The organism is Klebsiella sp. BIGb0138 (assembly GCF_004342285.1).
GTDB lineage: Bacteria > Pseudomonadota > Gammaproteobacteria > Enterobacterales > Enterobacteriaceae > Klebsiella.
Map to the genome: position 1 here is coordinate 1 of NZ_SMCV01000018.1, position 57,430 is coordinate 57,430.

General features: G+C 56.8%; 52 protein-coding genes, 6 tRNA genes and 1 rRNA gene (1 of these 59 cut by a window edge). 43 read left to right on the forward strand and 16 right to left on the reverse strand.

Translation table 11 applies throughout. The features are described 5' to 3' along the window. The 3 genes from rrf to EDF73_RS26040 all read left to right on the forward strand — a co-directional run. A 5S ribosomal RNA gene (gene rrf / locus EDF73_RS26030) occupies positions 1–86 on the forward strand; the annotation flags it as partial. Between the two features lie 54 nt (positions 87–140). Further along, positions 141–217: transfer RNA gene (locus EDF73_RS26035), tRNA-Asp, on the forward strand. 55 nt (positions 218–272) lie between these two features. Then, positions 273–348, forward strand: a tRNA-Trp gene (locus EDF73_RS26040). 93 nt (positions 349–441) lie between these two features. Here EDF73_RS26040 and hdfR read toward each other — a convergent pair. Next, positions 442–1,263 carry an HTH-type transcriptional regulator HdfR gene (gene hdfR, locus EDF73_RS26045; protein WP_132731838.1) on the reverse strand — a complete coding sequence of 274 codons (822 nt, stop codon included), beginning with the start codon at positions 1,261–1,263 and terminating at the stop codon, positions 442–444. A gap of 118 nt (positions 1,264–1,381) precedes the next feature. On the opposite strand from hdfR, the gene EDF73_RS26050 reads away from it, so the two are divergent. Next, positions 1,382–1,720: a DUF413 domain-containing protein gene (locus EDF73_RS26050; protein WP_132731839.1), complete on the forward strand. Its 339-nt coding sequence runs from the start codon at positions 1,382–1,384 to the stop codon at positions 1,718–1,720. Positions 1,721–1,744: 24 nt separating this feature from the next. On the opposite strand, the gene EDF73_RS26055 is transcribed toward EDF73_RS26050, so the two are convergent. Then, entirely contained in the window at positions 1,745–3,265 is a 1,521-nt protein-coding gene (locus tag EDF73_RS26055; RefSeq protein WP_132731840.1) for a YifB family Mg chelatase-like AAA ATPase, read from the reverse strand. Between the two features lie 354 nt (positions 3,266–3,619). Between EDF73_RS26055 and ilvL the strand changes: the two genes are divergently transcribed. The 6 genes from ilvL to ilvA all read left to right on the forward strand — a co-directional run bounded on the left by ilvL (position 3,620) and on the right by ilvA (position 10,164). After that, a complete protein-coding gene (ilvL, locus tag EDF73_RS26060; RefSeq protein WP_001311244.1) occupies positions 3,620–3,718 on the forward strand; it encodes an ilv operon leader peptide in 99 nt (32 codons plus the stop codon). Positions 3,719–3,858: 140 nt separating this feature from the next. Then, complete coding sequence (gene ilvG / locus EDF73_RS26065; protein WP_132731841.1) at positions 3,859–5,505, forward strand: acetolactate synthase 2 catalytic subunit; 1,647 nt, start codon at positions 3,859–3,861, stop codon at positions 5,503–5,505. Further along, positions 5,502–5,759: an acetolactate synthase 2 small subunit gene (gene ilvM / locus EDF73_RS26070; RefSeq protein ID WP_132731842.1), complete on the forward strand. Its 258-nt coding sequence runs from the start codon at positions 5,502–5,504 to the stop codon at positions 5,757–5,759. The genes ilvG and ilvM overlap by 4 nt, the downstream gene beginning before the upstream one ends. Before the next feature lie 16 nt (positions 5,760–5,775). Continuing rightward, complete coding sequence (locus EDF73_RS26075; RefSeq protein WP_132731843.1) at positions 5,776–6,705, forward strand: branched-chain amino acid transaminase; 930 nt, start codon at positions 5,776–5,778, stop codon at positions 6,703–6,705. Between the two features lie 61 nt (positions 6,706–6,766). Further along, on the forward strand, positions 6,767–8,617 hold the full coding sequence (ilvD, locus tag EDF73_RS26080) for a dihydroxy-acid dehydratase (RefSeq protein WP_132731844.1): 1,851 nt from the start codon (positions 6,767–6,769) through the stop codon (positions 8,615–8,617). Positions 8,618–8,619: 2 nt separating this feature from the next. Beyond that, positions 8,620–10,164 carry a threonine ammonia-lyase, biosynthetic gene (gene ilvA / locus EDF73_RS26085; protein ID WP_132731906.1) on the forward strand — a complete coding sequence of 515 codons (1,545 nt, stop codon included), beginning with the start codon at positions 8,620–8,622 and terminating at the stop codon, positions 10,162–10,164. Here ilvA and ilvY read toward each other — a convergent pair. Then, entirely contained in the window at positions 10,161–11,051 is an 891-nt protein-coding gene (gene ilvY / locus EDF73_RS26090) for an HTH-type transcriptional activator IlvY (protein ID WP_132731845.1), read from the reverse strand. The genes ilvA and ilvY overlap by 4 nt on opposite strands. A 272-nt stretch (positions 11,052–11,323) precedes the next feature. On the opposite strand from ilvY, the gene ilvC reads away from it, so the two are divergent. Next, a complete protein-coding gene (gene ilvC / locus EDF73_RS26100; RefSeq protein ID WP_132731846.1) occupies positions 11,324–12,799 on the forward strand; it encodes a ketol-acid reductoisomerase in 1,476 nt (491 codons plus the stop codon). An 81-nt stretch (positions 12,800–12,880) separates the two neighbouring features. Here ilvC and EDF73_RS26105 read toward each other — a convergent pair whose 3' ends face one another. Then, the gene (locus EDF73_RS26105; protein ID WP_207896698.1) at positions 12,881–13,504 is read right to left on the reverse strand and encodes a class I SAM-dependent methyltransferase; all 624 of its coding nucleotides are present in this window, start codon (positions 13,502–13,504) and stop codon (positions 12,881–12,883) included. Between the two features lie 182 nt (positions 13,505–13,686). Between EDF73_RS26105 and EDF73_RS26110 the strand changes: the two genes are divergently transcribed. Next, positions 13,687–14,127 (forward strand): Rrf2 family transcriptional regulator, encoded by a 441-nt coding sequence (locus tag EDF73_RS26110; protein ID WP_132731847.1) that lies wholly within the window; start codon positions 13,687–13,689, stop codon positions 14,125–14,127. Next, complete coding sequence (locus tag EDF73_RS26115; protein WP_132731848.1) at positions 14,124–14,486, forward strand: DUF1360 domain-containing protein; 363 nt, start codon at positions 14,124–14,126, stop codon at positions 14,484–14,486. Before EDF73_RS26110 ends, EDF73_RS26115 begins: the two co-directional genes overlap by 4 nt. 42 nt (positions 14,487–14,528) lie before the next feature. Here EDF73_RS26115 and ppiC (EDF73_RS26120) read toward each other — a convergent pair whose 3' ends face one another. After that, positions 14,529–14,810: a peptidylprolyl isomerase PpiC gene (gene ppiC, locus EDF73_RS26120; protein ID WP_132731849.1), complete on the reverse strand. Its 282-nt coding sequence runs from the start codon at positions 14,808–14,810 to the stop codon at positions 14,529–14,531. 50 nt (positions 14,811–14,860) lie between these two features. Continuing rightward, the gene (ppiC, locus tag EDF73_RS26125) at positions 14,861–15,142 is read right to left on the reverse strand and encodes a peptidylprolyl isomerase PpiC (protein WP_132731850.1); all 282 of its coding nucleotides are present in this window, start codon (positions 15,140–15,142) and stop codon (positions 14,861–14,863) included. 112 nt (positions 15,143–15,254) lie between these two features. Between ppiC (EDF73_RS26125) and rep the strand changes: the two genes are divergently transcribed. After that, positions 15,255–17,276 carry a DNA helicase Rep gene (gene rep / locus EDF73_RS26130; protein ID WP_132731851.1) on the forward strand — a complete coding sequence of 674 codons (2,022 nt, stop codon included), beginning with the start codon at positions 15,255–15,257 and terminating at the stop codon, positions 17,274–17,276. Between the two features lie 59 nt (positions 17,277–17,335). Here rep and gppA read toward each other — a convergent pair whose 3' ends face one another. Both gppA and rhlB read right to left on the reverse strand, forming a co-directional pair. Further along, a complete protein-coding gene (gene gppA, locus EDF73_RS26135; protein ID WP_132731852.1) occupies positions 17,336–18,820 on the reverse strand; it encodes a guanosine-5'-triphosphate,3'-diphosphate diphosphatase in 1,485 nt (494 codons plus the stop codon). Between the two features lie 8 nt (positions 18,821–18,828). Then, the gene (gene rhlB / locus EDF73_RS26140) at positions 18,829–20,094 is read right to left on the reverse strand and encodes an ATP-dependent RNA helicase RhlB (protein ID WP_132731853.1); all 1,266 of its coding nucleotides are present in this window, start codon (positions 20,092–20,094) and stop codon (positions 18,829–18,831) included. A 345-nt stretch (positions 20,095–20,439) separates the two neighbouring features. Here rhlB and trxA point away from each other — a divergent pair, with 345 nt between their 5' ends. From trxA to EDF73_RS26230, 17 genes are all read left to right on the forward strand, one after another. Continuing rightward, on the forward strand, positions 20,440–20,769 hold the full coding sequence (gene trxA / locus EDF73_RS26145) for a thioredoxin TrxA (RefSeq protein ID WP_004869525.1): 330 nt from the start codon (positions 20,440–20,442) through the stop codon (positions 20,767–20,769). Between the two features lie 333 nt (positions 20,770–21,102). Then, the gene (gene rho, locus EDF73_RS26155; RefSeq protein ID WP_002883293.1) at positions 21,103–22,362 is read left to right on the forward strand and encodes a transcription termination factor Rho; all 1,260 of its coding nucleotides are present in this window, start codon (positions 21,103–21,105) and stop codon (positions 22,360–22,362) included. A 239-nt stretch (positions 22,363–22,601) separates the two neighbouring features. Then, positions 22,602–23,705: a UDP-N-acetylglucosamine--undecaprenyl-phosphate N-acetylglucosaminephosphotransferase gene (gene wecA / locus EDF73_RS26160; RefSeq protein ID WP_132731855.1), complete on the forward strand. Its 1,104-nt coding sequence runs from the start codon at positions 22,602–22,604 to the stop codon at positions 23,703–23,705. Between the two features lie 13 nt (positions 23,706–23,718). After that, on the forward strand, positions 23,719–24,765 hold the full coding sequence (gene wzzE / locus EDF73_RS26165; RefSeq protein WP_132731856.1) for an ECA polysaccharide chain length modulation protein: 1,047 nt from the start codon (positions 23,719–23,721) through the stop codon (positions 24,763–24,765). 56 nt (positions 24,766–24,821) lie between these two features. Continuing rightward, positions 24,822–25,952: a UDP-N-acetylglucosamine 2-epimerase (non-hydrolyzing) gene (gene wecB / locus EDF73_RS26170; protein WP_132731857.1), complete on the forward strand. Its 1,131-nt coding sequence runs from the start codon at positions 24,822–24,824 to the stop codon at positions 25,950–25,952. Then, positions 25,949–27,211 (forward strand): UDP-N-acetyl-D-mannosamine dehydrogenase, encoded by a 1,263-nt coding sequence (gene wecC / locus EDF73_RS26175; protein ID WP_132731858.1) that lies wholly within the window; start codon positions 25,949–25,951, stop codon positions 27,209–27,211. Before wecB ends, wecC begins: the two co-directional genes overlap by 4 nt. Before the next feature lie 78 nt (positions 27,212–27,289). Then, positions 27,290–27,964, forward strand: a complete 675-nt coding sequence (gene rffC / locus EDF73_RS26180; protein WP_132731859.1) for a dTDP-4-amino-4,6-dideoxy-D-galactose acyltransferase — start codon at positions 27,290–27,292, stop codon at positions 27,962–27,964. A gap of 4 nt (positions 27,965–27,968) precedes the next feature. Next, positions 27,969–29,099, forward strand: coding sequence for a dTDP-4-amino-4,6-dideoxygalactose transaminase (gene rffA, locus EDF73_RS26185; protein WP_132731908.1), 1,131 nt, complete (start codon positions 27,969–27,971; stop codon positions 29,097–29,099). A 1-nt stretch (position 29,100) separates the two neighbouring features. Then, positions 29,101–30,351, forward strand: coding sequence for a lipid III flippase WzxE (wzxE, locus tag EDF73_RS26190; RefSeq protein ID WP_132731860.1), 1,251 nt, complete (start codon positions 29,101–29,103; stop codon positions 30,349–30,351). Next, positions 30,348–31,427 (forward strand): TDP-N-acetylfucosamine:lipid II N-acetylfucosaminyltransferase, encoded by a 1,080-nt coding sequence (locus EDF73_RS26195; protein ID WP_132731861.1) that lies wholly within the window; start codon positions 30,348–30,350, stop codon positions 31,425–31,427. Before wzxE ends, EDF73_RS26195 begins: the two co-directional genes overlap by 4 nt. Beyond that, positions 31,424–32,770 (forward strand): ECA oligosaccharide polymerase, encoded by a 1,347-nt coding sequence (gene wzyE / locus EDF73_RS26200; protein WP_132731862.1) that lies wholly within the window; start codon positions 31,424–31,426, stop codon positions 32,768–32,770. Before EDF73_RS26195 ends, wzyE begins: the two co-directional genes overlap by 4 nt. Before the next feature lie 11 nt (positions 32,771–32,781). Beyond that, the gene (gene wecG, locus EDF73_RS26205; protein ID WP_132731863.1) at positions 32,782–33,522 is read left to right on the forward strand and encodes a lipopolysaccharide N-acetylmannosaminouronosyltransferase; all 741 of its coding nucleotides are present in this window, start codon (positions 32,782–32,784) and stop codon (positions 33,520–33,522) included. 341 nt (positions 33,523–33,863) lie between these two features. After that, positions 33,864–35,249 (forward strand): amino acid permease, encoded by a 1,386-nt coding sequence (locus tag EDF73_RS26210; RefSeq protein WP_132731864.1) that lies wholly within the window; start codon positions 33,864–33,866, stop codon positions 35,247–35,249. A gap of 102 nt (positions 35,250–35,351) precedes the next feature. After that, positions 35,352–35,428, forward strand: a tRNA-Arg gene (locus EDF73_RS26215). A gap of 67 nt (positions 35,429–35,495) precedes the next feature. Then, positions 35,496–35,571, forward strand: a tRNA-His gene (locus EDF73_RS26220). A gap of 22 nt (positions 35,572–35,593) precedes the next feature. Further along, positions 35,594–35,680, forward strand: a tRNA-Leu gene (locus EDF73_RS26225). 42 nt (positions 35,681–35,722) lie between these two features. Continuing rightward, a tRNA-Pro gene (locus EDF73_RS26230) sits at positions 35,723–35,799 on the forward strand. Positions 35,800–36,347: 548 nt separating this feature from the next. Here EDF73_RS26230 and hemY read toward each other — a convergent pair. From hemY to hemC, 4 genes are read right to left on the reverse strand one after another with little or no spacing between them, the layout of a single operon-like run. Continuing rightward, positions 36,348–37,544 (reverse strand): protoheme IX biogenesis protein HemY, encoded by a 1,197-nt coding sequence (hemY, locus tag EDF73_RS26235; protein ID WP_132731865.1) that lies wholly within the window; start codon positions 37,542–37,544, stop codon positions 36,348–36,350. A gap of 3 nt (positions 37,545–37,547) precedes the next feature. Beyond that, positions 37,548–38,729 carry a uroporphyrinogen-III C-methyltransferase gene (hemX, locus tag EDF73_RS26240; RefSeq protein ID WP_132731866.1) on the reverse strand — a complete coding sequence of 394 codons (1,182 nt, stop codon included), beginning with the start codon at positions 38,727–38,729 and terminating at the stop codon, positions 37,548–37,550. Positions 38,730–38,750: 21 nt separating this feature from the next. Then, complete coding sequence (hemD, locus tag EDF73_RS26245) at positions 38,751–39,491, reverse strand: uroporphyrinogen-III synthase (protein ID WP_132731867.1); 741 nt, start codon at positions 39,489–39,491, stop codon at positions 38,751–38,753. Next, positions 39,488–40,429, reverse strand: a complete 942-nt coding sequence (gene hemC, locus EDF73_RS26250) for a hydroxymethylbilane synthase (RefSeq protein WP_132731868.1) — start codon at positions 40,427–40,429, stop codon at positions 39,488–39,490. The genes hemD and hemC overlap by 4 nt, the downstream gene beginning before the upstream one ends. Positions 40,430–40,776: 347 nt before the next feature. Between hemC and cyaA the strand changes: the two genes are divergently transcribed. Further along, positions 40,777–43,332 (forward strand): class I adenylate cyclase, encoded by a 2,556-nt coding sequence (gene cyaA, locus EDF73_RS26255; protein ID WP_132731869.1) that lies wholly within the window; start codon positions 40,777–40,779, stop codon positions 43,330–43,332. A gap of 36 nt (positions 43,333–43,368) precedes the next feature. On the opposite strand, the gene cyaY is transcribed toward cyaA, so the two are convergent. Then, complete coding sequence (cyaY, locus tag EDF73_RS26260) at positions 43,369–43,689, reverse strand: iron donor protein CyaY (RefSeq protein WP_132731870.1); 321 nt, start codon at positions 43,687–43,689, stop codon at positions 43,369–43,371. 138 nt (positions 43,690–43,827) lie between these two features. Between cyaY and EDF73_RS26265 the strand changes: the two genes are divergently transcribed. The 7 genes from EDF73_RS26265 to corA all read left to right on the forward strand — a co-directional run bounded on the left by EDF73_RS26265 (position 43,828) and on the right by corA (position 50,755). Continuing rightward, positions 43,828–44,031 carry a lipoprotein gene (locus EDF73_RS26265; protein ID WP_132731871.1) on the forward strand — a complete coding sequence of 68 codons (204 nt, stop codon included), beginning with the start codon at positions 43,828–43,830 and terminating at the stop codon, positions 44,029–44,031. A 35-nt stretch (positions 44,032–44,066) separates the two neighbouring features. Beyond that, a complete protein-coding gene (gene dapF / locus EDF73_RS26270; protein WP_132731872.1) occupies positions 44,067–44,891 on the forward strand; it encodes a diaminopimelate epimerase in 825 nt (274 codons plus the stop codon). Beyond that, entirely contained in the window at positions 44,888–45,595 is a 708-nt protein-coding gene (locus tag EDF73_RS26275; protein WP_132731873.1) for a DUF484 domain-containing protein, read from the forward strand. The genes dapF and EDF73_RS26275 overlap by 4 nt, the downstream gene beginning before the upstream one ends. Continuing rightward, on the forward strand, positions 45,592–46,494 hold the full coding sequence (xerC, locus tag EDF73_RS26280; protein ID WP_132731874.1) for a tyrosine recombinase XerC: 903 nt from the start codon (positions 45,592–45,594) through the stop codon (positions 46,492–46,494). Before EDF73_RS26275 ends, xerC begins: the two co-directional genes overlap by 4 nt. Beyond that, a complete protein-coding gene (yigB, locus tag EDF73_RS26285) occupies positions 46,494–47,210 on the forward strand; it encodes a 5-amino-6-(5-phospho-D-ribitylamino)uracil phosphatase YigB (protein WP_132731875.1) in 717 nt (238 codons plus the stop codon). Before xerC ends, yigB begins: the two co-directional genes overlap by 1 nt. 78 nt (positions 47,211–47,288) lie before the next feature. After that, positions 47,289–49,451 (forward strand): DNA helicase II, encoded by a 2,163-nt coding sequence (uvrD, locus tag EDF73_RS26290; protein WP_132731876.1) that lies wholly within the window; start codon positions 47,289–47,291, stop codon positions 49,449–49,451. A 353-nt stretch (positions 49,452–49,804) separates the two neighbouring features. Beyond that, positions 49,805–50,755, forward strand: coding sequence for a magnesium/cobalt transporter CorA (corA, locus tag EDF73_RS26295; protein WP_004869610.1), 951 nt, complete (start codon positions 49,805–49,807; stop codon positions 50,753–50,755). A gap of 58 nt (positions 50,756–50,813) precedes the next feature. Here corA and rarD read toward each other — a convergent pair whose 3' ends face one another. After that, on the reverse strand, positions 50,814–51,707 hold the full coding sequence (gene rarD / locus EDF73_RS26300) for an EamA family transporter RarD (RefSeq protein WP_132731877.1): 894 nt from the start codon (positions 51,705–51,707) through the stop codon (positions 50,814–50,816). 49 nt (positions 51,708–51,756) lie between these two features. Then, complete coding sequence (gene yigI / locus EDF73_RS26305; RefSeq protein ID WP_032690030.1) at positions 51,757–52,221, reverse strand: acyl-CoA thioesterase YigI; 465 nt, start codon at positions 52,219–52,221, stop codon at positions 51,757–51,759. A gap of 156 nt (positions 52,222–52,377) precedes the next feature. On the opposite strand from yigI, the gene pldA reads away from it, so the two are divergent. The 3 genes from pldA (at position 52,378) to rhtC (ending at position 55,848) form a co-directional block, all read left to right on the forward strand. Beyond that, entirely contained in the window at positions 52,378–53,250 is an 873-nt protein-coding gene (gene pldA, locus EDF73_RS26310) for a phospholipase A (protein ID WP_132731878.1), read from the forward strand. Positions 53,251–53,317: 67 nt separating this feature from the next. Then, positions 53,318–55,144, forward strand: coding sequence for an ATP-dependent DNA helicase RecQ (recQ, locus tag EDF73_RS26315; RefSeq protein WP_132731879.1), 1,827 nt, complete (start codon positions 53,318–53,320; stop codon positions 55,142–55,144). 83 nt (positions 55,145–55,227) lie between these two features. Then, positions 55,228–55,848: a threonine export protein RhtC gene (rhtC, locus tag EDF73_RS26320; RefSeq protein WP_132731880.1), complete on the forward strand. Its 621-nt coding sequence runs from the start codon at positions 55,228–55,230 to the stop codon at positions 55,846–55,848. Positions 55,849–55,890: 42 nt separating this feature from the next. Here rhtC and rhtB read toward each other — a convergent pair whose 3' ends face one another. Next, complete coding sequence (rhtB, locus tag EDF73_RS26325; RefSeq protein WP_132731881.1) at positions 55,891–56,511, reverse strand: homoserine/homoserine lactone efflux protein; 621 nt, start codon at positions 56,509–56,511, stop codon at positions 55,891–55,893. A 109-nt stretch (positions 56,512–56,620) separates the two neighbouring features. Here rhtB and pldB point away from each other — a divergent pair, with 109 nt between their 5' ends. Then, positions 56,621–57,430, forward strand: the 5' portion of a protein-coding gene (gene pldB / locus EDF73_RS26330; protein ID WP_132731882.1) for a lysophospholipase L2. 213 nt of this gene lie beyond the right edge of the window; 810 of the gene's 1,023 nt are visible here — the first part of the coding sequence; it begins with the start codon at positions 56,621–56,623; the stop codon falls past the right edge of the window.

Consider the following 57,430-nt stretch of genomic DNA (forward strand, 5'->3'; position numbering starts at 1 on the left):
GACCCCATGCCGAACTCAGAAGTGAAACGCCGTAGCGCCGATGGTAGTGTGGGGTCTCCCCATGTGAGAGTAGGGAACTGCCAGGCATCAAATTACGCAGTAAGCTGATGTAAAAATCAGTCGTTGTAGAAAAATTCGGTGGAGCGGTAGTTCAGTCGGTTAGAATACCTGCCTGTCACGCAGGGGGTCGCGGGTTCGAGTCCCGTCCGTTCCGCCACTTATTCAAAGTTAAGCCTGCTAAGTTAATTAGTGGGCTTAATAGTAAGAGATTTAGGGGCGTAGCTCAGTTGGTAGAGCACCGGTCTCCAAAACCGGGTGTCGCGAGTTCGAGTCTCTCCGCCCCTGCCATATATAATCCTTTGCTCAGGCAAAGGATTTTTTTTGCCTGTTATTTCCCACTCCGACAATCTCCCAATATCCTCCGTCCATGGAGGCGTCGGCTTATTCCAGTATGCCGGTTTTCAGTATCTCGCGGATCTGCACCTGCTTATCGCTATTTTGTAGCCAGATGGCATACAGAGGGCGGGAAAGCGTTGTGCTATCCGTCACCGTATGCAGACCGCTTTTCTCCTTCGCCCAGCGCGTGGGTAGCCATGTGCAGCCATTGAGCGCAGCGAGTTGCTGATAAGCCAGCTCGGCAGAACTGGTAGTAAGCAGGGGGATATCATCACTGCCAATGAGTCCGACTTCATTTTGCTGAAAATCCGGCCCCCATTCCAGGCGCAGATAATTCAGCTCATTTTTGTTTTTGAACGGCGATGCGCAGTAGAGCGCTAGCGTAAAATTACCGAGTAACTGACTGCTTAGCTCGTCCATCTTCGGCGATTCGGTAGTGATCAGCAGATCCAGCTGCCGTTCATGTAATTGTTTAACCAGGGACTGCCGCTGGGCGATCCTCGCTTCAAACTGCAGGTTATAGGGCTCTTTGTAGAGCTTCCCTAGCCATCCGTTAAGCATGCATTCCCACAAAGATGCGCTGCCGCCAATCGAAAATTCATTATGCCGGGAAGCGTTCGCAACCTCTTTTCGTGCTGCCTGCCAGGTGTTCATCAGGGTTTCGGCATAAGGAAGAAGTTTATCGCCGGCTGACGTCAGGCGGATGTTATTGCGATGGCGGGTAAAAAGGTTCACGCCCAGCTGGTTTTCCAGCTGACGAATACGAAAGCTGACCGCTGACTGCGTCAGATAAAGCGCCTCTGCTGCTCGTCCAAAGTGGCGAGTTCTGCTCACTTCAAGGAAAGTTTTGAGCAATTCCGTATCCACACTCTTCTCCGCAAAATTATTTGTCGTAATGATTTAAATCTTTTGTTTTACACTCTGTCAAGCGTAACTAATACTCCGCGCCATAAATAGCTCGGCCAAAGAATCAGGAGCGTGTAGGATGGCGGAAAGCTTTATGACGACTAATCGTTTTTTCGATAATAAACATTATCCGCGCGGGTTCTCCCGTCATGGTGATTTCACCATCAAAGAGGCACAACTGCTTGAACAGCATGGTTATGCCCTGAACGAACTGGAACTGGGTAAACGCGAACCTGTCACTGAAGATGAAAAACAGTTCGTTGCGGTATGCCGTGGTGAACGTGAGCCAGTCACGGAAGTAGAACGCGTCTGGATTAAGTATATGGCGCGCATTAAGCGTCCAAAGCGTTTCCATACGCTGTCCGGCGGTAAACCGCAGGTCGAAGGCGCTGAAGACTACACAGAAAGCGACGATTAAGAAAAAAGGGCGAAAGCCCTTTTTTTATGTCATCAGTTTTTGCAGATGGTTCAGCATCCTGTCTATCGCCCGATAGCCCAGAGCCTCCTGCAGATGACAGCGCTCGATATGCGCTTCATGTCCAATATCCGCGATTGTGCGGGCAACTTTAAGCAGACGCTGCCAGGCGCGAATAGAGAGCCCCAGCTGCGATAGCGCCTGTTCCAGCCAGATTGCGTCCTCTTTGTGCAGAGGACACCAGAGTTTCACTTCACTATTATCCAGTTCAGCATTGAGTTTATTCTGCCGGGCCAGCTGTCTTTCACGAGCGGTGAGAACCCGCTGGCGTACGCTGGCGCTATCCTCCTCGCCCTGGCTCCTCTGACTGAGGACCCCTGGCGGCGGTAGCGGGATTTCCAGTGAAAGGTCGAAGCGATCGAGGAACGGGCCAGACAGGCGCCCCAGATAACGTAAGGTTTGCGCGGGAGAGGCGCGATTGTGCTGTCCCTGATAGTGTCCGCTAGGGCTAGGGTTCATTGCGGCAATGAGCTGGAAACGCGCCGGATAGTCAATTTTCGCGCGGGTTCGTGAGATATGTATTTTTCCTGACTCAATGGGCTCGCGCAGCGCATCCAGCACTCTGCGCTCGAATTCCGGTAGCTCATCCAGGAACAGTACCCCGTTATGGGCCAGCGAGATCTCCCCAGGTATCGGGATGGAGCCGCCGCCAACCATGGCCGTGAGCGATGCGCTGTGGTGTGGACTGCGGAACGGCCGGCGGCGCCACTGTTTTGTTGCATGATGGGTATTGAGCAGGCTAAGAATGGCCGCGCTTTCGAGCGCCTCCTGGTTGCTTAATGGCGGCAGAAGACCCGGTAGCCGGCTGGCAAGCATGGTCTTGCCCGTTCCGGGGGGGCCAATTAACAGTAGGTTATGCCCGCCTGCGGCGACGATTTCCAGCGCCCGTTTTCCCTGCTGCTGGCCGATAACGTCAGACAGGTCAGGGAGGGTTTCTGGGGGAAATTCGCTCTCCGGTGGGGGGAGATTTAGCATGTGTTGTCCCTCCAGAAAAGCACAGACTTCCTGCAGATGCCCGGCAATCAAACAATCGCTGCCGCCAATTAACCCGACTTCAGCGGCGTTATCCTCGGCGACGATAATTTTCCGCCCGGCTTTTAGTGCCTCCATCGCGCTGGAGATGGCGCCAGGAACGCCGCGTAGCGCGCCTGTAAGCGCGAGTTCGCCGATAAACTCATATTGATTTAGCCTGGCCGCATTGAGCTGCTCCGACGCCACCAGAAGCGCGAGAGCAATAGGTAAATCATATCGCCCTCCCTCTTTTGGCAGATCGGCAGGGGCCAGATTGATGGTGACCTTTTTGGCCGGGAAAGTATAACCGCTGTTAATTATCGCACTGCGTACCCGGTCGCGCGCCTCTTTCACCGTGGTTTCAGGAAGCCCCACCATCGTCAGCCCGGGTAGCCCGTTGCTGATATGAATCTCGATAGTAATAAGAGGGGCACTGATACCGAAAGCGGCCCGAGTGTAAACAATCGCGAGTGACATAATGCCTCCTGGAATAGGGGCATTATGTCGGGACGATGGCGCTTCGTAATCTGTGAGAAATCTGTTGTACGTTGCCTGTTCCAGATAATTAGCGGCATATCGATACATTTCATTGATTATGGATCCTGCCTCGCGGACCGGTATTACGACGATGGCGCGGGTCGTGACAGGCCATAGAAAAGAGCAATAAATTGAATTTTTTTCACTTTGTATTTTTCGTATTAAAAACAATTGTTTTGCTGAAAATTGTTAGCGTGATCAGCAAATGAGGTATAAAAAAATCTTGTGTTTATTGGGAAGTCTGTGGTACCTCTTTAGGTATTCCTTCGAACATGAAGCCAGAAAGTACAGAAAATGACAGCCCTTCTACGAGTGATTAGCCTGGTCGTGATTAGCGTGGTGGTGATTATTATCCCACCGTGCGGGGCTGCACTTGGACGAGGAAAGGCTTAGAAATCAAGCCTTAACGAACTAAGACCCCCGCACCGAAAGGTCCGGGGGTTTTTTTATAACTTAAAAATGAGAAGCGAGGAGCAGAGAATGACTAATAGCATAAAATTCTGTTTCTCCCGATCTATGACGGGGAAGTAACTATGAACGGGGCGCAGTGGGTAGTACATGCTTTGCGAGCACAGGGGGTCGACACAGTTTTTGGCTATCCGGGTGGCGCAATTATGCCGGTTTACGATGCGTTGTATGACGGCGGCGTGGAACACCTGTTGTGCCGACACGAGCAAGGCGCGGCGATGGCGGCCATCGGTTATGCTCGCGCCACCGGTAAAACCGGCGTGTGCATCGCCACTTCCGGGCCCGGTGCGACTAACCTGATCACCGGCCTGGCGGACGCGTTGCTGGACTCTATCCCCGTGGTGGCCATCACCGGTCAGGTCGCGTCGCCGTTTATCGGCACCGATGCTTTCCAGGAGGTGGACGTTCTCGGTTTGTCTCTGGCTTGCACCAAACACAGTTTCCTGGTGCAGTCGCTGGAGGAGCTGCCGCGCGTTATCGCGGAGGCTTTCCAGGTCGCGAACTCAGGTCGCCCAGGCCCGGTGCTGGTCGATATTCCAAAAGATATTCAGCTGGCGCAGGGCGAACTCGATCCCTATTTTTCTACGGTTGATGATGATGTGGTCTTCCCTCAGGCTGAGGTTGAGCAAGCTCTGCAGATGCTGGCCGTGGCGCAAAAACCGATGCTGTACGTGGGCGGCGGCGTCGGGATGGCGCAGGCGGTTCCCGCCTTGCGCGAATTTATTGCGGTGACGCAAATGCCGGCAACCTGCACGCTGAAAGGCCTGGGCGCCGTCGAGGCTGCCTATCCGTACTACCTGGGTATGTTGGGCATGCACGGTACCAAAGCGGCCAATCTGGCGGTACAGGAGTGCGATCTGTTGATCGCGGTCGGCGCGCGCTTCGACGACCGCGTCACCGGCAAACTGAACACCTTTGCCCCGCATGCCAAAGTTATTCATCTGGATATCGACCCGGCGGAGTTGAACAAGCTGCGTCAGGCGCATGTCGCCCTGACGGGCGATCTGAATACGCTGTTGCCAGCATTGCAGCAGCCGCTGGCTATCGATGCCTGGCGTCAGCGCAATCAGGAGCTGCGCGCCGAGCACGCATGGCGTTATGACCATCCAGGCGAAGGGATTTACGCGCCGCTGCTGCTCAAGCAGCTGTCCGACCGTAAACCGGCCGATAGCGTCGTCACTACCGACGTAGGTCAGCATCAGATGTGGTCAGCGCAGCATATGACCTACACGCGCCCGGAGAATTTTATTACCTCCAGCGGCTTAGGCACCATGGGCTTTGGCCTGCCGGCAGCGGTTGGGGCGCAGATTGCACGCCCTAACGATACGGTTATCTGCGTTTCCGGCGATGGTTCCTTCATGATGAACGTACAGGAGCTGGGTACCGTGAAGCGTAAGCAGCTGCCGTTGAAGATTCTGCTGCTGGACAACCAGCGTTTAGGGATGGTTCGTCAGTGGCAGCAGCTGTTTTTTGAAGAACGCTATAGCGAAACTACCCTCACCGATAACCCCGATTTTGTCACGCTGGCCAGCGCTTTTGGCATTCCTGGTCAGCACATCACCCGTAAAGACCAGGTTGAAGCGGCTCTCGACACCATGCTTTCGAGCCAGGGGCCATACCTGCTTCATGTCTCAATCGATGAGCTTGAGAATGTCTGGCCGTTGGTACCGCCTGGTGCCAGTAACTCAGAAATGCTGGAGAAATTATCATGATGCAACATCAGGTCGCTTTGCAGGCTCGCTTCAACCCGGAAACTTTAGAACGCGTGCTGCGCGTGGTACGCCATCGTGGCTTTCAGATTTGCGCCATGAACATGGAAACCGCGGCAGATGCCAGCAACATAAATATCGAATTGACCGTTGCCAGTCAGCGGCCCGTCGAATTACTGTTTAGTCAATTAAGTAAGCTGGTCGACGTCGCCTGCGTCGAGATCCAGCAACCAACATCACAACAAATCCGCGCCTGAGCGCAAGGGAAGAAAAATGACGACGAAAAAAGCTGATTACATTTGGTTCAATGGCGAGATGGTTCCGTGGGGAGAAGCAAAGGTTCACGTGATGTCTCACGCGCTCCATTACGGTACTTCCGTGTTTGAAGGCATCCGTTGCTACGACTCGCACAAAGGACCTGTGGTGTTCCGCCATCGCGAACATATGCAGCGTCTGCATGACTCAGCCAAAATCTACCGTTTCCCGGTCTCTCAAAGCGTTGATGAACTGATGGAAGCCTGCCGCGAGGTGATTCGTAAAAACGGCCTGACCAGCGCCTACATTCGTCCGCTGGTCTTCGTGGGAGACGTGGGTATGGGCGTTAACCCGCCTGAGGGATACAGCACTGACGTGATCATCGCGGCGTTCCCATGGGGAGCTTATCTGGGCGCAGAAGCGCTGGATCAGGGGATCGATGCAATGGTTTCTTCCTGGAACCGTGTCGCGCCAAACACTATTCCGACCGCCGCGAAAGCCGGTGGTAACTACCTGTCCTCTTTGCTGGTTGGCAGCGAAGCGCGCCGCCACGGCTACCAGGAAGGGATCGCGCTGGACGTAAATGGCTATATCTCTGAAGGCGCGGGTGAGAACCTGTTTGAAGTGAAAGATGGCGTGCTGTTTACTCCGCCGTTTACCTCTTCCGCGCTGCCGGGCATTACCCGTGACGCAATCATTAAACTGGCGAAAGATCTGGATATCGAAGTCCGTGAGCAGGTGCTGTCCCGTGAATCGCTGTACCTGGCGGATGAAGTCTTCATGTCGGGTACCGCGGCAGAAATCACCCCGGTGCGCAGCGTTGACGGCATTCAGGTCGGCGCAGGTCGCTGCGGCCCGGTCACCAAGCGTATTCAGCAAGCATTCTTTGGCCTCTTCACCGGTGAAACCGAGGATAAATGGGGCTGGTTGGATCAAGTTAATCAATAAGTATAAAAAGATGGGGCGGCACGCAGCGCCCCATTTAACAGAGACTGGGAGTAACTAAAGCATGCCTAAGTACCGTTCCGCCACCACCACTCATGGCCGCAATATGGCGGGTGCCCGCGCGCTGTGGCGCGCAACCGGGATGACCGATGCTGATTTCGGCAAGCCGATTATCGCCGTCGTGAACTCCTTCACCCAATTTGTACCGGGCCACGTCCACCTGCGCGATCTTGGTAAGCTGGTTGCTGAGCAGATTGAAGCCTCTGGCGGCGTTGCCAAAGAATTCAACACTATCGCCGTGGATGATGGGATTGCCATGGGTCACGGGGGTATGCTTTATTCACTGCCATCCCGCGAACTGATCGCTGACTCGGTGGAGTATATGGTTAACGCGCACTGCGCCGATGCCATGGTCTGCATTTCCAACTGCGATAAAATCACCCCCGGGATGCTGATGGCCTCCCTGCGCCTGAATATTCCGGTAATCTTCGTTTCCGGCGGCCCGATGGAAGCCGGGAAAACCAAGCTTTCTGACAAAATCATCAAGCTCGATCTCGTTGATGCCATGATTCAGGGGGCGGATCCGAAAGTCTCCGACCAGCAGAGTGAGCAGGTGGAACGTTCCGCCTGTCCGACCTGCGGCTCCTGTTCAGGGATGTTCACGGCCAACTCGATGAACTGTCTGACCGAAGCGCTGGGTCTGTCGCAGCCGGGTAACGGTTCCCTGTTGGCGACTCACGCTGACCGTAAACAGCTGTTCCTTAACGCGGGTAAACGGATTGTTGAGCTGACCAAACGTTATTACGAGCAGGATGATGCCTCCGCGCTGCCGCGCAGCATCGCCAGCAAGGCTGCCTTTGAAAACGCCATGACGCTGGATATCGCCATGGGCGGCTCCACGAATACCGTACTGCACCTGCTGGCGGCGGCGCAGGAAGCGGAAATCGACTTCACCATGAGCGATATTGATAAGCTGTCCCGCAAAGTGCCGCAGCTGTGCAAAGTGGCGCCGAGCACGCAGAAATATCATATGGAAGATGTTCACCGTGCGGGCGGCGTGTTGGGGATCCTTGGTGAGCTGGATCGCGCCGGTCTGCTGAACCGCGAGGTGAAAAATATCCTCGGCCTGACCCTGCCGCAAACGCTCGATCGCTACGATGTGATGCTGACCGAGGATGACGCGGTGAAAGAGATGTTCCGCGCCGGGCCGGCAGGTATCCGTACCACGCAGGCGTTTTCGCAGGACTGTCGTTGGGATACCCTGGATGATGACCGTGCTGAAGGCTGTATCCGTTCGCTGGAACATGCTTATAGCAAAGACGGTGGCCTGGCAGTTCTGTACGGTAACTTTGCTGAAAATGGCTGTATCGTTAAGACCGCAGGCGTAGATGACAGCATTCTGAAATTCACCGGCCCGGCAAAAGTGTACGAGAGCCAGGACGAAGCCGTTGAGGCTATCCTCGGCGGTAAGGTCGTCGCCGGCGACGTGGTGGTGATTCGTTACGAAGGGCCGAAGGGCGGTCCGGGGATGCAGGAAATGCTCTACCCGACAACCTTCCTGAAGTCTATGGGGCTGGGTAAAGCCTGTGCGCTGATCACCGACGGACGTTTCTCCGGCGGTACCTCGGGCCTGTCAATTGGTCACGTTTCTCCGGAAGCGGCGAGCGGCGGCAATATTGCAATCATTGAAGACGGCGACATGATTGCTATCGATATCCCTAACCGCGGCATTCAGCTGCAGCTGAGCGATGCCGAGATTGCCGCCCGTCGCGAAGCGCAGGAGGCCCGCGGCAATCAGGCGTGGACGCCGAAAGCGCGTGAACGTCAGGTTTCCTTCGCACTCCGCGCTTATGCCAGCCTGGCAACCAGCGCCGATAAAGGCGCGGTACGCGATAAATCGAAACTTGGGGGTTAATGATGGCCGAATCACAACCCCTGTCTGCCGCCCCTGAGGGGGCGGAATATCTCAGGGCGGTGCTGCGCGCGCCGGTCTATGAAGCAGCGCAGATTACGCCGCTGCAAAAAATGGAAAAGCTTTCATCGCGTCTTGATAATGTGATTCTGGTGAAGCGGGAAGACCGTCAACCCGTTCATAGTTTCAAGCTGCGCGGGGCTTACGCGATGATGGCGGGGCTGACGGAAGAACAAAAAGCGCAGGGTGTGATTACCGCCTCTGCGGGTAACCATGCGCAGGGCGTCGCCTTCTCTGCGTCACGTCTTGGCCTGAAGGCGCTGATCGTAATGCCGGTGGCCACGGCGGATATCAAAGTGGATGCCGTACGTAATTTTGGCGGTGAAGTGCTGCTGTATGGCGCCAATTTCGATGAAGCCAAAGCGAAAGCCATTGAGCTGGCGCAGCAGCAAAATTTCACCTGGGTGCCGCCATTTGACCATCCGATGGTCATTGCCGGCCAGGGGACGCTGGCGCTGGAGCTGTTGCAGCAGGATGCCCACCTCGATCGCGTGTTTGTCCCGGTCGGCGGCGGCGGTCTGGCGGCGGGCGTGGCGGTGCTGATCAAGCAGCTGATGCCGCAGATCAAAGTGATCGCCGTGGAGGCGGAGGATTCCGCCTGCCTGAAAGCCGCGCTGGATGCCGGGCACCCGGTGGATCTGCCGCGCGTCGGTTTGTTTGCCGAAGGCGTGGCGGTGAAGCGTATCGGCGATGAGACCTTCCGCGTGTGTCAGGAGTATCTTGACGATATCATCACCGTCGATAGCGATGCGATTTGTGCGGCGATGAAGGACCTGTTCGAAGACGTGCGGGCCGTAGCGGAGCCGTCCGGCGCGCTGGCGCTGGCAGGGATGAAGAAATATATCGCTCAGCATGATATTCGCGGCGAACGGCTGGCGCATGTCCTGTCCGGCGCCAACGTCAACTTCCACGGTCTGCGCTACGTTTCCGAACGCTGCGAGCTGGGGGAACAGCGTGAAGCGTTGCTGGCGGTGACCATTCCGGAGGAGAAGGGGAGCTTTCTGAAGTTCTGCCAGCTGCTGGGCGGCCGTTCAGTGACCGAGTTCAACTACCGTTTTGCTGACGCTAAAGATGCCTGTATTTTTGTCGGCGTTCGTCTGAGCCGCGGCCTGGAAGAGCGCAAGGAAATCCTGCAGTTGCTCAATGATGGCGGCTATAGCGTGGTGGATCTTTCCGATGACGAAATGGCGAAGCTGCATGTGCGCTACATGGTTGGCGGGCGTCCGTCGAAGCCGCTGCAGGAGCGTTTGTACAGCTTCGAATTCCCCGAATCGCCGGGCGCACTGTTGAAGTTTCTGCATACCTTAGGCACGCACTGGAATATCTCGTTGTTCCACTATCGCAGCCACGGCACCGACTATGGCCGCGTGCTGGCCGCCTTTGAACTGGGCGAGAACGAGCCGGACTTCGAAACCCGGCTCAACGAGCTGGGCTACGATTGCCACAACGAAACCAATAACCCGGCATTTCGCTTCTTTCTTGCCGGTTAGTGGTTTGGCAAAATCGACCAGAAAGCATCAATAAGCGGCTCATACAGCCGCTTTTTTTGTGCGCAAACGCCCAGTTCGAAGGGGGTTTTCTCATCGCTACGCTCCAGAATCATCACGCGATTGCGCACCGGCTCCGGGCTGTTTTCCAGCACCACCTCCGGCAGCAGCGCCACGCCGCAGCCAAGCGCCACCATCGATACCATCGCCTCATGGCCGCCGACGGTGGCATAAATCGAGGGGTTGCTGATTTTGTGACGGCGGAACCACAGTTCGATACGGCGACGCACCGGCCCCTGGTCGGCCATGATAAACGGCACGGTCGACCAGTCGGGTTTCTCCTGGGAGACCTGGGTGCGTACCGGACAGGCTAACGCCGGGGCGATCAGCACAACGGCCAGATTTTCCAGCATTGAGAAGGCCACCGATCCCGGCAGCGTTTCCGGCTTACCGGCAATCGCGAGGTCGGCCTCGCCGGTCACCACTTTCTCCATCGCATCGGCGGCATCGCCGGTAGAGAGCTTGATCTCCACCGAAGGGTGGGCGGCGCGAAAGCGGTCGAGAATCGGCGGCAGGTGGCTGTAGGCTGCGGTCACCGAACAGAAGATATGTAACTCGCCGGAAAGCGACGGACCCTGCTGATCGATGGCGTGACGTAGCTGCTGATACTGCAGCAGCGTCTGCTGGGCGAAGAGGCGCAGTTCTTCACCGGCTTCAGTCAAGGTTACGGTGCGATTATCCCGGACAAACAGCGGCTGGCCAAGGTCCTCTTCCAGGCGTTGGATCTGGCGCGAAAGGGTGGAAGGACTGACATGCATCGCCCGCGCGCTGCGGCCAAAATGGCGGCTTTCCGCCAGATGCAGGAAGGTTTTCAGATCGCGTAAATCCACAGGCCGCACTCCACGATTTTATATTGCAGTTATTGCAACATGACGTTGTGAATATATCAATTTCCGCAATGAATTTCCTGTCATATAGTAAGTTCATTCTCGCAAAAGCGAACCGAACAATATGCTCGTCGTGTTTCAGGTTGCGGATGCGCTGGCTGCGTCAGCTTGCCCCGGTCACTTACTTGAGTAAGCGCCAGGGATTCGCAGCCCTGCCGCCCTCCTGCCACTCGAAATCCATCGAGTCACAACGCACAACATCACGGAGTATCACCATGGCTAACTACTTTAATACACTGAATCTGCGCCAGCAGCTGGCACAGCTGGGTAAATGTCGCTTTATGGCGCGCGACGAATTCGCCGATGGCGCCAGCTACCTTCAGGGTAAAAAAGTGGTCATCGTCGGCTGCGGCGCCCAGGGTCTGAACCAGGGGCTGAACATGCGTGACTCCGGCCTGGACATCTCCTATGCGCTGCGTAAAGAAGCCATTGCTGAAAAGCGTGCTTCCTGGCGTAAAGCGACCGAAAACGGTTTTAAAGTAGGGACTTACGAAGAGCTGGTTCCGCAGGCGGATCTGGTGGTTAACCTGACTCCGGACAAACAGCACTCAGACGTTGTGCGTTCCGTACAGCCGCTGATGAAAGACGGCGCGGCGCTGGGCTACTCCCACGGCTTCAACATTGTTGAAGTCGGCGAGCAGATCCGTAAAGACATCACCGTGGTGATGGTGGCGCCGAAGTGCCCGGGTACCGAAGTGCGTGAAGAATACAAACGTGGTTTTGGCGTCCCGACGCTGATCGCGGTTCACCCGGAAAACGACCCGAAAGGTGAAGGCATGGCCATCGCTAAAGCCTGGGCTGCGGCTACCGGCGGTCACCGTGCGGGCGTGCTGGAATCCTCCTTCGTGGCGGAAGTGAAATCTGACCTGATGGGCGAGCAAACCATTCTGTGCGGCATGCTGCAGGCGGGTTCTCTGCTGTGCTTCGATAAGCTGGTGGCGGAAGGTACCGATCCGGCATATGCAGAAAAACTGATTCAGTTCGGCTGGGAAACCATCACCGAAGCGCTGAAGCAGGGCGGTATTACGCTGATGATGGATCGCCTGTCCAACCCGGCGAAACTGCGTGCCTACGCGCTGTCCGAGCAGCTGAAAGAGATCATGGCCCCGCTGTTCCAGAAGCATATGGATGACATCATCTCCGGCGAATTCTCTTCCGGCATGATGGCTGACTGGGCGAACGATGATAAGAAACTGCTGACCTGGCGTGAAGAGACCGGCGCCACCGCGTTCGAAACCGCTCCGCAGTTTGAAGGTAAAATCGGCGAGCAGGAGTACTTCGATAAAGGCGTGCTGATGATTGCGATGGTGAAGGCGGGCGTTGAGCTGGCATTCGAAACCATGGTGGCTTCCGGGATCATCGAAGAATCCGCTTACTACGAATCACTGCATGAGCTGCCGCTGATTGCGAACACCATCGCGCGTAAGCGTCTGTATGAAATGAACGTGGTTATCTCTGATACCGCCGAGTACGGTAACTACCTGTTCTCTTACGCTTGCGTACCGCTGCTGAAAGAGTTCATGACTACGCTGCAGACCGGCGACCTGGGCACTGCGATTGCGGAAGGCGCGGTTGATAACGCCCAGCTGCGCGACGTGAACGATGCGATTCGCAGCCACGCTATCGAAGCGGTTGGCCAGAAGCTGCGCGGCTATATGACCGATATGAAACGTATCGCTGTAGCAGGTTAATTCCCGTCTTCTTGCGGCCCGCAGGCCGCATCGACCAGGAAATCCGTCAGGCCCGGTAAGCATAAGCGCTACCGGGCCTGTTTATTTACGCCTTAACGCAATAACCGAATCCGATACCTCTCCCTGCTCGCCCTCCGGCCCGCGCATCATGCGCGAAACATCGTCGCAGAAAATAATCTCCCAGCCTTCAGGCAGCGGCCCAAGCGATGCGACGGCGTCTTTTGCCGACTGGAAGGGACGATCGGCATGCTCTGACCATGACGGCGGTTTGGCATGCGAGGTAATCAGCAGCATGCCTCCTGGCGCAACGTGGGCAAATGCGGCGCGGAAGATGTTATGCCGATCGAAGGTTAGCGGCGATTCCAGAAAAGAGGCCACAATCAGATCGAACTCGCCTGCAGGAAAACCGGCGGTGAGATCGTATCGGGTGAAGGTAATACGATCGCTGACCGCAGATCGTTCGGCGTTGCCGGCGGCGTATTCCAGCGCCCGCGAGGATAAATCCACGGCGGTGACCTGCCAGCCCTTTTTCGCCAGCCAGACGCTATCGTCCCCGCGCCCGCAGCCTAGCTCCAGCGCTTTGCCTGGCGCTAATTCTTCGGTAAAGCGCACCAGAATTTTGCCTGGGATGCCGCTGGAGAGAGGAGACATTGCATCGTAATGCGATTCCCAAAATTGTTCCGGCGTCTGTTCCTGATTGTGCATAGTCACCTCATCGTTAACGGAAAATATCATGTAATATTAAAAGTAACATAAGATTTGTTTTGGTCAATAATGTGGGGTGAAAATATAAATTTGTTTAATTATCATTATGTTGATTGATTTTTTTGGATTTATCCCCTTTGGGGAATTGCGCAATATGCCGTTTATGTAATATCGTAAGTTACATGAAAACAAATAACTCATTCTCAGCAACGCTGCACATCCTGCTGCACCTGGAGCAGATGGATAAGCCCCTGACGTCGGAGCAGATGGCCGCCTTTATTGATGGTAATCCGGCGTTCATCCGCAAGCTGCTTGCCGGCCTCAGGGAAAAAAACATTGTCTGTGCCACGAAGGGGCACCACGGCGGCTGGCGGCTATGTCGGCCGGTGACAGAGATTACGCTTTACGATATCTACATGGCGTTAGGTGAACCGGCGCTATTTGCGCTGGGCAACCGCAGCGAGAACCCACAATGCCTGGTGGAACAGGGGGTAAACCGGGTGATGTCGGCAACGCTTGCTGATGCGCAAACGCTGATCCTCGATCGTTTTAAAAGCCTGACCCTACACGATATCGGCAGCGAATTTATCAGCTACTTCAACGACAAAGGCCATAACCCATGATTGCTACCTTAACGACCTGCCTGATGATTGCCCTGGCGGCCAGCAGTATTTCGATGACGGTGACGCAGACGGAGCTGTTTGCCACGTTCCGCGAGTGGACGGCAAAAAAGAATGCGCTGATGGGGCATCTGTTTCAATGTTTCTACTGCTTAAGCCACTGGGTAGTGTTTGGCGGGATGGCGGTGTATCGCCCGGCGCTGTTGAACAGCGGCTTTGCACTGATTGACTGGGTGATGACGGCGTTTATCACCATCACCTTCGCGACGCTGATTAACGGACTGATGTTTAAGGTATTCCAGGCTGCTATCAGCATGCATGTCATGAAACATGAGGCACAAAAAACGCTGCAGGCGAAATAAGAAAAAAAAGCCTCTCTGCGCCAGAGAGGCTTTTTTAATGCATTAGTTACGGTACAGCACTTTAATGATGTGGTAACCGAACTGGGTGTGCAGCGGGCCGGTCGGCTCCAGCACCGGGCAGGAGAAGACGACTTTATCAAACGCCGGCACCATCTGGCCCTGTCTGAATTCGCCTAAATGACCGCCTTTCTTACCTGAGGGGCAGGTGGAGTGCTTCTTCGCCAGCTTCTCGAAGTCGGCGCCGTTTTTAATCTGCTCAAGCAGGTCGAGTGCCAGTTTCTCTTCTTTCACCAGAATGTGCATTGCTGCGGCTGTTTTCGCCATGATCGTACCTTGATAGGTTGCTATGAATCAGGGGGCAATATTAGCATGCGTTAGCGGCGATATAGCACCTTAATGATGTGATAACCAAACCGGGTTTTCACCGGCCCATAGGGTTTCAGCAACGGGCAGGTGAAGACGGCATGATCAAATGGCCCGACCATCGTTCCCTGTTTAAACTCGCCGAGATCGCCGCCGTTGCGCCCGGAGGGGCAGCGCGAATAGCGCTTCGCCAGATGATCGAAGCTAACGCCTCGCTCCAGTTTGGCGAGGATCTCCTGCGCCAGCTTCTCTTCTTTCACCAGGATGTGCAGGGCCGCTGCGGACTTTGCCATAGTTTCGCTCTCAGGATGACGGGTGTTGCCAACACTTTACCATTAGCCGGTAAATCTCCCCCCGGCTTTCTGCTACAATCCTCACCCCGTTCGAAGATTGAGCAAGACTCCCATGCGTTTAAACCCTGGCCAACAACAAGCCGTCGAATTCGTGACCGGGCCGTGCCTGGTGCTGGCGGGCGCCGGTTCCGGTAAGACCCGCGTTATCACCAATAAAATCGCCCACCTGATCCGCGGCTGCGGTTATCAGGCGCGCCATATCGCGGCGGTGACCTTTACCAATAAAGCGGCACGCGAAATGAAAGAGCGTGTCGGGCAAACGCTGGGACGCAAAGAGGCGCGCGGCCTGATGATTTCCACCTTCCATACCCTGGGGCTGGATATTATTAAGCGTGAGTATGCCGCGCTGGGGATGAAATCTAACTTTTCGCTGTTCGATGATACCGACCAGGTGGCCCTGCTCAAAGAGCTGACAGAGGGGTTGATCGAAGACGATAAAGGGGTTCTCCAGCAGCTGATCTCGACGATCTCCAACTGGAAAAACGATCTGCAAACCCCGGCGCAGGCGGCAGCCAGCGCGAAGGGCGAGCGGGATCGGATCTTTGCCCACTGCTATGGGCTGTATGATGCGCATATGAAAGCCTGCAACGTGCTGGATTTCGACGATCTGATCCTGCTGCCCACCCTGCTACTGCAGCGCAATGGAGAGGTGCGCGAGCGCTGGCAGAACAAGATCCGTTATCTGCTGGTGGATGAATATCAGGATACCAACACCAGCCAGTATGAGATGGTGAAGCTGCTGGTGGGGCAGCGGGCGCGCTTTACCGTGGTGGGGGACGACGATCAGTCGATCTACTCCTGGCGCGGGGCGCGGCCGCAGAACCTGGTACTGCTGAGTCAGGACTTCCCGGCGCTGCAGGTGATCAAACTCGAACAGAACTACCGTTCTTCCGGCCGGATATTGAAAGCGGCCAACATCCTGATCGCCAACAATCCGCACGTCTTTGAAAAACGCCTGTTTTCCGAGCTTGGCTACGGCGCTGAGCTGAAAGTGCTTTCAGCGAATCATGAAGAACATGAAGCGGAGCGGGTCACCGGGGAACTGATCGCCCACCACTTTATTAATAAGACGCAATATAAGGATTACGCGATCCTCTACCGCGGTAACCATCAGTCGCGGGTCTTTGAAAAGATGCTGATGCAAAACCGCATTCCGTACAAAATTTCCGGCGGCACGTCGTTTTTCTCGCGGCCGGAGATCAAAGACCTGCTGGCCTATCTGCGCGTGCTGACCAACCCGGATGACGACAGCGCCTTCCTGCGCATCGTGAATACGCCAAAGCGTGAAATCGGCCCGGCTACCCTGCAAAAACTGGGCGAGTGGGCGATGACCCGCAATAAGAGTCTATTCGCCGCCAGTTTTGATATGGGGCTCACCCAGACGCTGACCGGCCGCGGTTACGATGCGCTCACGGGCTTTACCCGGTGGCTGGGGGAAATCCAGCGTCTGGCGGAAAGCGAGCCGGTAACCGCGGTGCGCGATCTGATTCGCGGCGTGGACTATGAATCCTGGCTGTATGAGACCTCCCCGAGTCCGAAGGCCGCAGAAATGCGTATGAAAAACGTCAATCAGCTGTTCAGCTGGATGACGGAGATGCTGGAAGGAAGCGAGATTGACGAACCCATGACGTTGACCCAGGTGGTCACCCGCTTTACCCTGCGCGATATGATGGAGCGCGGCGAGTCAGATGAAGAGTCGGATCAGGTGCAGCTGATGACCCTGCATGCCTCGAAGGGGCTGGAGTTTCCTTACGTCTACCTGGTGGGCATGGAGGAGGGGCTGCTGCCGCACCAGAGCAGTATTGATGAAGACAACGTGGATGAAGAGCGCCGGCTGGCCTACGTCGGCATCACCCGCGCGCAAAAAGAGCTGACCTTTACCTTGTGTAAAGAACGCCGTCAGTACGGCGAGCTGGTGCGCCCGGAACCCAGCCGTTTTCTGCTGGAGCTGCCGCAGGACGACCTGATCTGGGAGCAGGAACGTAAGGTTATCTCCGCGGAAGAGCGGATGCATAAAGGGCAGGCGAACGTCGCCAACATTCGGGCGATGCTGGCAAAAGCAAAAGGGAAGTAATGATGGGGCGTGTGCCCCGGTCATGCTCTCCGGGGCGTGTTAGCAGCCTGCCGGCGAGATTACGCCACGTCTAAAACCCAGTGGACATAACTCTGCCACTGGCACTCCTGTTCCATCAGTTCCCGGCCCAGCGGATGGCTTTCCAGCCAGCCCTCCGGCAGCGTCAGCGTGAGTTTCTCGCCATCGGCGACCAGGGTAATCATCGGCAGCAGATCGTCGCGACGGCGGCTGGCAAACAGGATAGCCAGACGTAACAGCCGACAAAGATGCTCCGCGACGCGCGGTTTCACCGCATTTTGCTGGTGGAGCGAAGAGAGATCGATGGTGTTGGTTTGATTGAGTAATAACGTCGCGAGCAGCTTTTTCTGCGCCGGCGTGAAACCGGGCAGATCGAGGTTACTCACCAGGTAGGCGGCATGTTGCGGGGCGCGTTTAAAATCGACGCTCAGGCCAATTTCATGCAGCGCGCAGGCGCTGGCCAGCAGATCGCGGCTGAGCGGTTCCAGTTCCCAGGTATCATCCAGCTGACTCACCAGATGCGCAGCGAGGTGGGTCACGCGCTGAGCCTGCTCGGTATCGATCATAAAGCGGCGCTGAATATTGCGCAGGGTGCGGCTACGAATATCCTGATCGACGGCCAGATGCAGCATACCGTAAACCAGACCTTCACGCAGCGCTCCGCCCGCCAGGGTCATGCACTGAATATTCAGTTCACTGAAGATGGCGATCAGGATGGCCAGGCCGCTGGGGAAAACTAACGCCCGCTCTAAGGTTAAGCCTTCGATTTCCAGCTCTTCCAGACGCCCGCACTGTATCGCCCGCTGTTTGAGCTGCTGCAGTTTTGCGAGGGTGATGCGTTCATCCATCCCCTGCGCCATCATGATTTCCTGCAGGGCCTGGACGGTGCCGGAGGCGCCAACGCAGATTTTCCAACCGTGATAATTCAGGATGTCAGTAATCGGACGCAGCACGTCGCGAGCCGCATTTTCGGCGAGATCGAAGTTTTCTTTCGTCAGGTTACGATCGGCGAAGTAGCGTTCCAGCCAGGTGACACACCCCATCGACAGACTAAAAAGAGAGGTGGTTTGGGCCCCGGTACCGGTAACCAGCTCCGTACTGGCTCCGCCGATATCGACCACCAGACGCTGGTCTTCACCGCCGGTAGTGTGTGCAACACCTTGATAAATCAGGCGAGCCTCTTCTTCACCGCTGATAACCTGCACCGGGCAGCCGAGGATTTCCCGCGCCTTCGCCAGGAATTCATCGGCGTTGACCGCCAGACGCAGTGTGGCTGTCGCCACCACGCGAATTTGCGCGGCAGGAATATCCTGCAGGCGTTCGGCAAACAGACGCAAACACTGCCATCCACGCTCCATCGCTTCCGCGGAGAGCGTGTTATCGCTGTTCAGGCCCGCGGCCAGACGCACTTTGCGCTTGATGCGGCTGAGCGTCTGGATGCTCCCGGCCACCTCGCGTACAACCAACATATGAAAGCTATTTGAACCAAGATCGATAGCTGCATAAAGCGAGGTGGAACTGAGCATAGATTTCTTTAACCTGAACGACGACGGTTACGAGGCGGGCCGCTACGACGCGGGCCATTGCCCGTGCGCGGGCGCGTCAGGCGCAGCGGCTTAGGCAAATCAGTCATAAGTGCATCTGGGTTGTACTTGCTAACCGGAATGGAGTGACCGGTATAGGCCTCAATTGCCGGTAGGTTCAGCGCGTACTCTTCACAGGCCAGGCTGATGGAGTGACCGCTGGCGCCCGCGCGACCGGTACGGCCGATACGGTGGACGTAATCTTCACAGTCGTCCGGCAGGTCATAGTTAAAGACGTGCGTCACGGCCGGGATATGCAGACCACGCGCGGCAACGTCGGTCGCCACCAGAATGTCGATATCACCGCGGGTGAATTCTTCGAGAATGCGCAGACGTTTTTTCTGCGCGACGTCGCCGGTGAGCAGACCTACGCGATGGCCGTCCGCCGCCAGATGACCCCAGATATCTTCACAACGGTGCTTGGTGTTGGCGAAGATAATGGCGCGATCCGGCCATTCTTCTTCCAGCAGCGTCTGCAGCAGGCGCATTTTTTCTTCGTTGGAAGGATAGAACAGCTCTTCTTTAATACGGTGACCCGTTTTCTGTTCCGGCTCGACTTCAACGTATTCGGCGTTGTTCATCTGTTCAAAGGCCAGTTCGCGGACGCGATAAGAAAGCGTTGCGGAGAACAGCATGTTCAGGCGCTGGTTGGTCGGCGGCATACGACGGAACAGCCAGCGGATATCTTTAATAAAGCCGAGATCGTACATGCGATCGGCTTCATCGAGCACGACAACCTGAATCGCGCCGAGGTTAATGTGATTCTGTTTGGCGTAATCGATAAGACGACCGGTGGTACCGATCAGAATGTCGACGCCGCTTTCCAGGACTTTTAGCTGCTTATCGTAGCCATCGCCGCCGTAAGCCAGGCCCAGCTTCAGGCCAGTCGCCTGCGCCAGCGGTTCGGCGTCAGCATGAATTTGTACCGCCAGTTCGCGCGTTGGCGCCATGATCAGCGCCCGCGGTTGGTTTACCTGGCGGTCAGCGCTGGCCGGGTGAGAGAGAAGATAATGAAACGTTGACGTCAGGAACGCCATCGTTTTACCGGTACCGGTTTGCGCCTGCCCGGCGACATCACGACCTTCCAGCGTTAGCGGAAGAGCGAGTGCCTGAATGGGCGTACAATTATGAAACCCTTTTTTTTCAAGGGCTTCAATCACTGCCGGGTGCAGGGCGAAGTCGGAAAACTTCTGTTCTGTTAAATGTGTTTTGCTCATAGTGTGGTAGAATATCAGCTAACTATTGCATTAAGAAAGCGTATCCGTTGAAATAACGTCAACCTTTCGTTGGCTATACGCGAAATTACGTAAGGTGCATCTGCGGCAACCGAATGAATCCTCGAAAGCTTAGACTACTGAGCGAGTCGGGGTGGATTAATCTACCGGCAACGGGTTGAGAACGGTTGGCTTTGGCTCCGGCAAGACGAAGTCCATGATGGGCCGGGTCGCGCAGGGGTCAGTTGTTAAAGAGGCATTCGGAAGAATAACGTGTATAACGTAGCATCGGCACGTCGTTGATGTCTGCGACACCAACACACCAGGCTTATTCCTGTGGAGTTAAATATGAGCGATAAAATTATTCACCTGACTGACGACAGTTTTGACACGGACGTACTCAAGGCTGACGGGCTCACCCTCGTCGATTTCTGGGCAGAGTGGTGCGGTCCGTGCAAAATGATCGCCCCGATTCTGGATGAGATCGCTGAGGAGTATCAGGGCAAACTGACCGTTGCTAAACTGAACATCGATCAGAACCCGGGTACTGCGCCGAAATATGGCATTCGCGGCATCCCGACGCTGCTGCTGTTTAAGAACGGCGAAGTGGCGGCAACTAAGGTTGGCGCGCTGTCTAAAGGCCAGCTGAAAGATTTCCTCGACGCCAACCTGGCGTAAGCGGTTTGCCATTCCGGCGTCCGGATTCCTATTTTTAGCGGAACTCTGGACGCCCGGCGAGAGTCGTGCTAAGTTAACTTCAGACTTCGTTTTAAACATACCTTATTGTTTGAATCTTGTTTTACCCGAAGCGTCCCGCAGAAAATGCGCGAGAAGCTACAAATTCCGGGCTTATCACTCATTCCGTTTTGTCGTTCCAGCTCTGCGTTCTTTCCTGTGACCAGGCAACGTACAGGCACGAGATGAAGGCCGTTAACAGGCATGGAAGTTCCTGCCATACCATTCACAACATTAAGTTCGAGTTCTACCCCGAGTTTAAGAACCCACACCATTATGAATCTTACCGAATTAAAGAATACGCCGGTTTCTGAGCTGATTACTCTCGGCGAAAATATGGGGCTGGAAAACCTGGCCCGTATGCGTAAGCAGGATATTATTTTTGCCATCCTCAAGCAGCATTCGAAGAGTGGCGAAGATATCTTTGGCGATGGCGTACTGGAGATACTGCAGGATGGATTTGGTTTCCTCCGCTCCGCAGACAGCTCCTACCTCGCCGGTCCCGATGACATCTACGTATCCCCAAGCCAAATCCGCCGTTTCAACCTCCGCACTGGCGACACCATTTCCGGTAAGATTCGTCCTCCGAAAGAGGGTGAGCGTTACTTTGCGCTGTTGAAAGTTAACGAAGTTAACTACGATAAGCCGGAAAACGCGCGTAATAAGATCCTGTTCGAGAACTTAACGCCGCTGCACGCAAACTCACGTCTGCGTATGGAGCGTGGTAACGGTTCTACCGAAGACTTAACCGCGCGTGTCCTCGATTTGGCTTCGCCGATCGGCCGCGGCCAGCGTGGTCTGATTGTTGCTCCGCCGAAAGCGGGTAAAACCATGCTGCTGCAGAATATTGCGCAGAGCATCGCTTACAACCATCCTGACTGCGTGCTGATGGTGCTGCTGATCGACGAACGTCCGGAAGAAGTGACCGAGATGCAGCGTCTGGTGAAAGGCGAAGTGGTTGCTTCCACCTTCGACGAACCGGCATCCCGTCACGTTCAGGTTGCCGAGATGGTCATCGAGAAGGCGAAACGCCTGGTTGAGCACAAGAAAGACGTTATCATTCTGCTCGACTCCATTACCCGTCTGGCGCGTGCTTACAACACCGTGGTTCCGGCTTCCGGTAAAGTACTGACCGGTGGTGTGGACGCCAACGCCCTGCATCGTCCGAAGCGTTTCTTCGGTGCCGCACGTAACGTTGAAGAGGGCGGTAGCCTGACCATCATCGCTACGGCGCTGATCGATACCGGCTCCAAAATGGATGAGGTTATCTACGAAGAGTTTAAAGGCACCGGTAACATGGAGCTGCACCTCTCGCGTAAGATTGCTGAAAAACGCGTCTTCCCGGCTATCGATTACAACCGTTCCGGTACCCGTAAAGAAGAGCTGCTGACCACTCAGGAAGAGCTGCAGAAGATGTGGATCCTGCGTAAAATCATCCATCCGATGGGTGAAATCGACGCCATGGAGTTCCTCATCAACAAACTGGCTATGACCAAAACTAACGATGACTTCTTCGATATGATGAAGCGCTCGTAAGTTAAAAAAGCCAAAAAACGCCACGCGATTGCGTGGCGTTTTGTTTTGGGGGTTTGTATGATCCAGAAAGGGAAAGCGGAGCGGGTATTATCGTATGATTAGTGCACCACTCCAGGCAGAAACAACTTTAACAGACTAAAATCTATACAATAAATTTGTAATGTTCTGCTTTAACCCTTCAGGAGTTGAGACATCGTCGTTATACTTCCCGGATTAACCATGCTGAGAGCATATGTGTTGTGAATTTACTCACTGCTATTACTGAAATAATCAGTATTTTCTTATTCACCACCCTTTTTATATTTGTTGCTCGTAAAGCAGCAAAAAAAGTCGGGCTAGTGGATAAACCTAACTATCGAAAACGGCATCAAGGCCTGGTTCCGTTAGTGGGTGGCATCTCAGTTTACGCTGGCATTTGTTTTACTTTTGCCATCGCCGATTATTACATTCCCCATGCAACGCTATACCTGGCGTGCGCCGGGATCCTCGTCCTGGTCGGTGCGCTGGACGACCGGTTTGATATCAGTGTAAAAATTCGCGCGGTTATTCAGGCCGCGATTGCCGTGGTGATGATGACGGCAGGAAACCTGCATCTGAGCAGCCTGGGCTTTATTTTTGGCTCGTGGGAGCTGGTTCTCGGTCCCTTTGGCTTCTTCCTCACCCTCTTCGCCGTTTGGGCGGCGATCAACGCCTTTAATATGGTGGATGGCATCGACGGCCTGCTGGGCGGTCTGTCATCGGTCTCGTTTGCGGCAACCGGCATTATTCTGTGGTTTGACGGTCAGTACAGCCTGGCAATGTGGTGTTTTGCGATGATTGCCGCCATTCTGCCCTATATTTTACTTAACCTTGGCGCGCTTGGCCGTCGCTATAAAGTCTTTATGGGCGACGCCGGCAGTACCATGATTGGCTTCACCATCATCTGGATTCTGCTGGAGACGACCCAGGGTAAAACCCATCCTATTAGCCCGGTTACCGCGCTGTGGATTATTGCTATTCCGTTGATGGATATGGTGGCGATTATGTATCGCCGCCTGCGTAAAGGTATGAGTCCGTTCTCTCCGGACCGCCAGCACATTCATCATTTGATCATGCGTGCCGGTTTTACTTCCCGGCAGGCCTTTGTCCTGATCACCCTGGCGGCCGCGCTACTGGCGATGGTCGGTGTGGTGGCGGAATATACCCGTATCGTTCCTGAATGGGTGATGTTAGTACTCTTTTTGTTGGCCTTTTTCCTTTATGGCTACTGTATTAAACGCGCATGGAAAGTGGCGCGACTGGTTAAGCGCATCAGACGCAGAATTCGGCGACACAGCGGCAATAATCCAAAATTAACCAAGTAGAACTGGGGACGTGATGACTCAACCATTACCGGGAGCACAAGCAGTGAACGTTGAGAATGAGCTGGATATTCGCGGGCTGTTTCGCGCCTTATGGGCAGGAAAAATCTGGATAGCCGGAATGGCCGTACTATTCGCGCTGATCGTTCTGGTTTACGCTTTCTTTGCTCGTCAGGAGTGGAGCGCGACGGCGATTACCGATCGCCCCACCGTGAATATGCTTGGCGGTTACTACTCTCAACAGCAGTTCTTACGCAATCTGGATATTAAAGCCAACCTGGTGCCGGTCGATCAGCCCTCGGCGATGGATGAAGCCTATAAAGAGTTCATCATGCAGCAGGCTTCCTGGGATACCCGCCGCGATTTTTGGCTGCAGACTGACTATTACAAACAGCGTCAGTCGGGTAACGCCCGCGCGGACGCCGCGCTGCTGGATGAGCTGATTAACAATATTCAGTTTATGCCCGGCGACCCGGCCAAGAGTATTAACGACAGCGTGAAGCTGACGGCGGAAACGGCGCCAGATGCCAATAATTTACTGCGCCAGTATGTGGCTTTCGCCAGCCAGCGGGCGGCAGGGCATCTGAATGATGAGCTGAAGGGCGCCTGGGCGGCACGTACCGTACAGATGAAAGCGCAGGTGAAGCGTCAGGAAGAGGTGGCGCGCGAAATTTTCAACCGGCGTACCCACAGCGTGGAAGAGGCGTTGAAAATCGCTCAGCAGCACAACATTTCTCGTAGCGAAACGGATATCCCGGCAGACCAGCTTCCCGATTCCGAACTGTTCTTACTCGGCAGGCCGATGCTGCAGGCGCGGCTGGAAAATCTGCAGGCGGTTGGGCCGGAATACGATCTCGACTATGACCAGAGCCGTGCCATGTTGAATACGCTGAACGTCGGGCCGACATTAGACCCGCGTTTTCAGACCTACCGGTATTTGCGTACGCCGGAAGAACCTGTAAAACGCGATAGCCCGCGGCGGGTGTTTCTGATGGTGATGTGGGGGATTGTGGGCGCGCTCATCGGCGCAGGCGTCGCATTATCGCGTCGTCGGGTCCAGTGAATGCGGCCTGTGATGAAGGACATACGGGCTTCATCACCTAATCGAAGAGAATCGATGTGAAAGTACTAACGGTATTTGGCACGAGACCCGAAGCCATCAAAATGGCGCCTCTGGTTCATGCGCTGGCAAAGGATCCTCACTTTGAGGCGAAAGTGTGCGTAACCGCCCAGCATCGGGAGATGCTCGACCAGGTGTTGAAACTTTTTTCCATTGTTCCGGATTACGACCTCAACATTATGCAGCCAGGACAGGGGCTGACGGAGATTACCTGCCGTATCCTCGAGGGGCTGAAACCGGTTCTGGAGTCGTTTAAGCCGGACGTCGTGCTGGTGCATGGCGATACCACGACGACGATGGCCGCGAGCCTGGCCGCTTTCTACCAGCGGATCCCGGTAGGGCACGTTGAGGCGGGGCTGCGGACCGGCGATCTGAGCTCGCCGTGGCCGGAAGAGGGCAACCGTACGCTAACCGGGCACCTGGCCACGTATCATTTTGCGCCGACGGAAACCTCACGGCAGAACCTGTTGCGGGAGAGCATCGCGGACGGCCATATCGTGGTCACCGGCAACACGGTGATCGATGCCTTGTTCTGGGTTCGCGATCGGGTGCTGGGTGATGAGCTCCTGCGCAATACCCTCCTGCAGCGTTATCCGTTCCTGGCGGCCGGAAAGAAGATGATTCTGGTCACCGGCCATCGCCGGGAGAGCTTCGGCCGCGGGTTTGAGCAAATCTGCCATGCGCTGGCGACAATCGCCGCCGATCATCCCGCGGTACAAATTGTTTATCCGGTGCACCTGAACCCGAACGTCAGCGAGCCGGTGAACCGTATTCTTGGCCACGTTGATAACGTGATGCTGATTGAGCCGCAGGATTACCTGCCGTTTGTCTGGCTGATGGATCGCGCATGGCTGATTCTCACCGACTCCGGCGGCATTCAGGAAGAAGCGCCATCGCTCGGAAAGCCGGTGCTGGTGATGCGTGAAATGACCGAGCGCCCGGAGGCGGTCGCCGCAGGCACCGTACGGCTGGTGGGTACCGACACCCAGCGTATCGTCGCTGAAGTTACGCATTTGCTGGAGGATGATGCCGCGTATCAGGCGATGAGCCGGGCGCATAATCCTTACGGCGATGGTCAGGCATGTCGCCGTATTTTGTCCGCACTTAAAAATAATCAGGTAACGCTATGAGTTTTTCTACCATTTCGGTGATTGGCCTTGGATATATTGGCCTGCCAACCGCTGCCGCGTTCGCCTCCCGGCAAAAGCGGGTGGTCGGCGTTGATATCAATCAACATGCCGTGGAGACCATTAACCGTGGCGAGATTCATATCGTGGAGCCGGATCTGGCGAGCGTCGTCAAAGAGGCGGTCGAACAGAGTTATTTAAGTGCCACTACCGCGCCGGTCGCTGCCGATGCGTATCTGATCGCGGTACCAACGCCGTTTAAAGACCAGCATGAGCCGGATATGGTCTTCGTAGAGTCCGCGGCAAAATCCATTGCGCCGGTGCTGCAGAAAGGGGCGCTGGTGATTCTGGAGTCCACGTCGCCGGTGGGCGCCACGGAGCAAATGGCCGCCTGGTTAGCGGAAATGCGCCCGGATCTGAGCTTCCCGCAGCAGGCGGGCGAAGCGGCGGACGTGAATATCGCCTATTGCCCGGAGCGCGTGCTGCCGGGCCAGGTGATGGTCGAGCTGATTAAAAACGACCGCGTTATCGGCGGTATGTCGCCGGTGTGTTCTGCCCGCGCCAGCGAGCTGTATAAGATTTTCCTCGAGGGCGAATGCGTGGTGACCAACTCCCGCACCGCGGAGATGTGTAAGCTGACCGAAAACAGCTTCCGCGACGTCAATATCGCGTTTGCTAACGAACTGTCGCTGATCTGCGCCGAGCAGGGAATTAACGTCTGGGAGCTGATTCGCCTGGCGAATCGCCATCCGCGCGTGAACATTCTGCAGCCGGGCCCGGGGGTCGGTGGCCACTGTATCGCGGTCGATCCGTGGTTCATCGTGGCGCAAAACCCGCAGCAGGCGCGGCTGATTCGTACCGCCCGCGAAGTTAACGACCATAAGCCCGACTGGGTGATCGACCAGGTCAAGGCGCGGGTGGCGGATTGCCTTGCGACCAGCAACAAACGCGCCAGCGAGCTGAAAATTGCCTGCTTTGGCCTGGCCTTTAAACCGAATATCGACGATTTGCGCGAAAGCCCGGCGATGTCGATCGCCATGCAAATTGCCCGCTGGCACAGCGGCGACACGCTGGTGGTAGAGCCCAATATTCATCAACTGCCACAGAAACTGGCTGGTTTATGTTCACTGGCTCTGCTGGATGATGCTTTGGCGAGTGCCGACGTGCTGGTGATGCTGGTAGACCATAACGAGTTTAAAGCCATCAGCGGCGCCAGCGTGACGCAGGAATTTATTGTCGACACCAAAGGGGTGTGGCGATGAGTACGCTTCTGGTCACCGGCGAGGGCCTGGATTTTATGCCAGGCTCTGGCTATAACGCCTCTCTCCGGGATCCCTCCCGTGTTCGTCCGCGCCAGTATTGAATCCCTGGAATGGGAGAATCACTTCTTTGGCATTGATAGCGCGATTGTGCGCTTTCGCGATGATGCCCCGCCGCTGACCGCTCAGGCGTTGGCCGGCTGGTCGCGTCTGCAGGCGAAGATTGCGGCGGAAGATAGCGAACGGCTGGATGCGCTACAGCAGCTGGGGTTCCAGCTGGTGGAAGGCGAAGTCGATCTGGCGCTGCCGGTTGGCGTTCCTGATGATGCGGGAAGCGAAGTGGCGACGGCGGCGGATATTCCGCGCCTGCGCGAGCTGGCGGCGCAGGCCTTTGCGCAGAGCCGCTTTCGCGCGCCCTGGTACCCGTCGGACGCCAGCGGCCGTTTTTACGCCCGGTGGGTTGAAAACGCGGTGCTGGGGACGTTCGATAACCAGTGCCTGATTTTTCGCGCCGCTGATGGCGATATTCGCGCGTTTGTTTCACTGCGTCAGCTCAATACGACGGAAGCCCGAATTGGCCTGTTAGCCGGTCGCGGCGCGGGCGCGGAACTGATGCAGGCGGCGCGGCATTGGGCCGGGCTGCGCCAGCTTTCTACACTGCGGGTGGCAACCCAGATGGGCAACACCGCCGCGCTTAAACGTTATATTCTCAGCGGTGCCAATGTGGAAAACACCGCGTACTGGTTATACAGGTGACATGATGATTCCATTTAACGCGCCGCCGGTGGTGGGAACCGAGCTTGATTATATGCAATCCGCGATGAGCAGCGGCAAGCTGTGCGGCGACGGCGGCTTTACCCGCCGCTGTCAGCAGTGGATGGAGCAGCGTTTCGGCACGGCAAAAGCGCTGCTGACCCCTTCCTGTACCGCCTCGCTGGAGATGGCGGCGCTGCTGCTGAATATCCAGCCGGGTGACGAAGTGATTATGCCGAGCTATACCTTCGTCTCCACCGCCAACGCCTTTGTGCTGCGCGGGGCAAAAATCGTCTTTGTGGATATTCGTCGCGATACGATGAATATCGATGAAACGCTGATTGAAGCCGCGATTAGCGAAAAAACCCGGGCAATTGTGCCGGTCCACTATGCCGGCGTTGCCTGCGAGATGGATACTATTATGGCCCTCGCCAGCAAGTACAACCTGTTTGTGGTGGAAGATGCCGCCCAGGGCGTGATGTCGACCTACAAAGGGCGAGCGCTGGGCACTATCGGGCATATCGGCTGCTTTAGCTTCCATGAGACCAAAAACTATACCGCGGGCGGCGAAGGCGGGGCGACGCTGATCAACGATCGCGCGCTGATTGAACGCGCGGAAATTATCCGCGAGAAGGGCACCAACCGCAGCCAGTTCTTCCGGGGCCTGGTGGATAAATACACCTGGCGCGATATCGGTTCCAGCTATCTGATGTCTGACCTGCAGGCCGCCTATCTGTGGGCGCAGCTGGAAGCCGCGGATCAAATTAACCAGCAGCGGCTGGCGCTGTGGCAGCGCTATTACGATGCGCTGCTGCCGCTGGCCCGCGCCGGACGCATCGAGCTGCCGACCCTTCCTGCTGACTGCGGGCATAACGCGCATATGTTTTACATTAAGCTGCGCGATATCGATGATCGCAGCCGGCTGATCGCCTGGTTGAAAGAGGCGGAAATCCTCGCGGTGTTCCACTATATTCCGCTGCATAGCTGCCCGGCGGGTGAGAACTTCGGTGAGTTCCACGGGGAGGACCGTTATACCACTCTGGAAAGCGAGCGCCTGCTGCGTCTGCCGCTGTTCTACAACCTGTCGTCGACTAACCAGCGAACGGTGATTAACTCGCTGTTGAGCTATTTCTCCTGATATGTCGCTGGCTAAAGCTTCATTGTGGACCGCCGCGTCCACGCTGGTCAAAATCGCCGCCGGGCTGCTGGTGGTGAAACTGCTGGCGGTGTCTTTTGGACCGGCGGGCGTGGGCCAGGCCGGTAACTTTCGCCAGCTGGTCACCGTCCTCGGCGTGCTGGCGGGCGCGGGTATTTTCAACGGCGTCACCAAACTGGTGGCGCAGCACCATGACGATCGCCAGCAGCTGAATAAAGTGGTCGGGACCTCCTCAGCGATGGTGCTCGGCTTCTCAACGCTGCTGGCGCTGGTGTTCCTGCTGGCGGCGGCCCCCATCAGCCAGGGGCTGTTTGGTCACACGGATTACCAGGGGCTGGTGCGCCTCGTGGCGCTGGTACAGATGGGCATTGCCTGGGCCAACCTGCTGCTGGCGCTGATGAAAGGTTTTCGCGATGCGGCGGGGAATGCCCTGTCGCTGATCGCCGGCAGTCTGATTGGCGTCGTGGCCTACTATGCCTGCTACCGCGTGGCCGGCTATCAGGGGGCGCTGCTGGGGCTGGCGCTGGTGCCGGCGCTGGTCGTGGTGCCGGCGGCGATTGTATTATGGCGGCGGGGGACTATCCCGCTAAGCGCGCTGCGGCCGCGCTGGGACAATGGCCTGGCGGGGCAGCTTAGCAAGTTTACCCTGATGGCGTTGATTACCTCGGTGACGCTGCCGGTCGCTTATGTGATGATGCGTAACCTGCTGGCGGAGCATTATGGCTGGGAGGCGGTAGGGATCTGGCAAGGGGTCAGCAGTATTTCCGATGCCTATCTGCAGTTTATCACCGCCTCGTTCAGCGTGTACCTGCTGCCTACGCTGTCGCGTTTGACTGCCAAAGCGGATATCACCCGCGAGATCGGCAAGTCATTAAAATTTGTTCTCCCGGCGGTGGCCGCGGCGAGCTTCACCGTCTGGCTGCTGCGCGACTTTGCCATCTGGCTGCTGTTTTCTGAGCGCTTTACGGCCATGCGCGATCTGTTTGCCTGGCAGCTGGTCGGCGATGTGCTGAAGGTGGGCGCCTATGTTTACGGTTATCTGGTGATCGCTAAAGCGTCGCTGCGCTTTTATATTCTGACAGAAATCAGCCAGTTCACGCTGCTGACCGTATTCTCGCACTGGCTCATCCCGGCGCACGGCGCAACTGGCGCGGCGCAGGCGTATATGGCTACGTATATTGTTTATTTCGCCCTCTGTAGTGGCGTGTTTTTACTCTGGCGTAAACGGGCATGACAGCACTGATACATGTACTGGGATCGGATATCCCCCACCATAACCAGACCGTTTTGCGGTTCTTTAATGATGAACTGGCCGCCGGCGACGAGCAGGCGCGGAGATTTATGGTCGTTGGTGATGCAACGGGCGTCCGCGAAGCGTACCCGGGGTTGTCTATCACCTGTTATCCCGGTAAAAAAGCGCTGGCGCAGGCGGTCATTGCGCTGGCAAAAGCCGATCGTCGTCAGCACTTTTTCTTCCACGGTCAGTTTAATACCGGGCTGTGGCTGGCGCTGCTGGGTGGAGGAATTCGTCCTGCCCAGTTTAACTGGCACATCTGGGGGGCCGATCTGTATGAGAATTCGTCCAGCCTGAAATTTCGTTTATTCTATCCCCTGCGCCGCCTGGCTCAGGGGCGGGTCGGGCGCGTTTTTGCCACCCGCGGCGATCTGAGCTGGTTTGCCCGTCGTCATCCGCGCGTGCCCGGCGAGCTGCTCTATTTCCCGACGCGGATGGATCCGGCGCTGAATTCGCTGGCCGATAGCGCGCCGCACGCTGAGACGCTGACGATTCTGGTGGGGAACTCCGGCGACCGCAGCAATGAACATATTGCGGCGCTGCGGGCGATTCATCAGCAGTTCGGCGATACGGTAAACGTGATCGTCCCGATGGGCTATCCGGCAAACAATGCCGACTATATCCACGAAGTCCGGGAGGCGGGCGCGGCATTATTCCGTGCTGAACGTTTACAGATACTCGGCGATCGACTCGCGTTTGATGAGTATCTGGCTCTGCTGCGCCGCTGCGATCTGGGCTACTTCCTGTTTGCCCGCCAGCAGGGGATCGGTACATTGTGCTTGTTGATTCAGGCGGGGATCCCCTGCGTACTGAATCGGGAAAATCCGTTCTGGCAGGATATGGCGGAGCAGGATATTCCGGTGCTGTTTACCGGCGATACGCTGGATGTCGCCGTCGTTCGCGAGGCGCAACGCCAGCTGGCTGGCGTTGATAAGAACCAGATTGCCTTCTTCCGGCCGAATTACCTGGCGGGCTGGCAGCGGGCATTGCGGATTGCTGCGGGGGTGAGCGTATGACATTAATGCAATTTTGCGGGCTGCTGGTGGTCTGGCTGCTGTCGACGCTGTTTATCGCCACCGTGACTTACTTTGAGTTTCGCCGCGTGCGTTTTAACTTCAACGTCTTCTTCTCGTTGTTGTTTTTGCTGACTTTCTTCTTTGGCTTCCCGCTGACCAGCATCCTGGTGTTCCGCTTTGATGTCAGCGTCGCCCCGCCGGAAGTATTGCTGCAAACTCTGCTGGTGTCGGTCTGTTTCTACGCGGTGTATTACGTGACCTATAAAACGCGCCTGCGTTCGGCTACGCACGACAGCCGGCGCCGTCCGCTATTTACCATGAACCGGGTGGAGACCAACCTGGCATGGGTGATTTTGCTGGGCGTCGCGCTGCTGTGCGTCGGGATTTTCTTTGCCCATAATGGCTTCCTGCTGTTCAGACTCAACTCCTACAGCCAGATCTTCTCCAGTGAAGTCTCCGGCGTGGCGTTGAAGCGATTTTTCTATTTCTTTATCCCGGCAATGCTGGTGGTCTATTTCCTGCGCCAGGATTATAAGGCGTGGATATTCTTCCTGATCAGCACCGTGGCGTTTGGCCTGCTGACCTATGCCATCGTCGGCGGTACCCGCGCGAACATTATTATCGCTTTCGCCATCTTCCTGTTTATCGGCATTATTCGCGGCTGGATCAGCCTGTGGATGCTGGCGGCGGCTGGCGTACTTGGCATCGTCGGGATGTTCTGGCTGGCGCTTAAACGCTACGGCATGAACGTCAGCGGCGATGAGGCGTTTTATACCTTCCTCTATCTGACCCGCGATACCTTTTCGCCGTGGGAGAATCTGGCGCTGCTGTTGCAGAACTACGACAAGATCGCGTTCCAGGGGCTGGCGCCGATGATCCGGGATTTCTACGTCTTTATCCCCAGCTGGATGTGGCACGGCAGGCCGTCAATGGTGCTCAATACCGCGAACTACTTTACCTGGGAAGTGCTGAATAATCACTCCGGCCTGGCGATCTCGCCGACGCTGATTGGTTCGCTGGTGGTGATGGGCGGCGTCTGGTTCGTCCCGCTGGGCGCGGTGGCGGTCGGGCTGATTATTAAATGGTTCGACTGGCTGTATGAGCTTGGCAACCGGGAGAGTAATCGCTATAAAGCGGCCATTCTGCATAGCTTCTGTTTTGGCGCTATCTTCAACATGATAGTGCTGGCACGCGAGGGGCTGGATTCCTTTGGCTCCCGCGTGGTGTTTTTCCTCGTGATCTTTGGTATCTGCTTGCTGGCGGCGAAATTGCTGTACTGGTTCCTGGATAGCGTGGGACTGATTCATAAGCGGAGCAAACCGCTTTCGCAACCTCAGGTCTGATAAGGATGGACATGACTGGGACTACTTCTGCGCCGTTGTATCTGTTGAGAGGATTACAACTCATTGGCTGGCGCAACATGCAGCATGCTCTGGATTATCTGTACGCTGACGGTGCTATCCGTCAGGGAACGCTGGTCGCGATTAACGCCGAGAAGATGCTGGCGGTAGAGGACGACCCGGAGGTGCGGGCGTTGATTGAGGCTGCGGAGTTTAAATACGCCGATGGCATCAGCGTCGTGCGCTCATTGCGCAAAAAATATCCTCAGGCGCAGGTGTCGCGCGTGGCGGGAGCCGATTTATGGGAAGCGCTGATGGAACGCGCGGGCGCCCAGGGGACGCCGGTCTTTCTGGTGGGCGGCAAGCCGGAGGTGCTGGCACAGACCGTATCCCAGCTGCGGGCACGCTGGAAGGTCAATATTGTCGGGAGCCAGGACGGCTATTTCGCCGCTGGCCAGCGCCAGGCGCTGTTCGAGCGTATCCGCGATAGCGGGGCGCAAATCGTCACCGTGGCGATGGGATCGCCGCGTCAGGAGATTCTGATGCGCGATTGCCGGGCGGTCTATCCGCAGGCGCTGTATATGGGCGTGGGAGGCACCTACGACGTATTTACCGGCCATGTTCACCGGGCGCCAAAATTCTGGCAAAACCTGGGGCTGGAATGGTTCTATCGTTTGGTATCCCAGCCGAGCCGGATTAAAAGACAGATCCGCCTGCTGCGATATTTACGTTGGTATTACACCGGTCAGCTCTGATATTCCGCTGCTAATTGGCCAGTTTGCGTACATATTCTGTCTAATACCTTAATTTGCCTGATACTTTATTTGCCATTTGCGCAAAATTCATTAACCATTCGCATGCTTAATGCGCGGCGGGCGGTCTTTGCCGTCGCGCAGGCAAGGCCATTTCCTTTCATTAATTCATAAAAATAACCGGTATATGCACAAGACCCTTCGGGAGACGGCGAGGGAGTCAATCTGCCATTACCCAGCGGCATACATCACTGTGCGGTTGGCGTGTGCGGAGCGAACCAGCAGGCAGATCGCCTGAAGGGTGCGGAGTAAAAACCGGAGGCAGGGCAAACACAAGAGGCTATATGACAGAGAAAAAAGCGGAACTCCAGCGCGGGCTGGAGGCCAGGCACATTGAACTGATCGCCCTTGGCGGTACGATTGGCGTCGGTTTATTTATGGGGGCGGCCAGTACGCTGAAGTGGGCCGGTCCTTCCGTCCTGCTGGCGTATATTATCGCCGGCTTATTTGTGTTCTTCATCATGCGTTCGATGGGCGAAATGTTGTTCCTCGAACCGGTAACCGGCTCGTTCGCCGTTTACGCACACCGCTACATGAGTCCGTTCTTCGGCTACCTGACCGCCTGGTCATACTGGTTTATGTGGATGGCGGTCGGGATTTCGGAGATTACGGCCATCGGGGTGTACGTGCAGTTCTGGTTCCCGGAGATGGCGCAGTGGATACCGGCGCTGATTGCCGTTGGGCTGGTGGCGCTGGCGAACCTGGCCGCGGTACGCCTGTATGGTGAGATCGAATTCTGGTTCGCGATGATTAAAGTCACCACCATTATCGTGATGATTGTCGTCGGGCTGGGCGTGATTTTCTTTGGTTTTGGTAACGGCGGGCACGCTATCGGCTTCGACAACCTGACCGAGCACGGTGGTTTCTTCGCCGGCGGCTGGAAGGGCTTTCTGACGGCGCTGTGCATTGTGGTGGCGTCCTATCAGGGCGTGGAGCTGATCGGGATTACCGCCGGCGAGGCGAAGAACCCGCAGGTTACCCTGCGTAGCGCGGTCGGTAAGGTGCTGTGGCGCATTCTGATTTTTTATGTCGGCGCCATTTTTGTGATTGTGACCATCTTCCCGTGGAATCAGATTGGCTCCGGCGGCAGTCCGTTCGTCCTGACCTTTGCCAAAATAGGGATCGCCGCCGCTGCCGGGATTATCAACTTCGTGGTGCTGACGGCGGCGCTTTCCGGTTGTAATAGCGGGATGTACAGCTGCGGACGGATGCTCTACGCGCTGGCGAAGAACCGCCAGCTGCCTGCGACTATCGGCAAAGTGTCGCGCAACGGCGTACCGGCGGCGGGCGTTGGGTTGTCAATTCTGATTCTGCTGCTCGGCTCATGCCTGAACTATATTATTCCGAATCCACAGCGGGTATTCGTCTACGTCTACAGCGCCAGCGTGCTGCCGGGCATGGTGCCGTGGTTTGTGATCCTGATTAGCCAGCTGCGTTTTCGCCGCGCCCACCGGCAGGCGATGGCCAGCCATCCGTTCCGTTCGCTGCTGTTCCCGTGGACGAACTATTTGACGATGGCGTTTCTGGTTTGCGTGCTGATCGGCATGGGTTTTAACGACGATACCCGTATGTCGCTGTTCGTCGGGATTCTTTTCCTGGCCGGGGTCACGCTTATTTATCGGGTTTTTGGCCTTGGTCGGCAGGGGAATATCGACAAAACGGCGGAATAAACGCCAAAATGCGCAAAGCGTGAGCAAACAGAAATTTTATTTAAAAAGGCACTAGACAGCGGGGGGGGAAGTCCGTATTATCCGACCCCGCAACGGCGCTAAGCGCCCGTAGCTCAGCTGGATAGAGCGCTGCCCTCCGGAGGCAGAGGTCTCAGGTTCGAATCCTGTCGGGCGCACCATTTAACCCGGTGCTTGAGCTGCGGTGGACTGGGAATTTTACAGTGCCGCGTGAAAAGATTTGTAGTGGTGGCTATAGCTCAGTTGGTAGAGCCCTGGATTGTGATTCCAGTTGTCGTGGGTTCGAATCCCATTAGCCACCCCATTATTTGATAGAGTTGTGAATTGCGAAGGTGGCGGAATTGGTAGACGCGCTAGCTTCAGGTGTTAGTGTTCTTACGGACGTGGGGGTTCAAGTCCCCCCCCTCGCACCACGACTTTAACGAATTGAACTAAAAATTCAAAAAGCAGTGCATCGGCGAGTAGCGCAGCTTGGTAGCGCAACTGGTTTGGGACCAGTGGGTCGGAGGTTCGAATCCTCTCTCGCCGACCAATTTTGAACCCCGCTTCGGCGGGGTTTTTTGTTTTCTTCCGTGCCAAATCTTTCTCATATCCCCATGATCTTGCAAACAAAAACCTCACATGCCTCCGGTATGCGCCGCGGTAGTTTGTTGGGCAGAAAACTCCCAATTCACCCTGCGGACAGATGCAATTTCCCCAGAACCTGTGCGATAATAAACGGGTAGATGCTCATTCCATCTCTTATGTTCGCCTTCGGCCTCATAAACCCAGGAATGATGCAGAGCCGTTTACGGTGCTTATCGTCCACTGACAGATGTCGCGTTTATACGCACGATCTTCACGCTGCTTCAAAGCAGCTTGAGAGATACAGCGTATCGTCTCATCAAACACCATGGACATAACGTTGAGTGAAGCACCCAATTTGTTGTCAAACAGACCTGTTTTAACGCCTGCCCTGGTTTCAGTGCAGGCGTTTTTTTATTTCAGGGGTCAATGAAACGAACAGGGACGGCGGGGGAAAAGGGCGGCTGGGAAGCGCGCTATCGCCCTGAAGAGAGGCGATAGCGGCAGGCGAGCGGGCTACTGCTGCGGATTGTTCTGCAGGGTCAACAGCAGGCCATCACGGCGCATGGCGGCGGCCTCTTCCGGTTGATGCATCCGGTCAAGGGTATCGGCCAGCCACGCATAATCAAATGCATCCGGGCGCTGCTTCAGTGCGGCGCGGAACGCGATGCTGGCTTCCTGCCATTCGCCGTGGCGCATCAGAGATTGCCCCAGCGTGCTCCACAGCAAGGGACGATCGCCAACGGATTTGATCTGCTGACGCAGCACTTTTTCCAGCTGCTCTGGGTTATTGGTCTTCAGGCGCGGGATGAGCATCACCAGGCGGTCGTCATACTGCTTCTTCAGACCGTCGATAATAATTTGCTGCGCGGTATCGTGATCGTCGCTTTCGATGAGCAGGTTGGCCATCGCCACCTGCAGCGATACCTGCGCGCGGGTTTTGCGGTTTTGACCTTTCCACCATTCGCGCAGCCCTTCGCTGCCCCGATCGGCCAGGGTTTTATCCATTAAACCTATCCACGCCTGCTGCTCCAACGCGGCGCGATGCGCGTCATCGCTGACGTTGGCTTTCGCCATCGACGGGATAATATCCAGCAGCGAATGCCATGCCCCGGTGCGGGTATAGGCCTGCTCGGCCAGACGCAGAACTTCCGGGTGCCGTGGGGTAATTTCCAGCAGCTTATCAACCCCGTGGCGCGCGGCCAGGTTTTCATTACGCGCCAGCTGCAGACGCACGCGGGCGATCTCTACCGGAATCAGATCGTCTCCAGCCAGTTCCGTGGCGCGTTCCAGATGTTGGTTTGCCCGCGCCTCATCACCACGCTGCTGGGCCGCTTCTGCCGCCAGCAGATAGTTCACCACCGGCTGTTCAGCATGATCGGCGTTCTTCGCCATCAGCTTCTCAACCTGCTGATAGTCGCCTTCCGCCAGCTTGAGTAGCGCCTGCTCGGTTTGTTTGCGCGCGCGGCGGCGCTTACGCCCGACGAACCAGCCGCGGGTATGGGCGCCGGTACGGAAAATACGCCGGAATAGCCATTCAATGGCAAACAGTACCACCATGGTAAGGATCATAATGATCGCCAGCCCGGTGACGCTGGTTTCGATATTGTAGTTATCGGTCTGGATCAGCACGTAGCCCTGATGCCCGGAGATAATGGGGCCGACGACGATCCCGGCGATCAACAGTGCGAAGAGTAAGAGAATTTTCAACATGCGTTACTCTCCTTGTGTCGCAGGTGCGGGCGCTGACGTCGCGGCTGCCGGAGCTGGCGTACTGCCCGGCGCGGCGGCAGGCTGCGCCATCAGATTGCGTACCCGCGTCTGCATCAGCTTCTCGAGGATCGCCTGGCTCTGCAGGTTGTCCGGCACGTTCATGGTGATGCTCTGCTGGCTCAGCTTATCAACGTCCTCAAGGAAGGCCTTTGTTGAGGCATCTTCGGTATCGTAATAGGCACGGACCCAGGTCGACACGTTATCCAGCGCCTGTTTGTAAGTCTCTTCCTGATGGCGCGGAACCGCCTGCGCTGCGACCAGCAGACGGGAACGGATATTTTCGCGCAGGTAGACATCCTGGTTTGGCGCCAGCAGCGGCACCGCCGTTTCGTCGCGGCGACGGACGGTAATAAAGCTGTCCATGAAGCTCTGCCAGCTTTTTTGCAGATTCACCCGCCACTCGCCGATAGAGCTGGACAGCTCTTCGCTATCGGAATCCATCGGGGAATCGTCATCGTTGTTGTCTGCGAGACGCAGATTATCGATCTGGTTAGCGAGCTGGTTTACCTTGAGGATAATACCGTCATAGTCGACCTGGCTGACCGCCGACAGGGAGGCGATATCGTCGGTGATCGCCCGGCGGGCGCTAATCAGGCTGGGGTCGTTCATATCGGCGAGGCTGGCATCGGCGCTTTTCAGCAGCGCCGCGGCGGTGGTGACGTCCTGATCGCTCCACAGCTTACGTCCGGCCGCTTTCACCAGGAAATCAGCCTGCGCCAGCAGCCAGGTTTTGGCATCGCTACCGGAAATGACGGCCACTTTTTGCTGGACTTCCTCCAGCTGCTTCGCCAGCGTTTCCTGCTGCTGCTTCGCCTCTGTCAGCTGGTCGGCCTGCTGTTTAATTATGCCTTCGAGTTCGGTTTTTTGGCTGTCCTGCGCTTTTTGCAGCTCCGCGACCCGATCGGCGAGCGTTGTACTGGTCTCGTTCTGCCGTGATACTTGCTGTTTATTCAAACCATACAGGCCGACGCCAGCGGCGAGGGCAATGGCGATCGCAACCGCGCTCAGAACGAGACTGGTTTTATTTGCGCCGTTTTTCTTTCCGCTATTCTCTGGCTGTGGCGCCTTGTCCACGGCCTCCCTGGTCTCTTCAACCACGGCGGATTGGTTTTGTTGTTCCGTCATTATGGCTTCCAATGTTGAGAGTTATTGTAATGCGCGTAGCAGCGCATCGTTGTCGGCGCTATCGGCAACCTGGATATCCTGCCAGCCCAGTTCCCGGGCCTGCTGGGCCAGGCGTTCACTGACAACTAAAATGCGACAGCGAAGGAGCCACCGTTCGCGATACCACTCCGGTATCAGCGCCCAAAGCTGTTGCAGCATCTCGCCGCTGGTGACGACCAGCGTGGTGACGCCGCGGGACTGCCAGCGCATTGCTTCTTCTGCGCCGTCGTAATGCCGGGCACTACGTTGATAGCATTCACAGAAAGTGACGTCGGCGCCGCGCTCGCGGAGCGTTGCGCCTAACAATTCCCGCCCGCCGTTGCCGCGAAGAAGAAGAGCCTTCTTCCCCGCAATGTTTTGTAATTCAGGTAATTGTAGCAAGACTTCGCTGATTTCCCGATCTAATGGGTAGCGAATATCCCTGGCGCTGACTTTATGCAGGGCCAGCGCGGTGGTGCGACCGATGGCGAAATAGCCGGGAGCCTGCGGCCAACGCTGGTTCAGCTGATGCAGGCGGGCGTGGGCAAACTCCACGGCGTGCTGTGAAAGGGCAAACAACAAATCGCCTGCGGATAAGGCCGCCAGCTGGCCGCTTAAGGCGTGCAGTCCGCGGCCGGGGGTAAATTCAATAAGTGGAAAGCTCCAGGCCACGCGTCCCAGCGCGCGCAGGCGGCTGACCAGCTCTTCGCCTTGCGGCAGCGGACGGGTGACCAGGATACTCATCGCGGCGCTTCTCCCGCATAGACGGCGGCGAGAATATCGCGGGCGCCGTTATCCAGCAGTTCTTCCGCCAGCGAGACGCCGAGGCGTTCGGCATCTTCCGCCAGGCCGCGTCGCTCGCCGTGTACTACCTGCGAGCCGTCGGGGGCGCCAACCAGCGCGCGCAGCCACAGCTCGCCGTTGACGAGCTCGGCGTAGCTGCCGATAGGCACCTGACAGCCGCCTTCAAGCCGGGTATTCATCGCCCGCTCCGCGCGTACGCGAATGGCCGTTTCCGCATGATTCAGCGGGGCTAACAGCGCCTGGGTCCATTGATCGTCAAGACGACATTCAATGCCGACCGCGCCCTGGCCAACGGCGGGCAGCGACTGCTCCGGCGTCAACGGCTGACGAATGCGCGCTTCGAGCCCGAGGCGTTTAAGGCCCGCGGCCGCGAGGATAATGGCGTCATACTCGCCGCTGTCGAGTTTCCCGAGACGAGTCCCCACGTTGCCGCGCAGCGAACGGATCACCAAATCCGGACGCCGGGCTGCCAGTTGGCACTGACGGCGTAAACTCGATGTGCCGACGATGCTGCCGTGCGGCAGCGCGTCGATGGAGGCGTAGTGATTGGACACGAAAGCATCGCGCGGATCTTCGCGCTCGCAAATCGTGACCAGCCCCAGTCCCGCGGGAAACTCGACCGGAACATCTTTCATGGAATGCACGGCGATATCCGCGCGGTCTTCCAGCATGGCCAGCTCTAACTCTTTGACAAACAAGCCCTTGCCACCCACTTTTGCCAGCGGGGTATCCAGGAGCACGTCGCCGCGAGTCACCATCGGCACCAGTTCGACCACCAGCCCAGGATGACAGGACTCAAGGCGTTCTTTCACATAATGCGCCTGCCATAGCGCAAGTGGGCTTTGCCGTGTGGCAATTCTCAAAACTTTGTCTAACATGCTTGTTACCGTCGTTGTCGACCACAAACTATCCTAACATTGTTGCCTTATGGATGTTAGTTTTGTGGGATTAGGGGCGCGGCTCTTTCTTTATTAACGTTTGGTGCCATCCCGGTTGCCACAACCGTAGTGAGGAATTTACACGCAGTAAACGGTGCTACACTTGTATGTAGCGCATCTTTCTTTACGGTCAATGAGCAAGGTGTTAGATTGATCACGTTTTAAACCATTTGTCCGTCAGCAGCTCATCACAACCACACCGACGACAAATGGTGACGGTTTTTGTTGAAATACTGAAATCCTCCGTACTATTGTACGACGGGTTTTTGAACATCAGGCGATATGTCTTGTACCTCTATATTGAGACACTGAAACAGAGACTGGATGCCATCAACCAACTGCGCGTCGATCGCGCGCTTGCTGCCATGGGACCCGCTTTCCAGCAGGTTTACAGTCTACTGCCGACATTACTACATTATCATCACCCGTTGATGCCGGGTTACCTTGACGGTAACGTTCCCCGTGGCATTTGCCTCTACACGCCTGATGAAACCCAACGCCACTACCTTGACGAGTTAGAACTGCACCGGGGCATGCTGGCGCAGGAGCCGCCGAAAGGCGAGCTGCCGATTACCGGCGTCTACTCGATGGGCAGTACCTCCTCCGTCGGTCAAAGCTGCTCTTCCGACCTCGATATCTGGGTTTGCCACCAGGCATGGCTCGATACCGAAGAGCGTCAGCTGCTGCAGCGTAAATGCAGCCTGCTGGAAAGCTGGGCCGCCTCGCTGGGCGTTGAAGTCAGCTTCTTCCTGATTGATGAAAACCGCTTCCGCCATAACGAAAGCGGCAGCCTGGGCGGCGAAGACTGCGGCTCAACGCAGCATATCCTGCTGCTGGATGAGTTCTACCGCACCGCCGTGCGCCTCGCCGGCAAGCGTATTCTGTGGAATATGGTGCCGTGCGAGGAAGAAGAGCACTACGACGATTACGTCATGAGCCTGTATGCGCAAGGCGTGTTGACGCCGAACGAATGGCTGGATCTTGGCGGCCTGAGCTCGCTGTCGGCGGAAGAGTACTTCGGCGCCAGCCTGTGGCAGCTCTATAAAAGCATCGATTCGCCATATAAGGCGGTGCTGAAAACGCTGCTGCTGGAGGCTTATTCCTGGGAATATCCTAACAACCGCCTGCTGGCGAAAGACATTAAGCAGCGCCTGCATGACGGGGAAATCGTTTCGTTCGGTCTCGATCCCTACTGCATGATGCTTGAGCGCGTCACCACCTACCTGCAGGCGATTGAAGACGAGACCCGTCTCGATCTGGTCCGCCGCTGTTTCTACCTGAAAGTGTGCGAAAAACTCAGCCGCGAGCGCGCCTGCGTGGGCTGGCGTCGTGAAGTCGTGAGCCATCTGGTGCAAGGGTGGGGCTGGGATGAAAAGCGTCTGATGATGCTCGACAACCGGGCGAACTGGAAGATCGACGAAGTGCGCAAAGCGCATAACGAACTGCTTGATGCGATGATGCAGAGCTATCGCAATCTGATCCGCTTCGCGCGTCGCAACAACCTGAGTGTGTCCGCCAGTCCGCAGGATATTGGCGTGCTGACCCGTAAGCTGTATGCGGCGTTTGAAGCGCTGCCGGGGAAAGTTACCCTGGTGAACCCGCAAATCTCCCCGGATCTGTCCGAACCGAATCTGACCTTTATCCACGTGCCGCCGGGCCGTGCCAACCGCACCGGCTGGTATGTGTATAACCGCGCGCCGGATATGGAATCGATCATCAGCCATCAGCCGCTGGAATATAACCGTTATCTTAATAAGCTGGTGGCCTGGGCCTGGTTTAACGGCCTGCTGACGTCACGTACTCGCCTGTTTATTAAGGGCAACGGCACTGTCGATCTGGCGAAACTGCAGGAGATGGTGGCGGATGTGTCGCATCACTTCCCATTGCGCCTGCCGTCGCCGACGCCCAAAGCGCTGTATAGCCCCTGCGAAATCCGCCATCTGGCGATTATCGTCAACCTTGAATACGACCCGACCGCCGCGTTCCGCAACCAGGTGGTGCACTTTGACTTCCGTAAGCTGGATGTCTTCAGCTTTGGCGAAGAGCAGAAGTGCTTAATCGGCAGCGTCGATCTGCTGTATCGCAACTCGTGGAATGAGGTGCGCACCCTGCACTTTAACGGCGAGCAGGCGATGATCGAAGCGTTGAAAACCATCCTCGGTAAAATGCATCAGGATGCCGCGCCGCCGGACAGCGTAGAGGTGTTCTGCTATAGCCAGCATCTGCGTGGTTTGATCCGTACCCGCGTGCAGCAGATGATTTCCGAGTGCATTGAGCTGCGCCTTTCCAGCACCCGTCAGGATACCGGGCGCTTTAAAGCGCTGCGCGTTTCCGGCCAGACCTGGGGACTGTTCTTCGAGCGTCTTAACGTGTCGGTACAGAAGCTGGAGAACGCCATTGAATTCTACGGCGCGATTTCGCATAACAAGCTGCACGGCCTGTCGGTTCAGGTGGAAACCAACCATGTTAAGCTGCCGCCGGTGGTGGATGGCTTCGCCAGCGAAGGGATTATTCAGTTCTTCTTTGAAGATGCCGATAACAACGACAGCGGGTTTAACATCTATATCCTGGACGAGAGCAACCGCGCCGAGGTGTATCATCACTGTGAAGGCAGTAAAGAGGAGCTGGTGCGTGACGTGAGCCGTTTCTACTCGTCATCCCACGATCGCTTCACTTACGGCTCCAGTTTTATCAACTTCAACCTGCCGCAGTTCTACCAGATCGTCGACGTCGATGGCCGACCTCAGGTTATTCCCTTCCGTAGCCAGGCGATCGGCGCTGCCGCCACGCCGGTGAGCCCGGATGCCGTGGGGTCACCGGTGCTGCAGCAGCACTATTCCTGAGCGGAAGCCCGGCGTGCGCTGAGCCGGGCGAGCTGATTAACGGAAACTGACCTCTTCACCGGCCTGATGCGTCGCCGCCTGTTCCAGCAGATCCCAGAAGGTTTCACCGCTGCGATCGCAAACCCACTCGTCACCTTTGAGATCGAAATGGTAGCCGCCTTGTTTCGTCGCCAGCCACACCTGGTGCAGCGGCTCCTGACGATTGATAATGATTTTGCTGCCGTTCTCAAAACTGAGGGTCAGCACGCCGCCGTTGATCTCACAGTCGATATCGCTATCGCCGTCCCGGTCGTCCAGACGCTCTTCGATGGTCATCCACAGGCCGTCGGCCAGGCGATGGAATTCACTGTCGTTCATGGTTCTACCCTGCTTTTTTGAAGATGGCGGCAGTATAGCGCGAAACAAAAGCGCGTGCAGTCGGATGCTAAACGCTTGCTTTTACGTCTTCTCCTGCGATGATAGAAAGCAGAAAGAGTGAATCACGGGCAACTATCAATGAAAAACGTTTTTCCAACGCTTGCCGTTTTATTGGCGATCTTCAGCCTGACCGGCTGTGGTCTGAAGGGACCGCTTTACTTCCCTCCGGCAGAAAAGACGGCGGCTCCGCCGACCAAACCGGTCGATAGCGGTATCCAGAGCTCGACGCCAGATCGTAACGATCGCGGTGATAGCGGTGGCCCGACCCAGGTAGACTATTGACGATAACTTTCTGTTCCGCGCAACTGGAGTAGATAATGCAGTTCTCTAAAATGCATGGCCTTGGCAACGACTTTATGGTCGTTGACGCGGTAACGCAGAATGTTTTTTTCTCACCGGAGCTGATTCGCCGCCTGGCGGATCGGCATCTTGGCGTAGGCTTCGATCAGCTGCTGATTGTGGAGCCGCCGTACGATCCGGACCTGGACTTCCATTATCGCATCTTCAACGCCGACGGCAGCGAAGTCTCGCAGTGCGGTAACGGCGCACGCTGCTTCGCCCGTTTTGTCCGTTTGAAAGGCCTGACCAATAAACGTGATATCCGTGTGAGCACGGCGAACGGTCGTATGGTATTAAGCGTAACGGAAGACGATCTGGTGCGCGTCAATATGGGCGAGCCGAACTTCGAGCCGTCGCAGGTGCCTTTCCGCGCCAACAAAGCGGAAAAGACCTATATTATGCGCGCCGCTGAACAGACAGTATTGTGCGGTGTGGTGTCGATGGGGAACCCACACTGCGTCATTCAGGTCGAGGATGTGGAAACCGCGGCGGTGGAAACGCTTGGCCCGGTGATGGAAAGCCACGAACGCTTCCCGGAACGCGCCAACATCGGCTTTATGCAGGTGGTCGAGCGTCATCACATTCGCCTCCGCGTTTATGAACGCGGCGCGGGCGAAACGCAGGCCTGCGGCAGCGGGGCCTGTGCGGCGGTTGCGGTGGGGATCCAACAGGGGTTGCTGGCCGAAGAAGTACGCGTGGAATTACCAGGCGGGCGTCTTGATATCGCCTGGAAAGGACCGGGCCAACCGTTGTTTATGACTGGCCCGGCGGCACATGTCTACGACGGATTTATTCACTTATGAAACAAGTCGGGGAAGAACAGCAGGAAATCACCGGCGCGCTGAACGACCGCGCGGTGGTGGACTATCTGTTGCAACATCCTGAATTCTTTATTCGTAATGCGGCATTAGTGGAGCACATGCGGGTTCCGCATCCGGTGCGCGGCTCTATTTCGCTGGTGGAATGGCACATGGTGCGGGCGCGTAACCATATCAACGTGCTGGAAGAGAACATGATGCTGTTGATGGAACAGGCGACCGCCAATGAAAGCCTGTTCCAGCGCCTGCTTCATCTGCAGACGCGGCTGGCGGCGGCGGAAAGCCTCGATGAGATGCTCAATCGCTTTCACCGCTGGGCGCGTGAGATCGGCCTGGCGGGGGCGACGGTGCGTCTGTTCCCTGACAGCTGGCGGCTCGGCGCGCCATCAAAGTTCACCCACCTGGCGCTGACCCGGCAGGCGTTTGAACCTATCCGCATTCAACGCCTTGGCCAGGAGCGCCACTATCTCGGGCCGCTAAACGGGCCTGAACTGCTGGTGATGCTGCCGGAAGCGAAAGCCATCGGCTCGGTGGCGATGTCGCTGCTGGGCGGCGATGACGCCCCTGGCGTGATGCTCTTCACCAGCCGCGATGCTCAGCATTACCAGCCAGGGCAGGGAACGCAGCTGCTCCAGGAGATTGCGTTAATGCTGCCTGGTCTGTTGGAGCGCTGGGTTGAACGCGCATGACCGACTCTCCCTTATTCACCGCCGTCGCCCGTTTCCTGCGCTATCTGGGCGTGGAGCGTCAGCTGAGCCCGATTACGCTGCTGAACTACCGCCGTCAGCTGGATGCGCTCATTGCGCTTGCTGAGCTGGCCGGGCTTAAAAACTGGCAGCAGTGCGATGCCGCTCAGGTCCGTGGCCTGGCGGTGCGTAGCCGGAAGCAGGGGCTGGGGCCGGCAAGTCTGGCACTGCGCCTTTCCGCACTCCGCAGCTTCTTTGACTGGCTGGTGGCGCAGGGCGAGCTGACGGCCAACCCGGCAAAAGGTATCTCCGCGCCTAAAATCCCCCGTCACTTACCGAAAAATATCGACGTCGATGACGTGAACCGGCTATTGGATATCGATCTTAACGATCCGCTGGCGGTGCGCGATCGCGCGATGCTGGAAGTGATGTACGGCGCGGGTTTGCGTCTCTCTGAGCTGGTCAACCTCGATATTAAACACCTTGATAGGGAGTCGGGCGAGGTGTGGGTGATGGGGAAAGGGAGTAAAGAGCGTCGTCTGCCGATAGGGCGCAGCGCGGTGGCGTGGATTGAACACTGGTTGGATCTCCGTGGGCTGTTCGCGGCCGATGACGACGCGCTGTTCTTATCAAAACTGGGTAAACGTATTTCTGCGCGTAACGTGCAAAAACGTTTTGCCGAATGGGGTATTAAGCAGGGGCTGAACAGCCACGTGCATCCGCATAAGCTGCGCCACTCCTTTGCCACCCATATGCTGGAGTCGAGCGGCGATCTGCGCGGCGTGCAGGAACTGCTGGGTCATGCCAACCTCTCGACCACCCAAATCTATACCCATCTTGATTTTCAACACCTTGCCTCGGTGTATGATGCGGCGCATCCGCGCGCCAAACGGGGGAAATAATGCGTTTTTACCGACCTCTGGGCCAGATTTCAGCACTGACGTTTGACCTGGACGATACCCTTTATGACAACCGCCCGGTGATCGACCGGACGCTGCATGAGTCGCTGACCTTCGTGCGTCGCTACCACCCGTCACTGAGTCAATTTGATGCGAACGAGCTGCAGCGGCTGCGTCAGACGCTGCTCGAGACAGAACCGGAGATTTACCACGACGTCACCGAGTGGCGCCGCCGCGCGCTGGTGCTGGGGATGACGAACGCCGGGCTATCCAGCGAGCAGGCCGCTGCCGGCGCGGATGCGGCGATGGAGAACTTTGCCCACTGGCGCAGTTTGATCGATGTGCCGCAGGAAACCCACGATACGCTGGCGGCGCTGGCGGAAAAATGGCCGCTGGTGGCGGTGACCAACGGCAACGCTCAGCCGGAGCTGTTTGGTCTGAGCGACTATTTCCGTTTTGTCCTGCGCGCCGGTCCGGACGGGCGGGCTAAACCTTTTGCCGATATGTATCATCTGGCGGCGGAGCGCCTCGAGCTGCCGCTGGGCCAGATCCTTCACGTGGGGGATGACCTGACCACCGACGTGGCGGGCGCTATCCGCTGCGGTATGCAGGCCTGCTGGATCAAGCCGCAGGGCGCCGATCTGATGCGCGCCGCCGACAGCCGCCTGCTGCCGCACATTGAAATTTCACGGTTGGCATCTCTGACCTCGCTGATATAATCACCACTAGTTCTGTATATATTAACAGTATGCCCGGTAGACGCAGCGTTGCCGGGCAGCTCATTTCCGGCGGTGCCAATGGACGTTTCTTACCTGCTCGACAGCCTCAATGACAAACAGCGCGAAGCCGTAGCCGCCTCGCGTACCAATATGCTGGTTCTGGCTGGTGCGGGCAGCGGTAAGACACGCGTGCTGGTGCATCGTATCGCGTGGCTGCTGAGCGTGGAAAACTGCTCGCCGTATTCCATCATGGCGGTGACTTTTACCAACAAAGCGGCGGCGGAGATGCGCCATCGTATCGGCCAACTGATGGGGACGACCCAGGGCGGCATGTGGGTCGGCACCTTCCACGGTCTGGCCCACCGCCTGCTGCGGGCTCACCATCTGGATGCCAACCTGCCGCAGGATTTTCAGATCCTCGATAGTGAAGACCAGCTGCGTCTGCTGAAGCGCCTGATTAAAGCAATGAATCTCGACGAGAAGCAGTGGCCGCCGCGTCAGGCGATGTGGTACATCAACAGCCAGAAAGACGAAGGGCTGCGTCCGCATCATATTCAGAGCTACGGCAACCCGGTGGAACAAACCTGGCAGAAGGTCTATCAGGCCTATCAGGAAGCCTGCGATCGCGCAGGGCTGGTAGACTTTGCCGAGCTGCTGCTGCGGGCGCACGAGCTGTGGCTCAACAAACCGCATATTCTTCAGCACTATCGTGAACGCTTCACCAATATCCTGGTGGACGAGTTCCAGGATACCAACAACATTCAGTACGCGTGGATCCGCCTGCTGGCGGGCGATAGCGGCAAAGTGATGATCGTGGGGGATGATGACCAGTCGATCTACGGCTGGCGCGGCGCCCAGGTCGAAAACATCCAGCGTTTTCTCACCGATTTTCCCGGCGCGCAGACCATCCGTCTGGAACAGAACTACCGTTCGACCAGCAATATCCTGAGCGCCGCCAACGCCCTGATTGAAAACAACAGCGGGCGTCTGGGTAAGAAACTGTGGACTGACGGCGCCGACGGCGAGCCGATCTCCCTCTACTGCGCCTTCAACGATCTGGATGAAGCGCGTTTTGTCGTCAACCGGATTAAAACCTGGCAGGAGAACGGTGGCGCGCTGGAGCAGTGCGCCATTCTCTATCGCAGCAACGCCCAGTCGCGCGTGCTGGAAGAGGCGCTGCTGCAGGCCAGCATGCCGTACCGTATTTACGGCGGGATGCGCTTCTTTGAACGTCAGGAAATCAAAGATGCGCTTTCGTATCTGCGTCTGATTGCCAACCGTAACGATGATGCCGCCTTTGAGCGGGTGGTGAATACCCCGACCCGCGGCATTGGCGACCGTACCCTTGACGTGGTGCGGCAAACCTCGCGCGATCGCCAGCTGACCCTCTGGCAGGCGTGCCGCGAGCTGCTGAAGGATAAAGTCCTGGCCGGCCGCGCCGCCAGCGCCCTGCAGCGCTTTATGGAGCTGATTGACGCCCTGGCGCAGGAGACGGCGGATATGCCGCTGCATGTCCAGACCGACCGGGTGATTAAAGATTCCGGCCTGCGCATGATGTACGAGCAGGAAAAGGGCGAAAAAGGCCAGACGCGAATCGAAAACTTAGAGGAACTGGTCACCGCTACGCGCCAGTTCAGCTACAACGATGAAGATGAAGATTTAATGCCGCTGCAGGCCTTCCTTTCTCATGCCGCGCTGGAAGCGGGGGAAGGGCAGGCGGATACCTGGCAGGATGCGGTGCAGCTGATGACCCTGCACTCGGCGAAAGGCCTTGAGTTCCCGCAGGTGTTTATCGTCGGCGTGGAAGAGGGGATGTTCCCGAGCCAGATGGCGCTGGATGAAGGCGGCCGTCTGGAAGAGGAGCGTCGTCTGGCTTACGTTGGCGTGACGCGGGCGATGCAGAAGTTGACCCTGACCTATGCGGAAACCCGCCGCCTGTATGGCAAAGAGGTTTACCATCGCCCGTCGCGCTTTATCGGCGAGCTGCCGGAAGCCTGCGTGGAAGAGGTGCGCCTGCGCGCGACGGTGAGCCGTCCGGTCAGCCATCAGCGGATGGGCGCGCCGATGGCGGAGAACGACACCGGCTACAAGCTGGGTCAGCGCGTGCGCCATCCTAAATTCGGCGAAGGCACCATCGTGAATCTGGAAGGTAGCGGCGAGCACAGCCGTTTGCAGGTCGCCTTCCAGGGGCAGGGCATCAAATGGCTGGTGGCGGCCTATGCGCGGCTGGAAACAGTGTAACAGTAAGAAAAGTATCGTTTTTTTGTAATAATCTGCTAGCCTTATATGCTAAAGGGCAGGATTTGCTCTTTAGCGTTCTGTTGCGTGTTGACGCCGTTTTTGCGCTGGCGTAACATGCGCGCACGATTACGCTAAGAGGACATTCGCCTTGGACACACCCAGTAGATGCTGGCTCAACTTCCTGTCCGTCAGGAACAACTCCTAAGGCTATCCTCTTATGCTGATAGCCTTAGCGGTTGTCAGCGACCCTTCATACCCGTCGCTCTGAGTCAGGCTTAATGGTCTGAAACCCAAGTTGTTTCTGTGTGCCCTCCGAACTGTCCGATAATTTTTTTGCATTGGGAGTCCCGGTCATGCTGAGCGCATTTCAACTGGAAAATAATCGTTTAACACGCCTGGAAGCTGATGAGATCAAACATCTCGCCAGTTCGGTGTGGGTCGATCTGGTCGAGCCCGACGACGAAGAACGAAGCCGCGTGCAGACGGAATTGGGTCAGAACCTGGCAACGCGCCCGGAACTGGAAGATATCGAAGCATCGGCGCGTTTCTTCGAAGATGAAGACGGTTTACACATCCACTCTTTTTTCTTTTTTGAAGACGCAGAGGATCACGCCGGTAACTCCACCGTGGCGTTCACCATTCGCGAAGGGCGTCTGTTTACCCTGCGCGAGCGCGAATTACCCGCTTTCCGCCTGTACCGCATGCGCGTGCGCAACCAGCTGATGGTGGATGGCAACGCCTATGAGCTGCTGCTCGATCTGTTCGAAACCAAAATCGAACAGCTGGCGGATGAAATTGAAAATATCTATAGCGACCTCGAGAAACTCAGCCGCGTCATTATGGAAGGCCGCCAGGGCGACGAGTACGATGACGCCCTCTCGACGCTTGCCGAACAGGAAGATATCGGCTGGAAGGTCCGTCTGTGTCTGATGGATACCCAGCGCGCCCTGAACTTCCTGGTGCGAAAGGCGCGTTTGCCCGCGGGCCAGCTGGAGCAGGCGCGTGAGATCCTGCGGGATATCGAATCCCTGCTGCCGCACAACGAATCGCTGTTCCAGAAGGTAAACTTCCTGATGCAGGCGGCGATGGGTTTTATCAATATCGAGCAGAACCGCATCATCAAGATCTTCTCGGTGGTCTCCGTGGTCTTCCTGCCGCCCACCCTGGTGGCCTCCAGCTACGGGATGAACTTCGAGTTTATGCCTGAGCTGCACTGGAGCTTTGGCTATCCGGGCGCCATCGTCTTTATGATGCTCGCCGGCCTGGCGCCGTATCTCTACTTTAAGCGTAAAAACTGGCTGTAGGGGATAGGCACCCGGATCGCGGCGCTGCCGTCTTATCCGGGTATGACATCCGCGTCGGCTATTCTCTGCGTAGCCGGCGCTGGGTATACAGCGCATCGACGATAAAGACCGCCAGCGCGACCCAGATAAAGCCAAAGGTCACCATCTTATCTGCCCCCGGAACTTCGCCGTAAAAGATCACCGCCAGCAGGAACATCAGCGTCGGGCCGATATACTGGAAGAATCCCAGGGTGGAGAGCCGCAGGCGGGTCGCCGCGCCGGTAAAGCACAGCAGCGGAATGGTGGTGACGACACCTGCCGCCATCAGCAGCAGATTCAACGACCACGGGTTCTGTCCCATCTGGCTGGTTGGGCTATCGGCGATAGCAAACAGGTAAATGGCGGCGACCGGCAACAGCCACAGAGTCTCAACCAGCATCCCGGTTTGTGCGTCGACGGCGATCTTTTTACGCAACAGCCCGTAAAAGGCAAAGCTAAAGGCCAGCCCGAGGCCGATAATTGGTAGCGAACCAAAGGTCCACAGCTGTACCAGCACGCCGCACGCGGCCAGCAGTACCGCCAGCCACTGCATCCGGCGAAAACGCTCGCCGAGAAAAATCATCCCCAGCACGATGTTCACCAGCGGGTTAATAAAGTAGCCCAGGCTGGCCTCCAGCATATGGTGGTTATTCACCGCCCAGATGAACAGCAGCCAGTTGCCGCCAATCAGCACCGCCGACAGCGCCAGCAGGAGAATCTTGCGCGGCATATGCAGCAGTTTTTTTACCTGCGGCCACTGGTGGCTGAGGCTGATTAACGCCAGCATAAAAAAGAAAGACCAGATCACGCGATGGGTGAGGATTTCATCGGCGGGAACATAGTAGATCAGCTTGAAGTAGGCGGGGGCGATGCCCCAGATAAAATAGGCGGCAAGAGCCAGAATAACCCCCAGCCGCGTTTGTTTTGCATCCATCGGTAAAATCCGTTACGCCAAAATAGCGATGTTACTTGATTTGCGGGGTTCAACCCACCATATACGTCGCCGTGGCGCTGGCAATATAGACCTGCTCTTCGTTATGTAATTCTACGCGGGCGACTGCGACCTTATTACCGGCGCGCAGCAGGCTGCTGGTGGCGGTAAAGTGCTCGCCGCGCCCCGGGCGCAGATAGTCGACGCGCAGATCGATGGTTCCCATGCGCGACAGACGCTGGCGTAACTCTTCTTCGGTGATGGTGTTATGGCGGGTCAGCGTACTGCCTACGCACACCAGCCCGGCGGCGACGTCCAGCGCGGAGGCAATCACTCCGCCGTGCAGAATGCTCTGCGCCCAGTTACCGACCATCATCGGCTGATTTTTGAAGCTAAGCTGGGCAAACTCTTTTTCATAACGCTCCAGCTTCAATCCTAAGGCGCGATTAAACGGCATATGGTAAACAAAGATTTCGCCCACCAGCTTAAGGACGGCGTCGGCAGTGAGTTCAGACATGACAATTGTATCCATTCGTTAATAAAATGTTGATTTTATGCTTCTAACATGGCGATTGCCACTTTCAGAGCGGATAACCGGGCAGGACGGCGGTAAACAGGTAGAATGGATGCGGGGTAAAACAGAAATAAAAATCACTCATTCAGGAGAACAGTAATGCGTATCTCTTTGGCCTGGCTGCTGGCGCTGGGCGCGCTGCCGGCTGGCGTTTTGGCGCAGGACGCGCCGGTTAGCCCTCCGGTTCATGATAAACCGGCGGTGCGCGGTAGTATTATCGCTAACCTGTTGCAGGACCATGATAATCCTTTCTTGCTGTATCCCTATGAGAGCAACTACCTGCTCTATACGTGGAGTAGCGATATCAACAAGGAAGCGATCGCCAGCTATGACTGGGCGGAAAACGCCCGCAAAGATGAAGTGAAATTCCAGCTCAGTCTGGCATTTCCGCTGTGGCGAGGGATCCTCGGCGAGAACTCGCTGCTGGGGGCATCCTATACGCAGAAGTCCTGGTGGCAGCTCTCGAACAGCAAAGAGTCAGCGCCGTTTCGGGAAACTAACTATGAACCGCAGCTGTTTTTGGGCTTCGCCACCGATTACCAGCTGGCCGGCTGGACGCTGCGCGATATCGAGATGGGTTATAACCACGATTCGAACGGCCGCTCTGACCCCACCTCGCGCAGCTGGAACCGTCTGTATACCCGCCTGATGGCGCAAAACGGCAACTGGCTGGTGGAAGTGAAGCCCTGGTACGTGATCGGCAGCACCAACGATAACCCGGATATCGCCAAATATATGGGCTATTACCGTCTGAAGGTGGGGTATCAGCTAGGTGAGGCGATCCTCAGCGCGCAGGGGCAATATAACTGGAACACCGGTTACGGCGGCGCGGAGCTGGGCGTCAGCTATCCGATTACCCGCCATGTGCGCTTCTACACCCAGGTTTACAGCGGTTATGGCGAGTCGCTTATCGATTATAACTTTAATCAGACCCGCGTCGGCGTCGGCGTGACGCTCAACGATCTGTTTTAATCGTTGCACTCTGGCTCACAGGCGCTGAAAATAGCGCCTGTTTTCTTTTCACGCAGACGGGGTCAACGTGGCGCAGGCGGAAGTATTGAATCAAGCATTGCTGGCAAAGCAGGTTTTACAGGAAACCTTCGGCTACCAGCAGTTTCGCCCCGGCCAGGAAACCATTATCGATACGGCGCTGGGCGGGCGCGATTGCCTGGTCGTGATGCCGACCGGCGGCGGTAAATCGCTGTGCTATCAGGTGCCGGCGCTGGTGCTGGGCGGCCTGACGGTGGTGGTATCGCCGCTGATCTCGCTGATGAAAGATCAGGTCGACCAGCTGCTGGCTAACGGCGTGGCCGCCGCCTGTCTGAACTCGACGCAGAGCCGCGAGCAGCAGCAGGAGGTCATGGCCGGCTGTCGCAGCGGGCAGATTCGCCTGCTGTATATCGCCCCCGAGCGTTTGATGCTGGATAACTTCCTCGAGCATCTCAGCCACTGGAATCTGGCGATGGTGGCGGTGGATGAGGCGCACTGTATTTCCCAGTGGGGGCATGATTTTCGTCCGGAATATGCCGCTCTGGGCCAGCTGCGCCAGCGCGTGCCGCAGATTCCGTTTATGGCGTTAACCGCCACCGCCGATGACACTACCCGCCGCGATATCGTTCGTCTGCTGGGACTGAACGACCCGCTGATTCAGGTCAGCAGCTTCGACCGCCCGAATATCCGCTATATGCTGATGGAGAAGTTTAAACCGCTCGATCAGCTGATGCGCTACGTGCAGGACCAGCGTGGCAAGTCGGGTATTATCTACTGCAACAGCCGGTCGAAAGTGGAAGATACCGCCGCACGCCTGCAAAGCCGCGGTATCAGCGCCGCGGCCTATCATGCCGGGCTGGAAAACGACGTGCGTGCGGACGTACAGGAAAAATTCCAGCGCGACGATCTGCAAATCGTCGTGGCGACGGTGGCCTTCGGGATGGGGATCAATAAACCCAACGTCCGCTTCGTGGTGCATTTCGACATTCCACGGAATATTGAGTCCTACTATCAGGAAACCGGCCGCGCCGGGCGTGACGGTCTGCCTGCAGAAGCGATGTTGTTTTACGATCCGGCCGATATGGCGTGGCTGCGTCGCTGTCTGGAGGAGAAACCCGCCGGGCCGTTGCAGGACATTGAGCGCCACAAGCTGAACGCGATGGGGGCGTTTGCCGAGGCGCAAACCTGCCGTCGGCTGGTCCTGCTCAACTATTTTGGCGAAGGGCGCCAGGAAGCGTGCGGTAACTGCGATATCTGTCTCGATCCGCCAAAACAGTACGACGCGTTAATGGACGCGCGCAAGGCGCTTTCGACGATTTACCGCGTCAATCAGCGGTTTGGTATGGGCTACGTGGTCGAAGTGCTGCGCGGGGCCAACAATCAGCGCATTCGTGAGATGGCGCATGACAAGCTGCCGGTGTACGGCATCGGCCGCGAGCAGAGCCATGAACACTGGGTGAGCGTGATTCGCCAGCTGATTCACCTCGGTCTGGTGACGCAGAATATCGCGCAGCACTCGGCGCTGCAGCTAACCGAAGCGGCGCGTCCGGTGCTGCGCGGCGAGGTGCCGCTGCAGCTGGCGGTTCCGCGTATCGTGGCGCTGAAGCCGAAGGCGATGCAAAAATCCTTCGGCGGCAATTACGATCGCAAGCTGTTTGCCAAGCTGCGCAAATTACGTAAAGCGATTGCCGATGAAGAGAATATCCCGCCGTACGTCGTGTTCAACGACGCGACGCTGATCGAAATGGCGGAGCAGTCGCCGCTTACCGCGGGTGAAATGCTGAGTGTGAACGGCGTGGGCACGCGTAAACTTGAGCGTTTCGGTAAAGAGTTTATGGCGCTGATTCGCGCGCATATCGATGGTGAAGATGAGTAGTCAGCCGGGCAAAAAAGTGTCAGGATAGTTGCGGTCTTCACTATATTTTTCCGGGTAAATAGCCTGTTAAGTAGGGTTCAATCATGCTGATGCTTTTCCTCACCGTCGCGCTGGTGCATATCATTGCGCTAATGAGTCCTGGCCCGGACTTTTTCTTTGTTTCGCAGACCGCCGTTAGCCGCTCCCGCAAAGAGGCGATGATGGGCGTGCTGGGGATAACCTGCGGCGTGATGGTCTGGGCCGGCGTGGCGCTGCTCGGCCTGCATCTGATTATCGAAAAAATGGCCTGGCTGCACACCATTATCATGGTGGGCGGTGGACTGTACCTGTGCTGGATGGGCTATCAGATGCTGCGCGGAGCGCTGAAGAAAAACGCCGTGGCGGCGCCGGAGCCGCAGGTCGAGCTGGCCCGCAGCGGCCGCAGCTTCCTGAAAGGGCTGCTGACGAATCTCGCTAACCCCAAGGCGATTATCTACTTCGGTTCCGTCTTCTCCCTGTTTGTCGGCGATAACGTCGGCGCGGGCGAGCGCTGGGGGATCTTCCTGCTGATTATCCTTGAAACGCTGGCCTGGTTTAGCGTGGTCGCCAGCCTGTTCGCCCTACCGACGATGCGTCGCGGCTACCAGCGGATGGCAAAATGGATTGACGGCATTGCCGGCACGCTGTTCGCCGGTTTCGGCATTCATCTGATCATTTCACGCTAAGCGTAGGCTATCCCGGTTTGTGCAGACGAACCGGGATAGCCGTCAGGCATGGCGTGCCGAAGCCAGCAGCGCGCCAACCAGCATAAATAACGAGCCGAACACCTTGTTCAAGGCCTTCATCTGCTTAGGTCCCTTAATCCACGCCGCAATACGCTGCGCCAGGGTCGCATAGCCAATCATCACGATGATATCGACCACGATGGTGGTGATACCCAGCACCAGGTACTGCATTACCTGCGGCTGATGCGACACGATAAACTGCGGGAACAGCGCCGCCAGAAAGACAATGCTTTTTGGGTTGGTCAGGTTGACGAAGACCGCGCGCTGAAACAGCTTGCCGCGGGTCTGCGCTTGCGCCAGGGTGTTCAGGTTGATTGACCCCGCCGCGCGCCACTGCTGAATCCCCAGCCAGATAAGATACGCCGCCCCCGCCCATTTCAGAACCTCAAAGGCCAGCACCGAGCGGGAAAAGAGGGTTCCCAGACCAATACCGACGAGGACGATATGGATGGCCAGCCCGGTTTGTAGCCCGGCAATCGATGCCGCCGCGCCGCGGTAGCCGTGGTTGATTGAGGTCGTCATGGTATTGATGGCCCCGGAGCCCGGCGACAGGCTGAGAATTATGGATGTCAGCAGATAGGCGAACCACCACTCGAACGTCATGAGAAACTCCCTGGTTGTCTGTTTTTATGCCACAATACGCTATTGTGTAAGCATTGTGTGATGCGCGCTAAAAAAACGATTTTCAGTGGTTAACAGGGGTGTAAACCCGATGTTTCGGCAGCAAAAGGATTGGGACACGCGAGAAAACGCGTTTGCGGCTTTTACGATGGGGCCTCTCACCGATTTCTGGCATCAGCGGGAAGAGGCGGAATTCAGGGGCGTTGACGATGTCCCGGTCCGCTTTGTTCGCTTTTGCGCCAAAGATAACGACCGGGTAGTGGTGATCTGCCCTGGGCGTATTGAAAGTTACGTCAAATACGCCGAGCTGGCTTACGATCTGTTCCACAGCGGCTTCGACGTGATGATTATCGATCATCGCGGCCAGGGGCGTTCCGGGCGCATATTGACCGACAGCCACCGCGGCCACGTGGTGCGCTTTAGCGATTATGTCGACGATCTGGCGGCGCTCTGGCAGCAGGAAGTGGCGCCCGGCCACTGGCGGAAACGGTTTATACTGGCCCATTCGATGGGCGGCGCGATCGCGACGTTATTTTTGCAGCGTCACCAGCAGCATTGCGATGCTATTGCGCTGTGCGCGCCCATGTTCGGCATCGTCATGCGTTTCCCCGACTGGATGGTGCGTCATATTCTCGACTGGGCTGAGGGCCATCAGCGCATTCGTGAAGAGTATGCCCTCGGTACCGGCCGCTGGCGGGCGTTGCCCTTTTCGGTCAACGTACTGACGCATAGCCGGCAACGCTATCGTCGTAACCTGCGATTTTACGCCGATGAACCGCAGCTGCGGGTTGGCGGGCCAACCTATCACTGGGTGCGGGAGGGGATCCTCGCGGGTGAGGAGGCGCTGGCCGGCGTCGAAAAAGACACGACCCCTACATTGTTATTACAGGCAGAAGAAGAA

Coding starts and splice junctions, on each gene's coding strand:
- EDF73_RS26050 (WP_132731839.1), top strand. CDS start 1,382: ATGGCGGAAAGCTTTATGACGACTAATCGTTTTTTCGATAATAAACAT.
- EDF73_RS26055 (WP_132731840.1), bottom strand. CDS start 3,265: ATGTCACTCGCGATTGTTTACACTCGGGCCGCTTTCGGTATCAGTGCC.
- ilvL (WP_001311244.1), top strand. CDS start 3,620: ATGACAGCCCTTCTACGAGTGATTAGCCTGGTCGTGATTAGCGTGGTG.
- ilvG (WP_132731841.1), top strand. CDS start 3,859: ATGAACGGGGCGCAGTGGGTAGTACATGCTTTGCGAGCACAGGGGGTC.
- ilvM (WP_132731842.1), top strand. CDS start 5,502: ATGATGCAACATCAGGTCGCTTTGCAGGCTCGCTTCAACCCGGAAACT.
- EDF73_RS26075 (WP_132731843.1), top strand. CDS start 5,776: ATGACGACGAAAAAAGCTGATTACATTTGGTTCAATGGCGAGATGGTT.
- ilvD (WP_132731844.1), top strand. CDS start 6,767: ATGCCTAAGTACCGTTCCGCCACCACCACTCATGGCCGCAATATGGCG.
- ilvA (WP_132731906.1), top strand. CDS start 8,620: ATGGCCGAATCACAACCCCTGTCTGCCGCCCCTGAGGGGGCGGAATAT.
- ilvC (WP_132731846.1), top strand. CDS start 11,324: ATGGCTAACTACTTTAATACACTGAATCTGCGCCAGCAGCTGGCACAG.
- EDF73_RS26105 (WP_207896698.1), bottom strand. CDS start 13,504: ATGCACAATCAGGAACAGACGCCGGAACAATTTTGGGAATCGCATTAC.
- EDF73_RS26110 (WP_132731847.1), top strand. CDS start 13,687: ATGAAAACAAATAACTCATTCTCAGCAACGCTGCACATCCTGCTGCAC.
- EDF73_RS26115 (WP_132731848.1), top strand. CDS start 14,124: ATGATTGCTACCTTAACGACCTGCCTGATGATTGCCCTGGCGGCCAGC.
- ppiC (WP_132731849.1), bottom strand. CDS start 14,810: ATGGCGAAAACAGCCGCAGCAATGCACATTCTGGTGAAAGAAGAGAAA.
- ppiC (WP_132731850.1), bottom strand. CDS start 15,142: ATGGCAAAGTCCGCAGCGGCCCTGCACATCCTGGTGAAAGAAGAGAAG.
- rep (WP_132731851.1), top strand. CDS start 15,255: ATGCGTTTAAACCCTGGCCAACAACAAGCCGTCGAATTCGTGACCGGG.
- gppA (WP_132731852.1), bottom strand. CDS start 18,820: ATGCTCAGTTCCACCTCGCTTTATGCAGCTATCGATCTTGGTTCAAAT.
- rhlB (WP_132731853.1), bottom strand. CDS start 20,094: ATGAGCAAAACACATTTAACAGAACAGAAGTTTTCCGACTTCGCCCTG.
- trxA (WP_004869525.1), top strand. CDS start 20,440: ATGAGCGATAAAATTATTCACCTGACTGACGACAGTTTTGACACGGAC.
- rho (WP_002883293.1), top strand. CDS start 21,103: ATGAATCTTACCGAATTAAAGAATACGCCGGTTTCTGAGCTGATTACT.
- wzzE (WP_132731856.1), top strand. CDS start 23,719: ATGACTCAACCATTACCGGGAGCACAAGCAGTGAACGTTGAGAATGAG.
- wecC (WP_132731858.1), top strand. CDS start 25,949: ATGAGTTTTTCTACCATTTCGGTGATTGGCCTTGGATATATTGGCCTG.
- rffA (WP_132731908.1), top strand. CDS start 27,969: ATGATTCCATTTAACGCGCCGCCGGTGGTGGGAACCGAGCTTGATTAT.
- wzxE (WP_132731860.1), top strand. CDS start 29,101: ATGTCGCTGGCTAAAGCTTCATTGTGGACCGCCGCGTCCACGCTGGTC.
- EDF73_RS26195 (WP_132731861.1), top strand. CDS start 30,348: ATGACAGCACTGATACATGTACTGGGATCGGATATCCCCCACCATAAC.
- wzyE (WP_132731862.1), top strand. CDS start 31,424: ATGACATTAATGCAATTTTGCGGGCTGCTGGTGGTCTGGCTGCTGTCG.
- wecG (WP_132731863.1), top strand. CDS start 32,782: ATGACTGGGACTACTTCTGCGCCGTTGTATCTGTTGAGAGGATTACAA.
- EDF73_RS26210 (WP_132731864.1), top strand. CDS start 33,864: ATGACAGAGAAAAAAGCGGAACTCCAGCGCGGGCTGGAGGCCAGGCAC.
- hemY (WP_132731865.1), bottom strand. CDS start 37,544: ATGTTGAAAATTCTCTTACTCTTCGCACTGTTGATCGCCGGGATCGTC.
- hemX (WP_132731866.1), bottom strand. CDS start 38,729: ATGACGGAACAACAAAACCAATCCGCCGTGGTTGAAGAGACCAGGGAG.
- hemD (WP_132731867.1), bottom strand. CDS start 39,491: ATGAGTATCCTGGTCACCCGTCCGCTGCCGCAAGGCGAAGAGCTGGTC.
- hemC (WP_132731868.1), bottom strand. CDS start 40,429: ATGTTAGACAAAGTTTTGAGAATTGCCACACGGCAAAGCCCACTTGCG.
- cyaY (WP_132731870.1), bottom strand. CDS start 43,689: ATGAACGACAGTGAATTCCATCGCCTGGCCGACGGCCTGTGGATGACC.
- EDF73_RS26265 (WP_132731871.1), top strand. CDS start 43,828: ATGAAAAACGTTTTTCCAACGCTTGCCGTTTTATTGGCGATCTTCAGC.
- dapF (WP_132731872.1), top strand. CDS start 44,067: ATGCAGTTCTCTAAAATGCATGGCCTTGGCAACGACTTTATGGTCGTT.
- EDF73_RS26275 (WP_132731873.1), top strand. CDS start 44,888: ATGAAACAAGTCGGGGAAGAACAGCAGGAAATCACCGGCGCGCTGAAC.
- xerC (WP_132731874.1), top strand. CDS start 45,592: ATGACCGACTCTCCCTTATTCACCGCCGTCGCCCGTTTCCTGCGCTAT.
- yigB (WP_132731875.1), top strand. CDS start 46,494: ATGCGTTTTTACCGACCTCTGGGCCAGATTTCAGCACTGACGTTTGAC.
- uvrD (WP_132731876.1), top strand. CDS start 47,289: ATGGACGTTTCTTACCTGCTCGACAGCCTCAATGACAAACAGCGCGAA.
- corA (WP_004869610.1), top strand. CDS start 49,805: ATGCTGAGCGCATTTCAACTGGAAAATAATCGTTTAACACGCCTGGAA.
- rarD (WP_132731877.1), bottom strand. CDS start 51,707: ATGGATGCAAAACAAACGCGGCTGGGGGTTATTCTGGCTCTTGCCGCC.
- yigI (WP_032690030.1), bottom strand. CDS start 52,221: ATGTCTGAACTCACTGCCGACGCCGTCCTTAAGCTGGTGGGCGAAATC.
- pldA (WP_132731878.1), top strand. CDS start 52,378: ATGCGTATCTCTTTGGCCTGGCTGCTGGCGCTGGGCGCGCTGCCGGCT.
- rhtC (WP_132731880.1), top strand. CDS start 55,228: ATGCTGATGCTTTTCCTCACCGTCGCGCTGGTGCATATCATTGCGCTA.
- rhtB (WP_132731881.1), bottom strand. CDS start 56,511: ATGACGTTCGAGTGGTGGTTCGCCTATCTGCTGACATCCATAATTCTC.